This is a genomic window from Agrobacterium larrymoorei (assembly GCF_005145045.1).
GTDB classification, from domain to species: domain Bacteria; phylum Pseudomonadota; class Alphaproteobacteria; order Rhizobiales; family Rhizobiaceae; genus Agrobacterium; species Agrobacterium larrymoorei.
This window is the reverse complement of record NZ_CP039691.1, coordinates 2,212,907-2,267,682: the sequence shown is the minus strand read 5'-3', so window position 1 is coordinate 2,267,682 and position 54,776 is coordinate 2,212,907. Positions and strand designations below refer to the sequence as shown.

The following is a 54,776-nucleotide window of genomic DNA, read 5'->3' as shown; positions in this document are numbered from 1 at the left end:
TGGCTGACACTTTGCGTCGCCAAGAAACCGTGTTGCTTCCTCGAGGAAGCTAGCTTGCGGCACCATGGTCCGCAGCACGGCATATCCCTCATCGCGGCCGGATTCCACCAGAATAGACTGTGACAACCCATCAGGCTGCGCCTTGCGAATTGCAGCAAGTTGCACTTGGTTGGCAATGAGAATATCCATCTCGCCACCCGCCGAGGTGCGGTCGTTCATGCTGAAAATCTCGTTGGATGCGCTATCGAAAATGGCGATGGACCAGAAAGGCACGGCACCGAAGGCCTCCAGCCGCACTGGCTTATCCTCGATGTTGAAGGTGCAGACAGCCACGCGCATGAAGGGATCGCCGCTGCCAAGCGCCGCCTTTTCCCGCGTCTCATCCAGAAGATGGAAGCTGTGTGGCGCGCCTTCCGCAACAGAGCGCATATAGGCATCGCGGTTGGAAAAATGCGGAATGGAAAAGAGAATGACGAGGTGCAGCACCGCTGCACCCACAAGGCCGATGAAGATTGCGAAGATCAGCTTAAGCATTGCCGCAGCCCACCTTCTTGATCTCAGGCATGGTAATGTCGATCAGCCCGGTGCTGCCGGCAACCGGCGTATCGAGCAGCGTCAGTACCAGCTTGAAATTGCCGCTGGCGGGCACGGCCAGCCAATTATAGGTCTGCGCGGTGGAAGCGACTGCAATCGAGATGCCGCCTTCCGTTCCGTGCAGCAGCGTGCGCGAATTGAGCGCAATCGGGCGCCCGGAGCCATCATCGAGAAGATTGCCCTGCTGATCCGCAGCATAAAGCGTCCAGAAGCGGGAAGGGGGCACGTTGCCCGAAAGTGTGTAGCGGCACTCACCGGTCAGCCGCTCGCCGCTGCTGTCATTGGCGGCGGTGAAGGTCAGGCCCTCTGCCGTTCCATAGAGCAGCTTGCCCGCATCTGCGCGGTGAGATTTCGCATAAGGGTCCGCCTCGATCGTCTGCGCCTCGGGAAAGGCATCCCATGCGCCGATCTTGATCGAGCCGAAACCGACGGTTGCTTCCAGCGCTGCCAGCGTGGAGGCTATTCCACCGCCAAAGGCAATGATGAGCGAGATGGCGACAAGGAATGGAACTCGAAACACGCTGCTTTCCCGTTTTGGAACAACGTCAGGGTTAGCATTGATTCCGCTTCTGGGAAATGCCCCGCGTACCGATCGCGAGGCAGCCTAGGGGGTTAATCCCCATATCGTTTGAAACGCGGAGGTTCTGCGCTGTCTTACTCGTGGATGGTGTAGCTGCCGAGCTTGCAGAGATCCTGCCGGTCTTCGGTCGTATCGAGGTTCGAACCTTCTTCGAACTCGAAGCGCATGTCATAGCGGCAGACCGAGCGGCCATCCGCAATGGTGATTTCGATGCTTTCGCCCGGCTCCAGAACCTGCTCGCCGAACACATCGTCTTCCCACTGGTTGACGCCGACTGGCGACGTATAAAAGCGCGTCAGCACGGAGCTCGTGCCGTTCTTCAGGTTGAAGACAAGGTCTTCCGCCTGCGCGGAAACGGTTGCACAGCAAAGGGCCGCAGCGGCGGCCAGCAGCAGATGAAGTTTTTTCAAGATGAGTCCCCGAGAAGAATGTCCCTGAAGCAGATTGGTCATGCCCAAGCTTCTTCTTCAAGCTCTTCACCCCAGCAGAACCGCCATTTTGCCGCAGTCAGCCGATACTTTTTTTGGCTTTCGGTAACGCAACGTAAGGCGAGGGAGTTTTCCGCACGCAGTGTGCGTATCGTTACGGACGCAGCAATTACTGGAAGTAGAATGAAGATGTGCTAATGTTTGCGAAGCACCCACATATCCGCTTCGGGAGGAGGACCCGTGCTGCACACCGAATCCACCAACGACAACGCCTCCGCAACGTCTGAAGACGAAAGCTCTCCTGCCTCCCGTCTCATCGACGGGCGCATTGCCGAACTGACCGACTGGCGCGGCCCCGTTCTGGCCCGCATCCGTTCCATTATCCTCAAATCCGATCCGCAAGTGGAGGAGGACTGGAAATGGCGCGGCGTGCCCGTCTGGTCCAGCCACGGCATCATCTGCACCGGCGAAACCTACAAATTCGTCGTCAAAATGACCTTCCCTCATGGCGCAGCCCTTGAAGACCCCGCCTCCTTGTTCAACGCCAGCCTGGAAGGCAACACCCGCCGCGCCATCGATATCCATGAGGGCGAAGAGATCGATGAAGCCGCGCTGACGGCGCTGGTGCAGGCGGCGATTGCGTTTAACAGGGAAAAGGGTGCGAGGAAGGCGAAGAAATGAGGGTGCGATACGACACGGGATCTCTGCCTCCTCCATGAAATAAAACGGTTGTGGATCCTCGGGCTTGACCCACTACTGTCCGGTTTAAATTTCAGTCCCACATCAGCACCATCTGGTTTGGGGATTTGGACGGTTGTGTGGGTGGTTTAAGGAGTTGGTCGGATCGCCTTTTGTGCATGAGGTTGAGGCGTACGAGGCGGGTGAAGGTGAGCGGTTGCGTGATGGCGCTCTGGCAGGCCTGCGCCATGCGCAGCACAAGATAGGCGATGAGGGCGACATAGGTCTGGATGCGCACGGCGTTTTCGGATGCTCCGAAGAAATGGCGTATCCTGAGGTTCTGCTTGACCCATTTAAAGAACAGTTCGATCTGCCAGCGCTGTTTGTAAAGCTCGGCAATCTCTTCGGCTGGCGCATCCAGATCGTTGGTGACGAGCCGGATGGTCCTGCCCGTGTCGATCCGCACCGCGATCTCGCGCAACGGTTCGGAAAAGGGATTGCGTCTCGAGCGCGCCATGCGTTGTGCCAACAGCCCGATCCTGTCGCACAGGATGTGATCGCTCTCGCTTGGAGGCTGTTCGGTGGCGGCCTGAAGATGCGTGTTGGTCTTAAGCCGTGTGACGAAGCGGCAGCCTGCCCGGTCCAGCGCTGCCCACCACGCGAAATCATAGTAAGCCAGATCAAAGACATAGGTCATGCCGGGTTCGATCGGCATGGCCTTTGCGGGCACGATGTCGTTGGTTCTCTGGCCTGTCATGGTCATCGCCATGGGGATGTCGCCATTCGGATCGTAGGCGACATGCAGCTTGGCGGCTCTGCGCCCGCTGACCATATCGGCCCAACCATTGCTCATGGAGGAGACGGCGACGCGGGTGGCGTCGAGCAGGCGCACCGCATCGCGGATATGGCGACGGGTTCTTCGGCTGGCGGCAGCCGCCATATGGGAAAACAGATCGGCAAAGACGTCCGCAGGCCTTGTGGCATTGGCATCGGCAAGGGTGGAGCGCGCCACGCCGTGGGCACCCAGATGATAAAGCTGGTTGCGGTGGCTCGACAGCCCTGCCTCGATCTCGCGCAGGCTTTGCGCGCCGGAAAGTTGAGCAAACAGAAGCGCCAGCAACTGGTCCTTCATCGAAAACCGCCGAACCCTGTGATCGCCCTTGTACTTATCCACAAGCCCTTCGAAGACCTGCCAGGGAACATGCTTCTGTATTTGATGAAAAACGCTATTCTGGTGGCGCATGACGTTGATCTCCTGTTCGTGTCCAGATCGCCGCGAAACGTCTGAAACCGAGTAGAATCAATGTCATGCGCCTTGTCCAGAAATTTAAACCGGACAGCAGTGGGTCAAGCCCGAAGATGACGCCGAGGGAGCGGCGACGTCGAGTTATTCCCCTTGGGCAACTGTGCAGGAACGCGAGCCAACTTGACTGGACAGCAGTGGGACAAGCTCGAGGGTGACGGAGGCGGCAGATAGCGTGGGATATGTTTGAACACCGTCGCCTCACCCACGACCGTCATCCTCGGCCTTGAGCCGAGGATCCATTGCCATCAACGAAATCAAGCGGTTATGGATCCTCGGGTCAAGTGTAAAGACCGGACACATCCCTGACAGATGTTCGGAGACATCCCTGACAGTGCGGCCTAGCTTTCAAGGTTGATTTTTGCGACCTGGGTTGCGCCGAAGAAGACGCCGTAGAGGCCTGTGCGGTTGAGGGATCGGATGGCCAGGCGTTCGTTTCTGAAGGCGTTCGGCACCCGCCAGGTCTTGCCCTTGAAGCTGACATAGCCCTTGGTCGAACTGACGCAGCGAACGATCTCGCTTCTGTCGTAGATGGGCTCTGGAAGCTGGTTGGGAAATGCACGTGAGGAAGGCCGATAGCGGCTTGCGGGCACGGCCATGCCGAGCGCTTCGTGCGGGCGATGGTGATTGTAGATACGGCGCCAGCGGTCGAACGCTTTTTGGGCGTGGGCCTGATCCAAGAGCGTTGTGAAGTCCGTCACTTCCGCCTTGAGACTACGATGAAACCGTTCGTTCTTGCCACGACCCTGCGGATGATAAGGCCGGGAATGGATCAATTCGATGCCAAGCTTCAACAGCCAGACCCGCAGCCGCGTCCATTGATTGGGCACGCCCGCACCCCATGGATTGCCATTGTCGCAGTAAATGGCCATCGGCATGCCATAGCGACGAAAGATCGCCTCCAGCCTGGCCCGAACGGTCTCCAGCTGCTCGTTGGGGCAGGCTTCGATGGCAATGGCGAAGCGGGAGTGGTCATCGATGATGGTTAGGGGATAGCACCAGTTGCCACAGGCCATCTGGATGCGCCCTTTGAAGTCCATTTGCCAGAGGAGGTTGGGCGCCTCGCGCTCGAAGCGACCGTTTGCCATGCGCTCACTCGGTCGCGCCCCGATCCTGCCATGGCGGGAAAGAACGGCATGCACGGTGGAGACGCAAGGCGGCTCCATACCAAGGTCGCGCATTCGCCTTGCGATCTTGCGGGCACCCCAGGCCGGGTGCTCGTCACGAATATCGACGACACTGCGCTCCAGATCATCGGGGGTTCGAAAAGGGCTTGAATGCGGACGACGGGAGCGATCCTGCACGGTCTCTCCCGCCTTTGCCCGCCGCAGCCAAAGATACCCCGTCTGCCGACTGATGCCGAAACGCTTGGACAAAGCCGAAACATTGGCCCCCTCCAACGACGCAAGCATCACAAATTCGCTTCGCTGATCCACGACAGACACCTCCCGCCAAGCCATCCCGACCTCCTTTGCCACAGAGCAAAACTGTCAGGGATGTCTCCGAACATCTGTCAACTATGTCTCAAGGCTGTACATCAAGCCCGAGGATGACGCCGGGGGGAGGAGCCGTTGAGCTGCTCCACTTGGGCAACTGTGCAGGAACGCTAGCCAACTTGACTGGACAGCAGTGGGCAAGCTCGAGGGTGACGGAGGCGGCAGATAGCGTGGGATATGTTTGAACACCGCCGCCCCACCCACGACCGTCATCCTCGGCCTTGAGCCGAGGATCCATCGCCGTCAACGAAATCAAGCGGTTATGGATCCTTGGGTCAAGCCCGAGGATGACGCCGAGGGAGCGGAGTCGTCGAGCTACCTGACTTGGGCAACTGTTCAGGAACGCTAGTCAACCCGACCGGATAGCGGTAGGACAACTCGGTGTGACGCCGAGGGTGGCACCATTACCACCCTCTGACGAGCGTGCTCCACGCGGCAGTTAGTTCGCAGGAGCGGTCGGCGTAACAGGCGTCTGCGAAGGTGCATCAGCCGCCGGTGCTGTCGTTACTGGAGCGGTTGCCGCCGCGCCGCCTGAAACATCGTCCGTCGCAATCGGCGCGGGCGTTACCGTGCCATCCGCTGCCGCCACGCGCCAAACCGTGTTGCCTGCATCATCCGCCACCAGCAGAGCGCCGGTGCCATCAATACCGACGCCGACCGGGCGGCCTCGGGCCTTGTCTCCCTGAATGAAACCGGTCACCACATCCTGCGTCTTGCCAGCGGGTTTGCCGTTTTCAAACGGCACGAAGGTCACACGGTAGCCATTGAATGCCGTGCGGTTCCAGCTGCCATGTTCGCCGATGAAAGCACCGTTCTGATAGGGCGCGGGCAGGGCGGAATTCAGCGAGAAGGTGAGGCCAAGGGCTGCCACATGGCTGGAAAGCGCGTAATCCGGCTTGATAGCCTTTTCAACCATATCCGGGCGAGGCGGATAGACGCGGGCATCGACGTGGTTGCCATAATAGCTCCACGGCCAGCCGTAAAAGCCGCCTTCCTTCACCGACGTCATGTAATCCGGCACGAGGTTGGGGCCAAGCTCGTCACGCTCATTGATGACGGCCCAGAGCGCCTTGCTCTCAGGGTTGAAGGCGAGCCCATTGGGGTTGCGCAGGCCGGATGCGAACAGCTTGAAGGCGCCGGTCTGCCGGTCCACCTGTAAAATCGCCGCGCGGTTCTTTTCTGCCTCAAGCCCGTTTTCCGTGATGTTGGAATTGGAGCCCACGGAGGCATAAAGGAACTTGCCATCCGGGCTCAGGGCTAGATCCTTCGTCCAGTGGTGGTTGATCGGCCCGCCGGGAAGCTGCGTCAGCACACGCGGCTCGCCGGTGATTTCGTTCTGGCCGAGCTGATAGGGATAGGCCAGAATTTCGTTGGAAGTGGCCACATAGAGAGTGTTATCGGCGAAGGCGACGCCGAAGGGGGAGTCGAGCTTGGTTAGCAGATCATGCCGCTCATCCACGGTGCCATCGCGGTTCGTATCGCGCAGAAGCGTGATGATGTTGCTTTCCTTCGGCGTACCACCGCTGGTGCCATGCGCAATGGACATGATCCAGCCGCGAATAATGTCCTTAGGGCGCGATGCCGACTGACCGCCTTTCGGTTCGCGCGATTGCACCACCAGCACATCGCCATTCGGTAGCGTGTGCACCGTGCGCGGATTGACGAGATCCTTCTGATAGACGGAAATCTTCAGGCCCTCCGGCACGGTGGGCATCTCGCCATCCTTCCAGCCAACCACCTCCGCAACCTTGAGATCGGGAATGAGGCTCATGGCGGGTTCAGGCAGAACCGGGTCGGCGCCAATCTGCTGCGCGGTATCGAAATTGCCGTTCTGATCGCTGCATGCAGGCAGAATAAAAGCGACACTGGTGAGAAGAAGTGCGGGGGCGAAAAAGCGGTAAGCCATCATCATACTCTCCAGGCCAGACGGGCATATTTGCGGGTGGAAGAGGCGACAGCCATCAACGATACGACGAAGGTGATCGCAGAAAGCAGCAACCCGTAAGGCACCACAGCCGTCCACCCATCACCGGCATGAACCAGACTGTTGACGAAGGCGAAGATGAGCATCACCAAAAACAGAAGGACGGAGACAAACGAAGGCCGCATGGGCCGCGTCCGCGCCCTCAACAGATCCAGCAACCCCGCCAAAACGGCAAGCCCACCAGCCACCAGCCCTGCAAACAGCAACCAGGCCGAAAAATTCTGCCACATCAAATTCGCCGTCTGCCAAAACGCAACATCCGTCGCCAGCGCCAACGAAAAACAGACAAAGGGAAACGGCACGAAAAGGGACTGGAAGGGATAGGCAGAGGCTTCTCTGCGAGACACTTCATTCATGTCTGGGCTCCAACCGGAATGGAAACGAACGCCCAAGTGCTTGAGGGGCTTGAGCGTTTTTGTGTTGGGGTGAACGGTTGGAGAGGGGAATTGGTTGCAGGCCCTGAAAGCCGAGGGCGCGACCTGCCTTACTTGAGCAATATTGGGCCGAACTCTAGATCGTATGCGATTGCCGGTTACCTTGCCACATTCATCAAATTTAGGTGCCGCGTGATGAGTTCGGCAGCAAGTGCCGCATCTTTGCGTGGGGAATTACGTTTAATGATCGAGTAAGGTGCTGAAGGAAGATTCGGAAGCAGTCCCTCTTCTATTGGAGGCAGGTTAATCCCTAGCTTTGTCCGGCATGTCAGGCCTAGGCCTGCCTCGACCGCAGCCTGCACGCCTTCAAGGCTGGGTGTCTCAAGGACGACATGCCATGAACGGCCAGCGGCAGTCAGGGCGTTTTTAGCGGCCACCATGAAAGGGCAGAAGCCCGTTATGCCAATGAGCGGCACAACGTCGCCATCCGTGAGACCTATGTCTCCAAACCAGCGCATGGGAAGAGTTATTGAAGGTGTGCCGCTTATGGGCTCACTCGCACAAAGAGCGACGTCAATTTTCTCCTCGCTAAGCGCCTTTAATAATTCGCTTGTTCCAGCGACGATGATGGAGACAGTAGCGCCGGGGTGAGTGCGATTGATGTCGGAAAGCGCCGGTTTCAGAACGGCTCCAACAAAGTCCTGAACCACTCCGATCCGAAAATAGGCTGTCCCAGCAGCGTCCAACTCCGCACGCGCAGCATCTATCTTCTCCAAAATCATCCGGGCATGCATCAGCAGCAAATTGCCAGTCTGATTAACCTTCAATCCGCGCCCATCCCTATCGAAAAGAGCTTGTCCGACGAGCTTTTCAAGCCGAGCCATTTGAAGGCTGATCGCGGATTCGCTACGGCCCAGGCGAGGTGCTGCAATGGCAAGCGAGCGGCAATCGACGACAGTGACAAAACTGCGAAGGAGCTGAGAGGGTAAATCTTGAATCATGAGTTTAACTCAAGTCAGAATTTCAAATTAGGCAATTTAATTTCTGTTTTTCTCAATCAAAATCGAGACTGTCAACCGATGGAGATTTTGATGCCTTATGCACGATTGACTTTAGGAGCAGATGTTTCCCTGCCTTCGCCTGAAGATACGGCCTCCCAACTGACTGATTTGATCGCGTCTGAGCTGGAGAAGCGATACGAACTGACTTCGGTTTCGATTGAAAATTTACAATCGCCCATATGGACCGTTGGCGGTCGAGTAAGAGGCGCGACTGCTCATTTGGACATTTACGTCACTTCCGGAACGAACTCCGTCGAACAAAAGCGTCGGTTCGTTTCCAAGGTGATGGAATACCTTCGCAGCCAAATTTCTGACTTGCCGGAAGCCACATACATCGTCATCCACGAGGTGCCGGGGAAAAACTGGGGCTATGACGGTCAAACGCAGGCGGATCGTAGAGCCATCTCGTTTGGCCTCTAACTGGACATCAAAACCAGAATTCCAGTGCTATCACTTTGCTACTATCAACGTTCCAGCAAGCGTGAGTAAACTGCAAAAGGCGAGAACCAAGGTTCGCTCTTTTACCTTGTGAGCCAGATGAACGCCTGCCGGAACGCCAAGCAAACCACCCACGGCAAACAACGCGCCAACCAGCCAATCGACATGGTCATGATAGCCGTACTGGATGAGGCTAATGCTGCAGCCGGGAAGCGCGAGGGCCAGTCCCAAGCCTTGCGCTTTGACCTGTGATTGGCCGAAGAACATGACGAGCAGTGGCACGGCCAGCATGGCGCCGCCAACACCGAACAGGCCAAGAGACACGCCACCAATCGCCCCAGGCAAAAACATCCATCTATAGTCAAAACTGCTGGAAACGAATTTTTTGCTGCGTGTCACGGCAACGAAGGCTGCAAGGAGAATGAGGAAGGCGCCGTACCACCATTTCAGTGTTTCGCTTGGCAGGGAGAGCGCCCAGGCTGCGCTGAGTGTCGAGGTCAGGCTTCCGCTGATGGAAAGCACAAGGGCGGCCTTGAAGTCGAAGCTGCCTTTGCTGCGATATTTCAGAAGCGCGTAAAGCACATTGACAACCACCATGACCAGCGCCGTACCTTGTGCAGCTTTCTGATCGTATGCAAACATCAAGACCAGCAGCGGGATGGCAAATGTGCCGCCACCTGTTCCCAGAAAGCCTCCGAGCCCTCCGAGCAAGGCGCCGAATGGCACGGCAAGATAAATAACGAACATGAAGTAAGCCTTAGCGTAACATTATGAAATGATTTGAAAATTATAGTCTATATGGGGCCGAGAATATGCTGTGCGGAAACGCGGTGATGGCAGCCTACCGCTTCACCGGCACATCCCCACCAACTTCCGCCACCTTCTGCACCGTCAACGCAGGCGCAGAGGCTTCCTTCAACTGCTTGCCAATGGAGCGAATAACGCGTGTGGCCTCAGTTGATAGAGAGCGGGGGCGGGTTAGCGCGGGCAGGGCGTCGGCGGAGGCGATGGCTGCGCCGGCTGCGGGTTGTGGGCGGGAGCCTGTGGGCAGCGGGTTCTGGATGCCGGGGATGGGGCGTAGTTCCATGCCTTGGTGGGCGTAATCCATCAGGCGCTTGAACGTCATCGCGGGCAGGGCGCCGCCGGTCATGTTGTTCATGGAGGTGAAATCGTCATTGCCGAACCAGACGGCGGTCGTGTAGTTGCCGGTGAAGCCCACATACCACGCGTCGCGGTAGGCCTGCGAGGTGCCCGTCTTGCCGCCGGAGACGATGCCGTTGTCCAGTGCGCTGCGCCGCGCCGTGCCTTCGACTGGAATGGTCACCAGCATGCGGTTCATCTTGGAGGTGGCTTCTTCGGAAAGCACGCGGTGGGCCGGTTGCTCGTCGCGGTCGAAATCGTAGAGAACCTTGCCCTCGTAATCCAGCACCTGCTCGATGCCGTGGCGGCGGGATTGCATGCCGTTTGCAGGGAACACGGCATAGCCGGTTGCCTGGTCCAGCACGGTAACCTCGGAGGTGCCGAGCGGAATGGTCTTGTCGGTGCGGAGCGGTGTAGCAACGCCCATAGCCTTGGCCGTATCCACGATGATCTGCGTGCCAAGCACATCTTTGGCAAGGCGCACGGGCACGGTGTTATAGGATTTCGCGAGCGCGGTCTGCAGCGTTACCTTGCCCGCATAGGAGCGGCCATAATTCTGCGGAGACCAGCCGCGCCATGTGACCGGGGCATCGGAAATCAGCGTTTCCGGCTTGTAACCCTTCTCCATGGCGGCGGAATAGGTGTAGACCTTGAAGGACGAACCCGGCTGGCGCAGCGCCGCCGTTGCGCGGTTGAACTGGCTTTCGCCATAGTCCCGCCCACCGACCATGGCGCGGATGCCGCCGCCATTTTCGATCATCACCATCGCACCCTGCTTGACCTTGTAACCCTCGCCAAATTCGCGGAGGCTGCCTTCCATGGCCTGCTCGGCCGCCTGCTGAAGGCCGGTATCGATGGTCGTACGCACGACCACAGTATGGTCCTTGATCTTGCCTTCCTTGGCCAGACGCTGCACCTCGTCAAACGCCCAGTCGAGGAAGTAATCCGGTGCCTGCTTCTCTTCGCGGTCGATAACGGTTGCCGGGTTGCGGCGTGCGCCCACCACCTGACCTTCGGTCATCAAGCCGCCCTGCACGAGGTTGGAAAGCACGGTATTTGCCCGCGCGCGGGCGGCGGGAAGGTTGACGTGCGGCGCATATTTCGCCGGTGCCTTGAACAGACCGGCCAGAATGGCGGATTCCGCCAGCGTCACATCCGTAAGGTTCTTGCCGAAATAAAACTGCGCTGCCGCTGCCGCACCGAATGTGCCGCCGCCCATATAGGCGCGGTCTAGATAGAGCGAGAGGATTTCCTTCTTCGACATGTTGGCTTCCAGCCACAATGCCAGAAAGGCTTCCTTGATCTTGCGTTCAAGCGAGCGCTCATTGGTGAGGAACAGGTTCTTGGCCAGCTGTTGCGTCAGCGTGGAGCCACCCTGCACGACGCCGCCTGCGCGGGCGTTTTCGCTCATGGCGCGGGCAAGGCCGATGAAGTCGATGCCGAAATGATCGAAGAAACGCCGGTCTTCCGTTGCCAGAACGGCCTTGATGAAGTGATCCGGCATCTGGTCGATCGGCACGGAATCTTCGTGAATAATGCCGCGATGGCCGATTGTGTTGCCGTAGCGATCCAGAAATGTGACAGCGAAATCACCGCGATAGCGCCAGTCCTTCTTGGTTTCCTCGAAGGCGGGCAGGGCGAGCGCCAGCAGCACGACGGAACCGGCGACGCCAACCGTCAACGCGTCATCCGCAATGTTGATGAGAAACTTTTTCCAGCCGCGCAGATGCAGCTTGCGCGAAACGATGGTAACTTCTTCCCAGAAATCGATAGCGCGGGATGCGGCTGTCCAGAGGCTGGAATCGATCCAGGAATCGATCCGAAGCAGAATGTGGCGTTTACGGCGCGCCTGTTTCTTTTTGTTGTCTTCCTGCACCTGAAACGTATTCCTGTTCGATATGGCGAGCAAACGCTTGACGCAACAAGCTTGCGCGGGTCATTCCTCACCACCACTCTGCCGGAATTAAGAAATATCTTATAATCCAGCCGATAGCGATACGACAAAACGGGCTACTCTATTTGAAGCCCTATGCAGCAAAATGAAACGGAAATATTAACGATGAGTGACGCGCCATTCTGGAAAACAAAATCGCTGGCGCAAATGAGTAACAGCGAATGGGAAAGCCTGTGCGATGGCTGCGGCCTGTGCTGTCTCAACAAGCTGGAAGATTGGGACACGGGCGAAGTGGTGTTCACTTCCGTCGGCTGCCAGCTTCTGGATGGGGAAAGCTGTCGCTGCTCGGATTACGAAAACCGCTTCGCAACGGTGCCGGACTGCATTCAGCTCAACCTCAAACTCGTCAACGAAATCGGCTGGCTACCGCCCACCTGCGCTTACGCCCTGGTGCGCGACGGGCACGACCTTTACTGGTGGCACCACCTCGTCTCCGGCGACCCCGAAACGGTGCACCAAGCGGGCATCTCGGCGCGCGGGCGCACGGTGAATGAGAAGGATGTCGAGGTCGATGACTTCGAGGATTATGTGGTGGACTGGCCGCTGACGGTGGGTGAGCGGCCAGAGGCGCAGAGGCGGGGGTGAATGAGAAGGGGGCTTACCCCACCTTCGCCAGCCCTTCCCGCGTCACATAATACTGCCCGAAACGATTGGTCAGGAAGTCGTGCAGCGCCACGTCTTCCTGTTTTACGAAACCCTTCGATGGCAGTTTTTCCGCAGCCAGAAGGTCGAGCACGGTGCAGATTCCGGCGGCGGTGGTGATTTGGATGGCGCTCATCATGCGGCCGGAAATGGGGCTGGCATAGACCTTGTTGGCGTAGGTTTCCTGCATGAAGCGGCCGTTTCTTGTGCCGCAGACGGTGACGAACACGATGACAACATCCTGCATGGTGGCGGGTAGTGCGTTTTCGAACAGGTCCTTCAATACATCGCGGCGGTTGCGCAGATTGAGGTCGTTGAGAAGCGCCTTCATGATCGACACATGGCCGGGATAGCGGATGGTGCGGTAATTCATCGTGCGCACCTTGCCTTCCAGAGTGGAGGCCAGAGTGCCAAGCCCGCCGGAGGTATTGAAGGCCTCATAGGTTACGCCGTCCAGCGAGAACTCCTCGCGTTCTTCCAGCGCGGGAACCGCTGTCAGCCGCCCTTCGACAATGGCTTCGCAGGGCTCGATATATTCGTTGATGAGGCCGTCCGTGCTCCAGGTCAGGTTATAATTCAAGGCGTTGGAAGGATATTGCGGCAGCGCGCCGACGCGCATGCGCACGCTGTCCAGCCTGTCGAAACGGGCTGCCAGATCAGCCGCGACGATGGAGATGAAGCCTGGTGCCAGCCCGCATTGAGGGATGAGCGCAATCTCTGCCGTTTCGGCCAGCTTCTTGACCTTGCGGGTGGATTCGACATCTTCGGTAAGGTCGAGATAGTGCGTGCCGACCGCAACCGCCGCCTCGGCAATACCCGCCGTCAGGTGAAAGGGCGCGGCGGAAAGGACGGCGAACTTGTCTTTTAAAAGCGCCTGAAGGCCAAGGCGATCCGTAATGTCCACCACCTCGGTATCGATCCGCTCATGCGCTGGAACATTGGCAAGCTGATCGACAGCGCGATCCGCGACCGTGATCCGGTAATCCCCCGTCACGGCCAGCATCCAGGCGATGGCCGATCCGATATTGCCTGCACCGACAACGACGATGTGTTTCATGTCCTGTCCCCTCGAATGAATTGAGGTAACAGAATGCAGCTTTTGGATATCGATTCATAGCTTCACATTGTTCAGATGGAAGCATAAGATTAGTCAGATTGACGGCTGGATTTTGCACTATGTCTATAACGGAAAAAGACCGGGCATTGCTTTCCCTTCTGGGGGACAATGCCCGCATGCCAGTGGCGGAGCTGGCCCGCAGGTTGGGGCTCTCACGCACTACCGTCCAGGCGCGCATAGAGCGGCTGGAGGCGGAGGGCGTGATTTCCGGCTATGGCTTGAGACTTTCCGAGAGCTATCTCTCCGGATTGGTGCGGGCCCATGTGCTGATCACCATTGCGCCCAAGGCGCTTGCCGCAGTCACGGCATCGCTTTCCGCGATAAAGGAAGTGACGACGCTGCATTCCGTCAGCGGCAGCTTCGATCTGATTGCCATTCTCGCCGCCCCCTCCATATCCGATCTCGATGGGCTTATCGATAAAATCGGCGCGCTGGATGGGGTGGAGAGAACGCTGTCCTCCATCATTCTATCGACGCGGATTTCAAGATGAAGAGGCTCAGCCCATGCGCTCCGGGCTGTAACCAACCTCCTGCATGGCAGCAAAGGCTGTGTCGGCATCCCCCGCTACGATAACGCGATGCGTCGAAAGATCGATGCTGACATCAGCGCCGGGAAGCGCATCTGCCAGCGCGCCGCGGATCGTCTTTTCGCAATGGCCGCAGGTCATGTCCGGCACGGTGAATATTGTCTGTGTCATGGGTTTTCCTTTTCAGTTTCAAGCGGTTTTGTGCTTGGGAGAGATGGCGTCGGTTCCGGCAAGGTCATCGAGGATCGGGCAATCCGGCCGGTGGTCGCCGCCGCAGCAGTGGGCGAGGTGCGAGAGCGTTTTCACCATGCCCTTCATTTCCGCGATTTTCCGCTCCAGATCGGCGATGTGGGCGAGCGCGATATCCTTGACGGCGGAGCTTTCCCGCTCCTTGTCCTGCCAGAGTTTCAGCAGCGTCTCCGTTTCTTCCAGCGAGAAGCCCAGCGTGCGGGCGCGCTTGATGAAGCGCAGATTGTGCACCTCCTGTTCGCCATAGAGCCGGTAATTGTTGTCGGCGCGGGTGGCGGGCGAGATGAGGCCGATCTGCTCGTAATAGCGGATCATCTTGGCTGAAACGCCGGAGGCCTGCGAAGCTTCTCCTATATTCATGGCATTGCCTTTCCTGACACTCGAGCGGTTTTCAGCCGCAATGCATTGCCCAAAACGAAGACGGAGGATAGCGCCATGGCACCCGCGCCGATCATCGGTGAGAGCGTAATTCCGAAGGCTGGGTAGAGCGCGCCTGCCGCCAGCGGGATGAGTGCGACATTGTAGCCGAAGGCCCAGAACAGGTTTTGGCCGATGTTGCGCATGGTGGCGCGGCTCATTTCGATGGCGTGGACGGCTCCCATCAAATCGCCGCCGACCAGCACCACATCGGCGCTTTCAATGGCGACATCCGTGCCGGTGCCGATGGCGATGCCGATATCGGCTTCTGCCAGCGCGGGAGCATCATTGATGCCATCTCCCACAAAGGCCAGCGCCTTGCCGCCACCGCGCAGATCACGGATCGCCTGCACCTTGCCTTCCGGCAGCACTTCGGCCACCACCTTTTCGATGCCGACCTGTCTGGCGATGGCCTGTGCCGTGCGCTGGTTATCGCCCGTTACCATGGCCACCTCCAGCCCCAAGTTTTTCAGGGCTTTAATGGCCTCGATGCTGGAAGGTTTCAGCGGATCGGCAACGGCGATAATGGCGGCAAGAGTGCCATCGATTGCCACATAGAGCGGTGATTTCCCTTCATTGCCTAGCCTCTGCGCTGTTTCTGGAAAGGGGGCAACGGTGAGGCCGAGCCGTTCCATGAAGCGATCCGCGCCGACATTCACCTTGCGGCCGTCGACCACTGCGCTGATGCCATAACCGGTGATGCTTTCGAAGTTCTCGACGTAAGGGGGTTCGAGTCCCTCCGGGACCACCATCTGCTCTTTAGCAGCCCGAACAATCGCCTCGGCAATCGGATGCTCCGAATGGCTCTCGACCGCGGCCACAAGCCTCAAGACTTCAACTTCATCGAAGCCATCGTCAGCCACGAGATCCGTCAGTTCCGACCTGCCCTTGGTCACTGTTCCGGTCTTGTCCACCACCACGATATCGGCGCTGCGCAGTTGCTGCAACGCTTCGCCCTTGCGGAACAGCACGCCGAGTTCGGCAGCGTGGCCCGTTCCAACCATGATGGAGGTTGGCGTGGCCAGCCCCATGGCGCAGGGGCAGGCTATGATGAGCACGGCAACCGCGTTGATAAGCGCATAAGTGTAAGCCGGTTGCGGCCCGAGTATCGCCCAGACGACGAAGGTCAGCACAGCAATGCCGATGACGACAGGCACGAACAGCGCCGTTACCCTATCCACCAGCAACTGGATCGGCAGTTTGGAGCCTTGTGCCTGCTCGACCATCCGAATGATCTGCGACAGCATCGTATCGGCACCGACCTTCGTTGCCCGGTATTTGAACGCGCCCGTCTTGTTGATCGTCCCGCCCACGACATGCGCGCCAGTGGCCTTTTCCACCGGCACCGGCTCGCCTGAAATCATCGATTCATCGACATAGGAGCGACCCTCCACCACCTCGCCATCGACGGCCAAACGCTCGCCGGGGCGGATGAGAACGATGTCTCCCGTCGTCACCTCATCGGGTGAAATTTCCAGCACCTCACCACCCCGCTCCACCCGCGCCGCCTTCGCCTGAAGGCTGGCGAGCTTGCGGATGGCATCGCCGGTTCTGCCGCTGGCGCGCGCCTCCAGCAGACGCCCGATGAGGATCAGCGTCACGATGACGGTTGCCGCTTCATAATAAACATGGCGGGCATTTTCCGGCAGCAGACCGGGCGCAAAAGTCGTGACCAGCGAATAGAGATAGGCAGCACTGACGCCCAGCGCGACCAGCGAATTCATCTCCGGCGCACCATGCGCAAGGGCGGGAAAACCGCTTTTCAGAAAGCGTAAACCCGGCCCGAAAATGACCGCCGTCGCCAGCGCGAAATAGATGTAATAGAGGTTCTGCGCATCGATAACGCCCATCAGCCAGTGGTGCATCGGCTCATAAACGTGCCCGCCCATTTCCAGAAGGAAGAGCGGCGCAGTGAGGATCGCGGCGATAATAACGTCCCGTTTCAACCGCACCTCGTCACTTGGCTGATGCATATGATCATGCCCGCCGTGATTGTGAGCCACTTGATCGTGCTGCACCCGGCTGGCGGAAAGGGCAAACCCAGCCGCCCGCGCGGTTTCGGTCAGCATCTCCCGCTCACGCCTGCCGCCCATGCCTTCCACGATGACTTTTCCGTCGTCACCCACCTGCGCGCTGAGCGTCGTGGCGATGGCCTCCAGAACAGCCTTCAACCGCTCCGCATCCACCTCACTCTTCACGCCACCCGCAAAAAGCTCATGCCGCTCCGGCGCAACCTCGTAGCCGATCTTCTTGACCGCAGCGGCCAAGGTCTTTGCCGAAAATCCATCCGAAGCCTCGACGGTCAGCTTCTTGGTAGCGAAATTCACCGAACTCGCCGCCACGCCCTCCACCTTCGCCGCAGCATTCTCCACCCGCCGCACGCAGGAAGCACAGGTCATGCCCTCCACTGGAATGGATAATGGTTCCGGCGAATGAGTGGCTCTAACGGTCTCGTTCATGGGATTTTCCCCTTTCGGAACCCTATGTAGGGCTTCCCATCATGGGAAGGTCAATACTTCGAAGCAAACTTTTGCGCCACACCATGCAATCTTGAAAATGCTGCCCAATTGAGCTACATTCAGTGCAAACGTAAGGAGGCTGATTATGACTGCCAATGCCTATGTGAGGGCTCGGATAGATCAGGAAATTAAAGATGATGCGACCGCTGTTCTGGACAGTTTGGGGCTTACGGTTTCCGATGTAATGCGCATGATGCTGACGCGTATTGCCAGAGAAAAAGCGCTTCCCATCGAACTGACCAGACCAAACGCAGAAACGCTGGCTGCCATGGAAGAGGCCAGAGCAATTGCTCGCGCAAAACGCGAACGCTTTCGTTCGGCAGAAGAAATTATTGACGCTCTCGATGGCGGTAAGCAGTGACAACGCAAAAGAGCGGCGAAAAACAAGCGTCGTTAAAGCGGGCGTCCGCCCCGTCAGTCGGATTACACCAAACATTTCCTCAAGGACTGGAAAAGGCTGAATGAATCCGGTCGTTACGACATGGTGGCTAAAGGAAGTAATGCTTCTCTCCATCGCCAACGACGCGCCGTTACCTCTTAATTTTCGTGATCATGAACTTACGGGTGACTGGCGGGACCACCGGGAATGCCATATCGGCGGAGATTTCCTGTTGATCTACACCTTGGACGACGCCCAGAATCTCATCGTCTTCACGCGCGCAGGAACACACTCGGAGTTGTTCAGATAACGCCTTACCGATGCACGGCAAACCGCTGAATATCCCGCAGAAACTCCCCACGCACCACTTCTCCCATGGGCTGCTCCGAAGGCTTGTCGCCTACACGCAGGCGCACGAAAACGATGTGCTGGCCTTCGCGCTCAGCCCAGCCAACGAACCAGCCGAAGGGGCGGTTGGGATCTGGCTTGCCATCGGGGCCTTTCAGGTTGCCGGTGCCCGTTGTGCCATGGGCGCTCCAGGCTTCTGCGCCGTCATAGACCGGGACGATGGCTTTCGTCTTGTTTTGCGCATCCCGTGAAAACGGCAGATTATTGCCCAGCAGACGGCGCATGAAGCCGACCTGTTCGACCGGGGAAATCTCCAGCGACGTGCCGACCCACGCATCCGTCAGCCCGTTGCCCTTGCCCGCTTCGCCCGCCACATCGGCATTGCCGAAGCCGAGGCGCTTGACATAGGACGCGAATTTTTCCGGCCCGAGGCGGCTGGTGATTTCGCGGGAATACCAGCGTATGGATTCCTTCTGCCAAGTCGTGGGATCGACCTTCTTCTCTTCCTGCGGCTTGGCCTCCATGCCCTTCTGCCAGTCCCATACGGGATTGAACTCATCCTGCAGGATACCCGCATCAAACCCGATCAGCGCCAGCGGCACTTTGAACGTGGAGGCAGGCGAAACGCGCTTGTCGCATGTGCCCTGCTGGTTGATGACGGCACCCGTCTCGACCGATGTCACCAGCGTACATTCGAATAGCGGCAGAGATTGAGCACGCGCGGGCGCACCCACTGCGATAAGGCAGATTGGCAGAAGAAGCGCGAAACAATTGCGCATGCATGATCCTTGGCTGTCCGGTCCCGCATCATAGCCGGGAACGGGCGGAATGAAAGAGAGAAGCGGATTACAAGGTCGATGCGGCAGGAATAGGACAATGAAGCGGTCCCTCGACTGGACTACTCCAAGTTTTAGCGTCGCCAAGGTTCCGATTTTCTATTACGTAGAGCCCACCTCACGTCCCACAAAACGTCCTGGATACCCGCTCATGGTTCATCGGCGCCTGCATGTAGACCGAGTGTTTCTCGCTCTCCTCGAACGGCTTGGCGATTGCGTTTAGCATGTCGTGGAACGGCTCGAAATCATCGTCTTCCACCGCCGCTGCTATGACCTCTTCGATGCGGTGGTTGCGGGGGATGATGGCGGGGTTGGTGGTGCGCATGGCTTTTGCGCGCTCGGTGTTCGAGGGGGTCTCCCGCTCGGCTCTTGCCCTCCAGCGTTCCAGCCATTCGTCTGCGGCGGAAAGGTCGAGGAACATGGCGCGGAAGGGCTCGGTGTTGCCCTCGGCGGCGTCGCACAGGCGGCGGAAGGTGAGGGTGTAATCCACCTCGGAACGCTGCATCATGGCAAGCAGGTCCTGCACCAATTGCTCGTCGCCATCTTCCTCCGTGGTAAGGCCAAGCTTGGCGCGAATGCCGGAAAGCCAGCGTTTCGGGAAGGCCTTGGCGAAATCCGCGAGCACGTTATTGGCCAGATCGACGGCCTTGTCCTGATCCTCATCCAGAAGCGGGATCAGGCATTCGGCAAGCCGGGCTATGTTCCATTGGGCGATGCCGGGCTGGTTATTATAGGCATAGCGACCCTGCGCATCGATGGAGGAGAAGACCTTGCTGGGGTGGTATTCATCCAGAAAAGCGCAGGGGCCGAAGTCGATGGTTTCCCCGGAAACGGCCATGTTATCAGTGTTCATCACGCCATGAATAAAGCCCACCATAAGCCAGCGGCAGACCAGATCGCATTGCCGCTGCGCAATGCCCTGAAGCATTACCAGATAAGGATTTTCCGCCTGGGCAGCCTCCGGGTAATGCCGGGCGATGACGTAATCGGAAAGCGCCTTCAGCGCCTCCTGATCTTCTCTTGCGGCAAAGAACTGAAAGGTGCCGACGCGAATGTGGCTGGCGGCAACACGGGTGAACACGCCACCGGGAAGGCCGGTTTCGCGCTGTACACGCTCACCGGTGGTCACCGCCGTAAGCGCCCGCGTGGCCGGAATGCCAAGCGCATACATGGCCTCGGAAACGATATATTCCCGCAGCACAGGGCCAAGTGCCGCCCGGCCATCGCCTCTGCGGGAAAAGCGGGTCGGGCCGGAGCCTTTCAGTTGTATGTCCCGACGCTTACCCTGCCGGTCGATCACCTCGCCCAGCAGAATGGCGCGGCCATCCCCAAGCTGCGGCACGAAGTTGCCGAACTGATGCCCGGCATAGGCCATTGCCAGCGGCTCGGCGCCCTGCGGTACAGAATTCCCGGAAAAAATCGCCGCCAGCCGCGCGTCGTCAATACCCTCGACATCCAGCCTAAGCTCTTCCGCCAAAGCGCGATTGAAAGCAATCAATCGCGGCGCCTTCACCGGCGTCGGAAGAACGGCGGCGGTAAAGCGTTCGGGCAGGCGGGCATAGGAATTGTCGAAATGGATCATGGGCTTGCTCCCTTTTGCCCCTATATGGGGCGTCGGAGAGGGATTTGCCAGCCGTTGAAGATGATGTGCCGCTGCTAGGCCGCTCTCAGATCGATGGTGCGGAACCGATAATGTCTCACAATAGGCGTTTGCGGGCTCACATGTTCCCTGACGAATTGCATGGTTTCCGCCAACGCCGCATCGGACGGGAAAGCACGCTTTGGAAGCGTCAAGGCCTCGCGCTTGGACAGCGCCAGAAATAGATATTTATCGGTTTCGATGACCCTGACAATCGACTTCCAGCCGATCTCACTTTTGATATCGTCCGATCTAGCCCGAATAACATCATCTTGTAGATCGATAATGATTTCCTTGTTTGCACTGGCGTTTTTCTTGAAAACATAGGCTGCAAGCAATCCCGCCAGATGATCTCCGCACGCTGTGAGTACAAGCGGCAAAAACCACAGTGGCAAGCTATTGAAGTAAAAATCCAGATAATCCGCTGAAATTCGCTTACCCGTACTGAGCATTAGCTGAACTACAAAAACATGCCCGGCAATCAGGCTGGCGAAGATGAATTTCAAAGCCGTGGTCCAAAATGGACGGCGCACCAGCGCCCTTGTCAGCGCAACGAAATCCCTTCTTTCAAAAATGTATCTTATCTCGTGCATCTCTACCATGATTGCAGCTTTCTTGACTGCACAGCTTAGAATAGTTTTTGTTGACTTGAGAAGACCAATTGCCGTCGGGGGCTGAAGTTTTATGGGTGAGTTGACTTGGTTTAGTGCGCTTAAAATTTTCGGGTTCATACTTCTCTGCAGCGCTGGAGCATTTGCAGCCTCTGTCGTCCTTGACAGCTATGGCATGTCCGAACCATCGGGCTCGCTCTTGCTCATAAGCTTTTTTCTGCTGTTTTTAGCGTTTACGGGCGCGGCGCAATGCATGCTAAATCTGGTATTAGGACGAGTTTCAATGAAGATTTGGCTTATTATCTCCGGCGTAGCCATTCTGCTTTCTTTCGTGCTGGAGTGATCACACTTCGTGTTCAATTTTTTTCCACTCACCGTGAATAATCCGCTTCATGGAAACTTTGTTTTCTCTCTTCCCGCTGTCTATAAAAATATAAATAAAAACAGCACGTAGCCAGGCGAGCCAGCCTGTCAAAGCGTCTTTGACTGGCTTAACCGGAGCCGCCTTTAGAGGGGGTTGCGGTTCAGGCTTGTCTGTCTCGATCAACAGATTGATCGCTTCCTGAGCCTGCCTCTCCGGCACGAGAATGCCCACGCCGCCGCTGACATCATCTTTGCGGATAGACGTGAGCATAAAATTGTGAGGCGTTCCCAGCACAAGAATGCCATTCGCCTCCAGAAATGATTTCGTGATCGTATAATCCTGTGGTGTGAAGACGGTCGCCACCTGCCTTATACGGTCGGAATATTCGTTCATGCGTAATTCCTGAAACGATCAAGCATTGAAACAATTGATTTGACAAAATATGCAATCAATCATCAATAAATACAACTGAAGGTCGGCGGGGGAAGTGCAGCATATCCCCCAAAAAAGTGTCTTTGGAGGGATGCTGCCGGTCGGAAGGAGGGACGGATATTCGATAGATTTTTGCTCAGCCGTCGCGCAGCGTTTTTCTGCGCGGTTTCCGCATTGGCGTCCGTTCGGCAGGCCTTTGGGCTGCCAGGCGCGCATCTTTCCGAAGAAAGTCTGCCTTTCATGTTTTCCAGTATCAGGCGAATGATTTCCGTTGGCTCCAGATCGGAGCCGGGCGCATTGGAGAGGCAGCGGCGCGCGACCTATGCCGCCTTTCTGGGAGAGCCGGAATATGTGTTTCGCGGACAGGATGATCAGGATGTGGTGATCGAAGCCTATGGGCGGGATTTCTCGCCGACCGAGGCGGTGAATGAAGGCTATGTGCTGCTGACCAACGGCATGAGCGACAGGAAGATGCGCCTTGCCAACGACGCAGCCCAGCGTGATGTGGAGGCGCGGGCCGAACTCATGTGGTATGTGCGCGAACCGACGCCGGAGATCGTTGCCAACCTGCGCTGGCTGGCCCAGTTTCCGTTCATAGATGACACCTATGTTGCCTTCGGGCACCGCATTCCCATGCCGGGCGCGCCGCTTTCCGACTGCCCGTTCAAGACATTTCTTTTCCTCACGCCGATCATCCGCACGGACCAGCAATTGAGCGATGCGTTGCGCGTGGAAAAGGACAAGGTCGATATTCTGACGGTCAATCTTATTTCGGATGCGGAATACGCTTTCATCAAGCGCGACGGGCTGGACGGTTTTCTGGATATTCTGGATGAGCGGGATTATCCGGTCATTTTCGACCCGGCGCGCAGGTCATACTTGTGAGGTAAACCTTCTCGTCCGCAAAGCTTTGTTGCGATGAACTTTAACCTGCCATTTTCATTCCTATTCTGAGCTAATGATTTGCAAAGAAAGGATATTGGGATGAATGACACCGCCTTGCCCTCAGAGATTTCCTCCAAAGAGATTGAAAGCGCAATTCGCACCATTCAGACCGATCTTCCGGTCAATGCCACGTTTCACGTCTGGCTGAAGGCGAAGAGGCCGGAGGAGCCGGGGTCGGTGTCCTTTTCCAATGCCAATGGCAAGTTTGGTGAGGTTTCCACGACCAATGTGGAGGAATACAGCTTCCGCATCTACCACGTTTTCGGCGGCGGACGTGTGGAGCTTTCCTATGACACGGTGACGACTGCGGTCTCTGTCATCTACTGGTTTATTGCTTCGGATGTGCTGGAAACCGGCATTACGGTGGTTCACACTAAGCCGGATAATGCCGCGCCGGATTTGCCGGATAGCTACCATTTCCGCCCGCCTTTCGGCTGGATGAACGATCCAAATGGCTTCGGGCGTTTCGAGGGCAGGCCGCATCTTTTCTACCAGCATTATTCGCATGGGCTGCGCTGGAACACCATGCATTGGGGCCACGCGGTGTCTTCGGATTACCTGCGCTGGCGGCATTTGCCGATTTTTCTGTTTCCTTCCGAAGACCTGACGACGAGGCCGGATAAGCGCGGCGGGGCCTATTCCGGCTCCACCATTCCGCTGGTGGAAGGCACGGGTATCCGTGTGTTTTTCACCGAGCAGGTGCAGGACCGGGTGCCGGAACAGCAGATACAGCTGACGGCCACATCCTCCGATCTCATCATGGCGGGCCAGGCAGAGGTCGTGCTGGGAAACAGGCCCGATGGCCAAGGGCTGACGCCGGATTTCCGCGATCCTTATGTTGTGCGCGGGCCGGACGGGCTGTGGAAAATGCTGCTGGGCAGCCAGAGCGATAATGGCGGGGTTATTCTGCTCTACGAAACGCAGGACCCGACCGCCGCTTCCGGCTGGACCTATGTGGGCAAGCTTTGGGTGGAAACACGTTACAAGACGACCGCGATAGAGTGCCCCTGTCTGCTGCCGCTGGATGGCCCGGCCAATGCGCGCTCCACCCGCTGGGTGTTGCTCTATGGCCTGATGCATTCGGAAGACCCAGCCACGGGCCGCAAGAACCTGACCATGGCGGATGTGGGCTGGTTCGACGGCAAGAAATTCATCAAGGAATTTGGGCAGGAGCTGGATTTCGGCACGGATAATTATGCGTTTCAGGCCTTTCAGGATGGCGATACCATCGTCGGCATCGGCTGGCTGGCAAACTGGGCGGATGCGACGCCGGAGATCGATTTCCCGACCGCGATGACCCTGCCGCGCCGCCTGCATTTCTCCCACGGCGCGCTGCTGACGCCACCGATTGGGGCTGCGGAAAGTCTTCGCCACCGCATTCTGGACAGGACGCGACTGGCGGCGGGAGAGCGGGTGGAACTTTCGACAGGGGCGGTGGAACTGCTGTTCGAACTGACCAAGCCGGGTCTTCCCTTCGAGCTGGAACTGGACCATCCCGACATTCGGCTTGGTGTGGTGTGCGATGAAACGGGCCTGTGGATCCGCCATGAGGACGGTCGCGAGGGGCCGTCTCCTCGCTATATTTCCGAGGGCGCGCGGCCTTTTCGGCTGCGAATCTTCATCGATTACGGGTCCATAGAGGTGTTTGCGGACCATGGCCGCTATGTGGGAACCAAGCGCCTTGGCAGCTTCGAGCCGGTGCGCGCGGCTCATCTGAAATCCATAGAAGGCGGCGTGGCTCACGCGACCGTGTGGAGCCTGAAGCAGTAAAACGCAGGAACCTTTGCACCCGTGGCGCCGTTGTTGAATGGAGACATTTACCAAGGACGACCAGATGACGAAGATACAGGAAACCGATCCCGTTCATTTTCCGACGCAGGCCAATGAGAACAAGGGCCAGAAGCACAGAGCCGGAAAAAGCATCGTTCTTGCGATTGCGGGCATCGGCATGCTGGCCTTTGTCATCTACATGGCGATGATCGTCATCACCACCACACAGGCTTGATATTACTGCATTTTTCAGCGGAGGAGATTGAAATGGACCCGCGCGAACCACTACTCGAAAGCGAAGATGCTCTGGACAATGCCGTAACGGGCCTTGATGTAGAGGAGCTTCCCGCGAAGGGCGAAATTCCTCAGGAATTCGAGCACGAGCTTGAAGAGGAAGAGGCCGAGACGGAAGACGACGCCTATCAGGAAAGCGACGAAGCCTTGCCGGATGATGCGGAAGAACGTGTGATCAACCGCAATCCATCGCGTGAAGGCGGAGCATTCGACGAAGTGTAAGTTTCAATGGCGCTTTCTTTTAAGTAAGGAAGCGCCATTTTGCTGTCTCAAGCGGGGTCCGTGCTGCCTCGCTTTGCTTTGAAGAACATCTTCAGGCGTTGTAACTCTTCAGCATTCCAGCCTTCCGGCGCGGTTACTTCCATCCACGCATCGATATAATGTTCAGGCGCGTAGACGTGGCCATAGCCCATGGGGGCGGTGGTCGCGGCTGCGACATCCAGCGCCAGTTGCAGGGATGTGACGACGGGGAACCAGCGGAAGGAGGTTGAGACATCGCGACCGCGCGGCTGGTTCATCCATTGCGGGCGACGGTATAGGGACGAGGTCTCGAAAAAGGTGATCGGGTCGCTGGCATATTGCAGGTAAACGATGCGCATCGGGCCCCATGGCACGTTGGGCATGGTAGCATTCTGATATTGATCGGCAAAGCGGATGACCGAGCTATCGCGGAATTTTGGCAGCCATTGCGGCGTGCCGGGCAGGCGGCCATTGGTTGCCATGCGCCATGTGGGGCTGGAAAAGGGCGGGCCGCTCCACAACGCGCCTTGGAATGGATCTGCCAGAACATCGTAAAGATCGGAGGATTTCTGGCTGTTCAGCGCGCCGAGGCTGAGGCCGTGGAGATAGAGTTTCGGGCGGCTTTCCTTCGGCAGCGTCGTCCAGTAACCGTAGATTTCCTCGAACAGGGCGCGGGCGGTTTCCACGCCATAATCCGGCTCTGTCAAAAGGGCGATCCAGCTTGAGAGATAGGAATATTGCACGGCGACGCTGGCGATGTCTCCACTGTGTAAATATTCAACCGTATCAAGCGCTTCCGGGTCTATCCAGCCGGTGCCGGTGGGGACGACGACCAGCAGTGTCTTGCGCTGGAAACCACCGGCGCGCTTCAACTCTTCCAGCGCAAGTTTTGCGCGGGCAGCAGGCGTTTCAGCGGAATTGAGACCGGCATAGACGCGGATCGGCTCCATGGCCTGGCGGTGTGTAAAGGCGGAAATTTCGCTTGCGGTAGGGCCGGTTGCGACGAATTCCCGGCCACGGCGACCGAGCGATTCCCACGTCATCAACGAGGCTTCGCTGCCGGTCTTCAAGGGGTCGGAAGGGCGCGGCACATCCGGCTCTATGAGGCTATCCACCTGTTTCAGCGAGCTATCGGCAAAGCGCAAACCGATATCGAAAATCAGGCCGTTGACCAGCATCCAGGCAAGCGCCACAGCTGCGAAAATGCCCACCACATTGGCCAGCCTGCGAGGCAGAAAGCGGCGGCTGCGCAGTGCGAAAAGCTTGCGCACGAGCTGGAAAAACCGTGTGATACCAATGAGAAGAGCGGCAACCACGATGGCGATTGCGCCGGTTCTGAACGGGTGTCCGCTATCCAGCGGGTCGAGCTCCATCAACACGCGAATGGAATTCTGCCAGGTTGCCGCCTGCCAGAGAAAGCCGACGGCGGCAACAATTGCCGCCAGCGTCACGAGGAAGCGCATGCCGCGCCTGTCATGCCGCGAAAGGTGGGGCAGGCCGAGATAAAGGTAAACCTCCTTCAGCAAAACACCGATGAGATAACCGATGGCAAAGGAAAAACCGCACAAAACGCCTTGCATGACAAAGGTGCGCGGCAGGAGCGACGGGGTGAGGGAGGCGCAGAACAGCACCGTGCCGAACACGATGCCGGTGCTGGACAGCGGCACGACCAAACGCCTGATCCACCTTAATGGCATGTTTTCATCCCCCCTCTGCTTTGGAGGTGAGTGTAGTATGAGCCGGGTGACAGTGGAAAGAAATCTGCGGAATATTTTTTGAGGTGAATAGGAAAATAATCCTTGACGGCGTGACGGTGGTTTGATAGGGTTATGGCATAGTCGGAAAAGTGCGGGTGGCAGCGGTGACTGAGGTCGCCGACGTGGCGGCTTGGTACCTCTCCCTTTGTGGGAGAGGAAGAAAAATCATGATCTTAGCTTCAGCTAAGGCATAGATTTTTCAGGTGAGGGGTTAGGCTTGCTCACAATTGGGCAAGGCGGCGTTGGCGTGGATCCTCGGGTCAAGCCCGAGGATGACGGCGGAGTGTCTGGATGCGCACAATGCCCTTAATGAACCTCTCACTTGCGATTTCTAGCCCTTAGCCTCTGGCTAAGATCTTGAATTGCTTTCTCTCCCACTCCCCTTGATGAGATTGGGGAGAGATAAGGCGCGCCGCGCTATCCTGCCTGATACGCAGGAAACACCATGACATCGATAATCGAATGCGACCCATCGCTTTTTGGCGAGTGGCCGGAGCGCTATGTCTATGCGCCGGATGCGGCGCTGGAGACGAAGGCGGTGCCGCAGCATGCCGGGACCGAAAACGGGCCGGATGAGCTGTGGCGGCTGCTGAATGACATGACGGCGGAGATGCGTGAGCAGTTTCGCTTCTTTCGCGAGCTTCGCGAAGGGGCGGGTGCCGCGCTGGATGATGCGGCTGATGAGGCTGCGGGAAAGATGGCGCGGGCCGATGTGAAGGCGGCGACGGATGCGATTTCGCTGATCGTTCGCACGCTGGAAAAGATCGACACGTTGCAACGGCAATTGGCGCGAGACCGCGAGGCCGCAGCCGAGAGTGAGGCGGAAGCTAAGAGCTATGAGGACGCCGTTGCCTTCTTCGAAAAACGGATCGAGCAGCTTGCGGAGCAGAAACTGCGTGCACGGCTTCTTGCAGCCGGTCAATCGGATAGTGGCAGTGTGTTGCCGCAGGCGGAGAGCGAGCCGGGCGTGTAATGGTGACGAGCGAGGCCGAACGAGCGCGCAATGCCTTGCTCAAGCCGGTGTATCTCCGGCGAAAAGGGCGGGTAAAGGCACTGAATAGTGCGGCGCGGGCGGACATGTGCCACCTGGGTTCCGATGCGCCCGATATTCGCAGGCAGGACATTGAGCGAGGCATGGTTGCGCGATTGACCGAGCGATATCTGAAAGAGCATGTCTGGCGGCTGAACCGCGACTGGCGGATTATCGGCAGCCTTGCGCAGCAGCCGCCGGAAGGCGCATGGCGCAACTGGCTGCTGATTGGCGGGCGCGGTTCGGGCAAGACGCGGGCGGGTGCCGAATGGGTGCACAGAATTGCGTCTGCTGGCGAAAAATCCGATCTGCGCATTGCGCTGGTGGCCGAAACGCTGGGAGATGCCCGCGAGGTGATGATCGACGGCGTTTCCGGTATTTGCCGGATCGCCCGGGTCAGAAGACCGGAATTCGAGGCGTCGCGCCGCAGGCTGGTGTGGCCGAACGGCGCGATGGCGCAGATATTTTCTTCCGAAGACCCGGAAAGCCTGCGCGGGCCGCAGTTTCATTATGCCTGGGCCGATGAGCTGGCAAAATGGAAGCATGCGCAGGAATGCTGGGACATGCTGCAATTTGGCCTGCGACTGGGCGAATGGCCGCAACAGCTGATTACGACGACACCGAGGCCGATACCGCTCTTGAAGGCGCTGATGGCAGATTCTGCGAGCCGGGTGGTGCGGATGCGCACGCATGACAATGCGCAGAACCTGTCTCCCGGCTTCATCGACGCCATGATGCGCCGCTATGGCGGCACGCGGCTGGGGCGGCAGGAACTGGACGGCGAACTGATTGCCGACCGCGACGACGCGCTGTGGAAGCGGGCCGATATCGAGGCGATATTTGCGGAGCGTGCGGAAGCGCTGGCCCGCATCGTTGTGGCGGTGGACCCGCCAGCGGGCGCGGGCGAAGGTTCCTGCTGCGGTATCGTGGTGGCGGGCATCGGCATAGACGGGCGGTTCTGGGTGCTGGCGGATTGCTCCGTGGAAGGCGCGACCCCGGCAGGCTGGGCCCGCGCCGTGGTGGCCGCCTATCGCCGCTTCGACGCCGACCGCGTTGTGGCCGAGGTGAACCAGGGCGGCGAGATGGTGAACGCGATGCTGAAAAGCATCGACGCCAACCTGCCCGTGACCATGGTGCGGGCAAGCCGGGGCAAGTTCACCCGCGCCGAACCCGTGGCAGCACTTTACGAGCAGGGCCGGGTGCGCCATGCCGGGCGGTTTGAAAAGCTGGAAGACCAGATGGCAGATTTCGGGCCGGATGGGTTGAGCTCAGGACGATCTCCGGACCGGCTGGACGCACTGGTCTGGGCGCTGACGGCTTTGGCGATGGAGGTGATGGCGGAGCCGCGGGTGAGGGGGATGTGAGGCGTTATGCATGCCGAAAGTGCGGCTGACTTTGAGTGGATAACGCTTGTTTGTTTTATCTAACCACCAAAGCGTCAGGTAGACAATGATGTGTAAATTGTGTATTTTTCACATTAAGTAAGCGGCTTAGTGAAATGTCTGAAATGGTGATATTTTGGAAGCTGCACTGGAAGGAGTTTATCACATGGCGAATGTTCTTCAGGTTTCAGCGACAAAGTTTTCGCGGAGCTTCGCGCGCTATCAGGACGAGGCGCATTCTGCCGGTGTCATCGAGGTTACATCTCATGACCGCGTGATTGGCGGCTATCTAAGTGCGAAGGAACTCGAGAATTATCTCCGGCTTAAAAAGAATGAACGCGAAGTCGTGACTTTTGAAGAGTTCGACGATGAGACGCTTTCCGAACTTCGAAACACCAAATGGGGCGTGGTATCTGAGTGACGCTGCCTGAACCCGTCCCTGGGCTCGTTATTCGGTATAATTATCTGTGGCGCAAGCAAGAGTTGGACGGACGTACGGAGGGCGACAAGGATCGCCCATGCGCCATCATACTGTCTTCCAGAAAAACCGGACAGGTGACGGTAATACCGATTACCCATTCACCACCGGAGCCTGGTGAAGAGGATCTTTCCATCGAGATACCCGTCGAAATCTGCAGGCACTGTGGACTGGACGATGGCGGGAACTATATAAGGCTTGGTGAAACAAACCGGTTCATCTGGCCCGGCCCGCACCTCAGGCCTTTACCTTCGGATTTTTCGAGAGTGGATTATGGCATTCTTCCGCAGGAGTTCTTCGAACATGTCCTGTCGCAAGTGATTGAGATGGTTCAAAAGGGCATGGTCAGCCTTACGAAGCGGGGGTGATGTCGCGCTTATGGCGTATCCTGCTTGCTGGACGCACAATACCTAATATGTCCACGCTATAAAAACGCCCGCGATACGCCTTGCGGCACATCACGGGCGATTTTCATGTCGGAACTGGCGGCATCATGCCGTGGTTGCGACGGTTACTTCTTCGGAGACTGCGAAGGCTTTGGCTGAGCGCCGACTTCGCGCATCTGCCGCCACTCGTTCTCGAGGCGGTCATAGGTGTGCTGGGGGATTGTCGCTGTCATGGCATTCCTCCTGACTGGGTTGATGCAGCTCCATATGCGGGTGCTGAAACCGAGTAAGACGTCTGAGGTTCCGCAATTCAAGGTAAAATTTTCCCTTAAAACGGTTCGCAAGAATTAAAATCGATTAAGATTTTTTCAAATCGATTTAAGTGATGCGTGCTGTCATGTGGAAAAACCGCAACTTACGCGATTGCTATTCACAAAGGTTATGATGACGTTGAACAGGCAGCGATTCTTTTCCGCCGTCCGTGCGAATCCGTTCGGCGGCAAGTTGACCTCCGGCCAGGTGAAGGGGACCGAGATTATCCTCGATCTTTACTATGGCCGGGGCGAGCAGGGGGGTGCGAGGCATCTGGCATACATGCTGGCGACAGCGCTGCACGAGACGGCGGCGACGATGCAGCCGGTGCGTGAGACGCTGGCGGCGAGCGATGAGGCGGCCATTCGTATTCTGGACGCTGCTTTTGCAGCCGGCAGGCTTCCGCAGGTAAGGACGCCCTATTGGCGGCGCGATGCGGACGGCAAAAGCTGGCTGGGGCGGGGGCTGGTGCAACTGACGCATCGGCGCAATTACGAGGCGATGTCCGTGCTGACGGGTATCGATCTGGTGGCGGCGCCGCATCTGGCGATGGAGCCGAAGACATCCGCCGTGATCCTGATCGAAGGGATGCGAAACGGCAGCTTCACCGGCAGGCGGCTTTCACATTATCTCAATGCTCAGCGCACCGATTGGGAAGGTGCGCGGGCCATCATCAACGGCACGGACAGGGCCGCACTGATCGCAAGCCATGCCAAGGCCTTTTATGCGGCACTTCTTGCGAGCCGGATTGAACCCGCCACAGCAGGGTGATAACCGGTTTTGAAAGACTGCCCGATGATTGACATGACAGGTGCCCGAACCATGATCCGCCATATCGTTTTCTTCACCGTGCCGGAAGCCAACCGCGACGCCGTGCGCAAGGGCCTCTCCGGGCTGACCGCCATTCCCCACGCGCTGAAGCTAGAAATCGGTGAGAATGTGAAGAAGGACCAGTGGGGCAATTCGGTGGATTTCATCGTTTATGGTGAGTTCGAAAACGAGGAAGCGCTGGCGGCTTACAAGGCCGACCCTGCTTATGACCTTTCGACGCGAACGGTGAAACCGCTGCGGGATACGCGGGTTGCGGCGGATTTCGATAGCGACAGGGCTGTGAAGGCGCCGATTGGATGAGCGCCTGAAATCACATCGCATATTGCAATTATATACTTAAAGATATATTGTGAGGTGGAAAGCTGTATACGGTTCGATTTCATTCCGGCTTCATTCCAGAGTGGAAAGCGCTTGATCTGGCTCTGAAAGAGCTCGTGGGCGATGTGCTTGACCGTCTTGAAGAAGAAGGTCCTTTTTTAGGACGTCCCGAGGTGGATACTCTAAACGCCTCCCGGCACGCCAACATGAAAGAGATCAGGGTGCGCCATGGAAAACAGGTCTGGAGGTTCGCTTTTGCATTCGATCCGGAAAAGAGTGCGATTATCTTATGTGGCGCTGACAAGCAGGGCGTAAATGAAGCGCGGTTCTGTCGTCAGCTTATCGCAAAGGCAGACGCCCGCTTCGACGCATGGCTGAAAGAGGTGAAAACATGAGCGATGAATGGAAGAGCTTCAGAGCCGAATTGCCGGATGATGTTCAACAGAGGCTGAACGCGAAGCGGGAAGAGCGTCGGTTGGGAAGAGCGCTGGCAGACTTGCGGAAGGCCATGAATGCCACCCAGCAGGACGTCGCTGTTCGAGCCAATTCGACGCAAAACGCCATATCGAAGATCGAGAATGCAGATGACGTACTGCTGTCGTCGGTCGTGCGCTACATGCATGCTATCGGAGGCGGTGTGGAACTTGTTCTCAAGACTGCTGACGGAAAAGCCCGCAGGGTGGATTTCGATCCGGATATCAGCGTGGAGAGCTTCGTTCCAGCATAAAGTAGCGCTACAATTGATCTGATTTAGTGATGAAAAGGCTCGTTCTTGCCAAGAGCGGGCCTTTTCTCTATGGAAGAATAGGATAAAATTCCCATGAAATTTTCTATTCCCCTGCCGTGGCGGCGCCCGGTGGAGCGTTTGGGTGTGCGCGAAGAAAAGGCGCATGCTGGCGGTGTTCTGGTGCTTTCGAGCGAGGCTGGGCGGGCGCATTGGTCGGGGCGCAGCTATGCGGCGCTTTCGCGGGAGGGGTTTATGAAGAACCCGGTGGCACATCGAGCCGCGCGAATGGTGGCGGAGGCGGCGGCTTCGATCAGCTGGCTGCTTTACGAAGGCGAAGAGGAGATTGGCGAGCATGCGCTGCTGAGGCTGCTCCACCGGCCCAATGCGCAGATGAGCGGGCCGGATTTCTTCGAGGCGCTTTACGGACATCTTCTGCTCTCCGGCAACGGGTTCATCGAGCCGGTTCTGGTGGGCGGGCGGCTGCGGGAACTGCATCTGCTGCGACCGGACCGGGTTACCCTCGTCGAGGGGGCGGATGGCTGGCCTGCCGCGTTCGATTATCGCGCGGAAGGCAGGGCAGCGCGGCGCATTGCGGCGGATCGCGATGGGTTGGGGCTTCTGCACCTGAAGCTGTTCAATCCGCTGGACGACCATAACGGGCTTTCGCCGCTGGCTTCGGCGGGGGCGGCGCTCGACCTGCACAATGCGGCAAGCCACTGGAACAAGCGGCTGCTGGACAATTCCGCAAGACCTTCCGGCGCGCTGGTGTACCAGCCCAAGGAGGGCGGCAACCTTTCGATCGAGCAATATGAGCGGCTGAAGCGTGAGCTGGAGGAGGGTTATGCGGGCGCAGTGAACGCCGGGCGCCCGCTGCTTCTGGAAGGCGGGCTGGACTGGAAGAGCATGGGGCTTTCCCCACGCGACATGGATTTCATGGAGGCGAAGAACGGTGCGGCGCGCGACATCGCGCTATCGCTCGGCGTGCCGCCCATGCTGCTCGGCATTCCCGGCGACAATACCTATGCCAATTATCAGGAAGCCAACCGCGCCTTTTACCGCCTGACGGTGCTGCCGCTGATCAACCGAACTGCTGCAAGCCTCTCGGTGTGGCTCGCGCCGCTGTTTGCAGGCGATGTGCGGCTGGAGGCCGATCTGGACAAGATTGCCGGCCTTTCCAGCGAGCGCGACGCGCTGTGGACGCGGGTGGGGGCCGCGGCGTTTTTGAGCGATGAGGAGAAGCGGGAGGCTGTGGGGTATTGAGGCAGTTGGGGCGGCAGTTACCTCTCCCCCTGTGGGAGAGGAAGAAAAATCATGATCTTAGCGCAAGCTAAGTCATAGATTTTTCAGGTGAGGGGTTACGTTTAAGGTCGCGGCAAACCCCTCACTTGCGATTTCTAACACTTAAGCTGCGCTTAAGATGTTGAAATCGCTTTCTCTCCCACCCCTTCTATAAGTTCAGGAGGGAGAGATAACCCCGCCGCTCCGTCCTGCCTTCCGTTGAACCATTTTCTCAACGACCGGAATCTCTTTGCCAAGGTTTCCTTGCAAGCGATTCAGAAGATTCATCAAAACGCAAAAGATGATCGTTCCGGGTGCGAAGGCATCCGGATTGCAACTTATGACACTCTAACCCGGAATGATTACCCATGTCTGAATTCGCCAATGAGAGCGGCATTCTGGCCGCGCGGTTTACAGGTGCCGTGGCGGGTGCCGGTGTTTCGCTGATCTATCTTTTGCCGCAGACGCATCGCGAGGCGGCCAGCCGGTTTCTGACGGGGCTTGCCTGCGGCATGATTTTCGGTGGCCCGGTGGGGCTGTGGATCGTCAAGCGGCTGGATATCGCCGGGGGCCTCAGCGGTCAGGACGTGATGCTGACCGGCTCCGCCGCGGCAAGCCTCTGCGCCTGGTGGGGGCTGGGGCTGATGGTGCGGATTGCGGACCGATATGCGGTGCGCCCGAGGGAGTGACAGGCTTGGGGGCTTTGTCTGCTATACCTGCGGCAAGCGCGCCTTTACCTGACGGATGTCATAAAACTTTCCGAAGAGCATTCCAATCAGGAGACCGGTTACATGGCCCGGCTTAGGATAGCCACCATATATCAGATCGAGCGTGACGCCTGGTAAAACTACAAGACAAATCAACGGCCAGACCGATTTTCGCTTGAGTGTACCAGAAAGCGCAAGAACTATTGCGCATCCAGCAAAGGCGAAGGTTGCCTGCGATGATCCCGTGCCAACATTCCACGGCGCTTCGGTAAGAATGGGGCTGATGACGGTGGCCGTGCCGCCTGCAACAAGCCAAATCAAAAACGTTCGCCATCCTCCGACGATTCTTTCTACCAGGCTTCCGATCAAGAACAGGCATAACGCATTGAGAAGCATATGAGCCTGTTTTGCATGGATGAGCTGAGCTGTTGCAAGACGCCAGAGTTGCAGGTTTTCGATATCCTCGAAGGTCGTACCGCCATATGTTCTAAGCACAGGCATTTTTACGGTGCTGAAAATCTGACCGGTGGCCAAATAGGAAACCGAAAGCGATGTGACGATTGTCAATAATGCCAGAGCCATGGAAATATTCAGGCGGCTTAAAATGAAACGCTGCTTCATTGGATAACGATGCTCTTAAATTGGCTTGTCTAAAATAGCGTGAAACGGTGTTTTTATTTAAGTTTTACCAGCCGGGAGTGTAGGCAATTTTCCGCTGATCGCAATATCGATTGATGCAAGATTAAAACAAAGTTTCGATCCTCTTCAATTGAGTTCAAGTCTGTTTCGCCAGTCATAACGGCTGATCGAAGAGGACTTGCAAAAATCGACACAGGCAGCGCAGCTGTAGAGTCGCGTTGCTTTTTCCTTAGCCGACATCATTTGCCGGACTTTATTTCTGAAAAAATCCCAGGAGATTTTCATGCACGTTTATCGCGGGCCGCGGCCTGCCACGCGCAAATTTGCCAATCTGGAACTGCGCGGCATTGCCTTCGATGGCTCGTTTTCCGGCTATGCCAGTGTGTTTGGCGAGGTGGATCTGGGGCGCGATGTGATTGAGCGGGGCGCGTTTCAGCGGTCTCTGCAGGAGCGTGGCGCTGCCGGTATTCGTATGCTGTTCCAGCATGATCCCGCGCAGCCCATCGGTGCCTGGCGCACCATCCGCGAGGATGAGCGCGGGCTCTATGTCGAGGGCGTGCTGGCGCCGGATGTGGCGCGGGCGAAGGAAGTTCATTCGCTGATGAAAACCGGCGCGCTGGATGGACTTTCCATCGGCTTCCAGACGGTGCGCGCGGGCAAGGCCGGACGCGATGGCGTGCGGCGCATTCTGGAGGCCGATCTGTGGGAAATCTCGGTGGTGACATTTCCCATGCTGCCCTCTGCCCGCGTTTCGGATGTGAAACACGCCCGGTTCTTTCGCGACCGCGAGACGGAGCTGGTTCGCACGATGCGCCGCGCGGCGAGGACGCTGGCGGCGGGGGTGTTTCGGGGGTGAGTGGGTGGGGCTCTCCGAGGGCGTCATACCCAGGCCTGAGCCACTGCTGTCCGGTTTAAACTGAGTGGATAGTTTGAGGCGAGAACAGCTCCCCCGCCCGTCACCCCGGCCCTGAGCCGGGGTCCAGAAGACGCGCGTTTGCGCGTCGAAAAATTCTTTCAGACCAAGGACTTGGTCTGGCTGGATCCCGGATCAAGTCCGGGATGACGGAAGTGGGGTTGCACCGTCGACACCCTGCGGCGAACGCCGTCGCGTGTCCCTGCTGGATTTGAAGGATGGAGCTGCAATGCATTCAAAGCCTTGCCTCGTATCCGCACATTTAAACCGGACAGCAGTGGGCTTGACCCGAGGATCCATAGACACCGCGACGGCAATGGATCCTCGGGTCAAGCCCACTGCTGTCCGGTTTAAATTTCTGGACAAGGCGCATGACATTGATTCTACTCGGTTTCAGACGTTTCGCGGCGATCTGGACACGAACAGGAGATCAACGTCATGCGCCACCAGAATAGCGTTTTTCATCAAATACAGAAGCATGTTCCCTGGCAGGTCTTCGAAGGGCTTGTGGATAAGTACAAGGGCGATCACAGGGTTCGGCGGTTTTCGATGAAGGACCAGTTGCTGGCGCTTCTGTTTGCTCAACTTTCCGGCGCGCAAAGCCTGCGCGAGATCGAGGCAGGGCTGTCGAGCCACCGCAACCAGCTTTATCATCTGGGTGCCCACGGCGTGGCGCGCTCCACCCTTGCCGATGCCAATGCCACAAGGCCTGCGGACGTCTTTGCCGATCTGTTTTCCCATATGGCGGCTGCCGCCAGCCGAAGAACCCGTCGCCATATCCGCGATGCGGTGCGCCTGCTCGACGCCACCCGCGTCGCCGTCTCCTCCATGAGCAATGGTTGGGCCGATATGGTCAGCGGGCGCAGAGCCGCCAAGCTGCATGTCGCCTACGATCCGAATGGCGACATCCCCATGGCGATGACCATGACAGGCCAGAGAACCAACGACATCGTGCCCGCAAAGGCCATGCCGATCGAACCCGGCATGACCTATGTCTTTGATCTGGCTTACTATGATTTCGCGTGGTGGGCAGCGCTGGACCGGGCAGGCTGCCGCTTCGTCACACGGCTTAAGACCAACACGCATCTTCAGGCCGCCACCGAACAGCCTCCAAGCGAGAGCGATCACATCCTGTGCGACAGGATCGGGCTGTTGGCACAACGCATGGCGCGCTCGAGACGCAATCCCTTTTCCGAACCGTTGCGCGAGATCGCGGTGCGGATCGACACGGGCAGGACCATCCGGCTCGTCACCAACGATCTGGATGCGCCAGCCGAAGAGATTGCCGAGCTTTACAAACAGCGCTGGCAGATCGAACTGTTCTTTAAATGGGTCAAGCAGAACCTCAGGATACGCCATTTCTTCGGAGCATCCGAAAACGCCGTGCGCATCCAGACCTATGTCGCCCTCATCGCCTATCTTGTGCTGCGCATGGCGCAGGCCTGCCAGAGCGCCATCACGCAACCGCTCACCTTCACCCGCCTCGTACGCCTCAACCTCATGCACAAAAGGCGATCCGACCAACTCCTTAAACCACCCACACAACCGTCCAAATCCCCAAACCAGATGGTGCTGATGTGGGACTGAAATTTAAACCGGACAGTAGTGGGTCAAGCCCGAGGATGACGCGAGTTTGTGGCGGGCTTCGGTGGCAAAGCGGACGTCAACATCCATGCAATTTTCCATTTTTTCAACAGAGGAAAACCTATGACAGAACAGACTTCTTCACACGGTGTCGCACCTCAGATCAAAGCCGTGCCGGATACGATGACGGCGGCGTTTGATGATTTTATGGAGGCGTTCGAGGCGTTTCGGGAGACGAACGATGAGCGGCTTTCCGATATCGAGCGCAAGATGAGCGCCGATGTGCTGACGCGCGAAAAGCTGGACCGCATCGACAAGGCTCTGGATGAAAACAAGCAGGCGATGGATGAGCTGACGCTGAAGCGGGCGCGACCGGCGCTGGGCCGCAGGGGCGGGGCATCTGCCGATACGCAGGAGCATAAGGCGGCCTTCGAGGCCTATATTCGCCGGGGCGAGGAAGGTGGCCTGCGCGATCTCGAGGCCAAGGCGTTTTCCGGCAGCGCGGTGGCGGATGGCGGGTATCTGCTGCCGAGTGAGACGGATAGCGATATTGGCAGGCGCATGGCGGTGGTTTCTCCGATCCGTGCCCTGGCCACCGTGCGGCAGGTTTCCGGCGCGGTGCTGAAGAAGCCCTTCGCGCTGAGCGGGCTTTCCACGGGGTGGGTTTCGGAAACGGCGGCACGCCCCCAGACCAACACGCCACAGCTTTCCGAACTGACCTTCCCGACCATGGAACTTTACGCCATGCCCGCCGCCACGCAGAGCCTGCTGGACGATGCGGCGGTGGACATCGAGGCGTGGATTGCAGCCGAGGTGGATATTGCTTTTGCCGAGCAGGAAGGGACCGCCTTCGTGAGCGGCGATGGCGTGAACAAGCCGAAAGGCGTTCTGGCCTATGACAAGGTGGCAAATGCCAGCTGGAGTTGGGGCAAGATCGGCTATGTCGCGACGGGCGCTGCCGGTGCCTTTGCCAGCAGCGGCGCGCAGGATGTGCTGATCGACGCGATCTATTCGCTGAAAGCGGGGCATCGCCAGAATGGCAACTTCATGATGAACCGCAAGACGCAGAGCACGCTGCGCAAGTTCAAGGACTCGACCGGCAACTACCTTTGGAACGCCCCGGCAAGTGCGGGCCAGGCGGCGACACTGCTGGGCTTTCCGGTGGCCGAGGCGGAGGATATGCCGGATATTGCCGCCGACAGCTTCTCCGTGGCCTTCGGTGATTTCCGCGCCGGTTATCTGGTGGTGGACCGCACGGGCATCCGCATTCTGCGCGATCCTTATTCCGCCAAGCCCTATGTGCTGTTTTACACGACGAAGCGCGTGGGCGGCGGGGTGCAGAATTTCGAGGCGCTGAAGCTGGTGAAGTTTGCGGCGAGCTAATTGTTTTCAATACTTCCACCATGTCGGGATTGGCCCGACATGGTGGAAGACGACGATAAGCGTCATTGCCCGTGGCACACCCCCCTCTGTCCTGCCGGACATCTCCCCCACAGGTGTAAAGACCGGACACATCCCTGACAGATGTTCGGAGACATCCCTGACAGTGCGGCCTAGCTTTCAAGGTTGATTTTTGCGACCTGGGTTGCGCCGAAGAAGACGCCGTAGAGGCCTGTGCGGTTGAGGGATCGGATGGCCAGGCGTTCGTTTCTGAAGGCGTTCGGCACCCGCCAGGTCTTGCCCTTGAAGCTGACATAGCCCTTGGTCGAACTGACGCAGCGAACGATCTCGCTTCTGTCGTAGATGGGCTCTGGAAGCTGGTTGGGAAATGCACGTGAGGAAGGCCGATAGCGGCTTGCGGGCACGGCCATGCCGAGCGCTTCGTGCGGGCGATGGTGATTGTAGATACGGCGCCAGCGGTCGAACGCTTTTTGGGCGTGGGCCTGATCCAAGAGCGTTGTGAAGTCCGTCACTTCCGCCTTGAGACTACGATGAAACCGTTCGTTCTTGCCACGACCCTGCGGATGATAAGGCCGGGAATGGATCAATTCGATGCCAAGCTTCAACAGCCAGACCCGCAGCCGCGTCCATTGATTGGGCACGCCCGCACCCCATGGATTGCCATTGTCGCAGTAAATGGCCATCGGCATGCCATAGCGACGAAAGATCGCCTCCAGCCTGGCCCGAACGGTCTCCAGCTGCTCGTTGGGGCAGGCTTCGATGGCAATGGCGAAGCGGGAGTGGTCATCGATGATGGTTAGGGGATAGCACCAGTTGCCACAGGCCATCTGGATGCGCCCTTTGAAGTCCATTTGCCAGAGGAGGTTGGGCGCCTCGCGCTCGAAGCGACCGTTTGCCATGCGCTCACTCGGTCGCGCCCCGATCCTGCCATGGCGGGAAAGAACGGCATGCACGGTGGAGACGCAAGGCGGCTCCATACCAAGGTCGCGCATTCGCCTTGCGATCTTGCGGGCACCCCAGGCCGGGTGCTCGTCACGAATATCGACGACACTGCGCTCCAGATCATCGGGGGTTCGAAAAGGGCTTGAATGCGGACGACGGGAGCGATCCTGCACGGTCTCTCCCGCCTTTGCCCGCCGCAGCCAAAGATACCCCGTCTGCCGACTGATGCCGAAACGCTTGGACAAAGCCGAAACATTGGCCCCCTCCAACGACGCAAGCATCACAAATTCGCTTCGCTGATCCACGACAGACACCTCCCGCCAAGCCATCCCGACCTCCTTTGCCACAGAGCAAAACTGTCAGGGATGTCTCCGAACATCTGTCAACTATGTCTCAAGGCTGTACAACAGGTGGGGAGATCGACTCGCCGCGATCGCTCGCTCATCTTGAAGGTTGAGAATGAAGCGAAGGTCGCGCCACTTGCCAATCTCCCCACCTGTGGGGGAGATGTCCGGCAGGACAGAGGGGGGTGTGCCACGGGCAATGATGGACAATAGTTGCCACGGCAACGACCCTGATTTCCACTTCCCGGAGACCCCATGACCTATGCACAAATCACTCCGCCCACAGCGGAGGCGGTGACGCTTGCCGATGTGAAGGCGCATTTGCGGCTGGATGGCGAGCATGAGGATGCGCTGCTGAGCGCGCTGATCCGCACTGTAAGGGAGCATCTTGAGCGCGGAACCGGGCTTTGCCTGATGCGCCAGACCTATCGGCTTTATCTGGACGAATGGCCGAAGGATGGCGTGATTCAGATTGCGAAGGGGCCGGTGCAAGCCATCGAAAAGATTCTGGTTTTCGACGATGCGGGCGATCCGCTCGACGTGACCGGGACCGACAGGCTTCTGGATGGCGAGGCCAGACCGGCGCGTCTGTGGCTGCGCCAGCCGCCCAACCCCGGCCAGCCGCTGAACGGTATCGAGATCGATTTTACGGCTGGTTTCGGCGAAAGCGGCGCGGATGTGCCCGATACGCTGAAGCGGGCAATGCTTATCCACATTGCACATATGTTCGCCTTTCGCGGGGTGGTGGCCGCTGCCGACCAGCCTGCTGGCGTGCCTGCGGGTTACGAGCGGCTGACTGCGCCGTTCAGACGAGTGGGATTGTGACCATGAACCTGACTTTTCTCGACCCCGGCCAGCTGACGGCGCGGCTGGACCTGGAGGCGCCGGAGGATGTGCCTGACGGGCAGGGTGGCGCGTTGAGCGAATGGCGGTTTCAGCGTTCGCTGTGGGCCGCCATCGAACCAGCCTCGCAGAGCATCTATGAGCGCGCATCTGCGGAAGGCGTGACCATAACCCACCGCATCTGGCTGGGCTTTCGCAACGATATTCAGGTGGGGATGCGGTTCAGAAAGGGTGCGCGCCTGTTTTCGATCAAGACGGTGACGGACCCGGATGAGACGGGTCGCTTCATCGTCTGCCGTTGCGAGGAGAGCAGCGAATGAGCGCGGGAAACGCCCTGTTGAGGGCCATCCATGCGCAGCTTTCCGCCGACACTTTGCTCAAGGGCATGATCGGTCCCGCCGGGCTGATCGACCGCTTGATGCCACGCACCGTGCTGCCCTGCGTGGTGACGGGTGAGCTGGAAAGCCGCGACTATTCCACCGCGTCTGAAAAGGGTGAGGAACACCTGCTGACGCTGGAAGTGTGGTGCGATGCGGGCGGGCGGAAAAAGGCGCAGGACATTGCCAGCCGCATCATGGTGCTGCTGGACGATGCCGCTCTGGTTCTGGATGACGGGGCCGTGCTGGTGAGCCTGTTCTATCGCTCCATGCGCAGCCGACGGGAGACGAAGGCACAGCAATTCGTGACGGAGATCAGGTTTCGGGCGGTGACGGAGTAGGGCGTTCGGCTGGCGATGAGGGCGCGGCGGGTTACCTCTCCCCCTGTGGGAGAGGAAGAAAAATCATGATCTTAGCTTTAGCTAAGTCTTAGATTTTTCAGGTGAGGGGTTACGCTTGAGGTCGCGGTACACCCCTCACTTGCGATTTCTAACACTTAGCTGACGCTAAGATGTTGAAATCGCTTTCTCTCCCACAAGGGGAGAGATAAGCCCGCCGCACCCCTCCGCATCATTTTTTCATTCCATTGAAAGGACAACATCATGGTGGCGCAGAAGGGGAAAGACCTGCTGCTGAAGATCGATAATGGCGGGACTTTCGTGACCGTTGCGGGGTTGAGGACCAAGCGGCTGGCGTTCAATGCCGAGACCGTGGATGTGACCGATGCGGAGAGTTCCGGGCGGTGGCGGGAGTTGCTTTCGGGCACGAGTGTTCAGCGTGCGGGGCTGACGGCATCGGGTATCTTCAAGGATCTACAAAGTGATGGGCTGGTTCGGACAGCGTTTTTCGCCGGATCGATACCCAGCTGGCAGATCGTCATACCGGATTTTGGCACGATTTCGGGGCGGTTTCAGATTACGGCGCTGGAATATTCCGGTCGCTACGACGGTGAGGTGCAGTTCGAGATCGCGCTGGAATCGGCTGGCGCAATCAGCTTCGGAGCCTTGTGATGGGGGCCGTGAATTTGGGGCGTGCCAACCGCCGTCGCGGCGAGGTCGAGGCGGTGCTGGATGGGGAGCGGCGTATCCTGTGCCTGACGCTCGGTGCGCTGGCAGAGCTGGAAACGGCATTCGCCGTAGACGATCTGACGGGCCTCGCCAGCCGGTTCGCCAGCGGGCGGATGAAGGCGGCGGACATGATCCGCGTCATCGGTGCGGGACTTCGCGGCGCGGGCAATGTGTTTTCCGACGATGATGTCGGCGCAATGAGCATAGAGGGCGGCATTGCCGGTTATGCAAGGATCGTGGGAGACCTCCTGACCGCGACCTTTGCCGGAACCGGCCCAGGGGAGGCGACAGCCGCTTCCCCTTGAAAGCCGCAGCAGGCAGGGGCAGCGGGCAGGAAGCACGGCCCTTTCCCTGGGAGCAGGTGATCCATGCCGGTCTCTGCCTGCTGCGGCTTTCCCCACACATTTTCTGGGCGCTGACACCGCTCGAATTCTTTGCGATGACCGGCGGAGCAAGGCCGAGGCCGGAAGGCCTTCGTGCCGGGATGGAGGCGCTGATGTTGCAGTTTCCGGATGGGTGATAGGAGCTTTGGCCTTCGGTATCCTCCGCATCACATCCGTCACAAAACAATTAAACTTCAGTCACTTATTCCCTAGATTTGAATCAGAAAGGCAGGCCCATGGCAGATGAGATGAGCTTTGCGGAGAGCCGGGATGAGGCGGAGGCTTTGGTTTCGGTGATGGACGATCTGGAGAAGCGGTCGCAGCGGTTCGGGGCTGCACTGACTTCGGCCTTGCAGGCGGCGACGGTTGGGGGGAAGGGGCTGGACAGCGTGCTGCAGGGGCTGGGTACGCGGCTTTCGAATATTGCGCTTTCTGCCGGGCTGAAGCCTTTGGAAAACATGCTTTCGGGGGCGGTGGGCAGTCTGACCTCGGGTGCGGGGTCGCTGTTTGCCTTTGCTGATGGCGGTGTGCCGGGGCGGGTGACGCCTTTTGCCGATGGCGGGGTGGTTTCCAGCCCGACGTTTTTCCCGATGGGTGGCGATATGGGACTGATGGGCGAGGCGGGACGCGAGGCTATTCTGCCGCTGAAGCGCGGGGCGGATGGTTCGCTTGGAGTTGCTGCTGGTGGGGGCGTTGGATCGCAGATCGTGTTCAATGTGACGGCGACCGATGCTGCGAGCTTCCGGCGCAGTGAGGGGCAGATCAGCGCGATGCTGGCGCGTAGTGTCGGGCGGGGGCAGCGGGGGTTATGAGTTTCGAGGGGAATCTGTCATTCGCGGCTCACCCCCCTCTGTCCTGCCGGACATCTCCCCCACCCCTTCGACAGGCTCAGGATGATGGTGGGGAGATCGGCTCGCGGCGGCGCTGAGCAAGCGGTTGGTGACGGGCTGATTTCTGGCTGACGTCAAATCAAAAAAGAATCCGGGATCAATATCATGGCAGCATTTCATGAAGTGCGGTTTCCATTGCGCCTGGCGCTGGGCACCAGTGGCGGGCCTGTGCGGCGGACGGATGTGGTCAATCTTTCCAACGGGCGCGAGAACCGGAACCAAAGGTGGCGCAATTCGCGGCGGGCTTACGATGCGGGCTCCGGGGTGCGTTCGGTGAGTGACCTTTATGCGGTGCTGGAGTTTTTCGAGGCGCGGGGCGGGCAGCTTTACGGGTTTCGGTTTCGGGACCCGGTGGATTTTCGATCCGGGCCGCCGCTGACCTTGCCGACGGCGGCGGATCAGCGGATCGGCACGGGAGATGGCGAGACCGCGCGGTTTCAACTGACGAAGACCTATGCCGATGCGGGCGGAGGGTGGACGCGGACGATTGCGAAACCCGTGGTTGGAACGGTGGTGGTTTCGGTGAACGGGGCTGCTGTTTCGGCGGAGGCTATCGAGATCGATCATGCCACCGGTGTTGTGACCTTCGGGGCGGGGCACATACCGGCGGCGGGGGCGGCGGTGCGGGCGGGTTTCGAATTCGATGTGCCGGTGCGCTTCGATATCGACCGGATCGACGTCAGCCTTAGTGCTTTCGAGGCAGGGCGCATTCCATCCATTCCGCTTGTGGAGATTTTGCCATGAAGACTGTGCCAACGGAGCTTGCCGCGCATTTGAGCGGCGAGGCGACGACCACATGCCATTGCTGGAAGGTGACGCTGCGCGATGGCAGCGTGCTGGGATTTACCGAACATGACGAACCACTGCATTTTGGCGGCGTGGCCTACCTTGCCGCAAGCGGATTTCAGGCCAGCGAAAGCGACAGCGAGACAGGTCTGGCGGCGAGCAGCGGCGAGGTGGCGGGTGGCTTTTCGAGCGAGGCGGTGAGCGAGGCGGACCTTGCCAGCGGGCGCTATGACGGCGCGCGGGTGGAACTCTACCTCGTCAACTGGAGCGCGCCGGAAGCGCAACACATGCTGCTGAAAGTGCGCGAAATCGGTGAGGTGACGCGATCCGGCGGGGCGTTCAAGGCGGAACTGCGCAGCTTCGCCCACCGTCTGAGCCAGCCGCAGGGACGGATCTACGGACGCCGGTGCGATGCGGCGCTGGGCGATGCCCGTTGCGGGGCAACGCTTGCGGGCTTTCAGGCCAGTGGCACGGTTCTGGGGGTTGATGGGCAGGGGCGGATAACGGTTGGTGGCCTCGGTGGCTTCGCTGAGGGCTTCTTCCAGCAGGGCAAGCTGAGGTTTGATAGCGGCGCGAATGCGGGAGTGAGCTTCGATCTGGACGACCATGCGAGCCAGAACGCGGTGACGACGCTGACATTCTGGCTGCCGATGGAAACCGCGCCGCAGCCGGGTGATGGATTTACGGTGACGGCGGGCTGCGACAAGAGCTTTGCCACCTGCAAGGCGAAGTTTGGCAACCACCTGAATTTCAGAGGCTTCCCGCACATGCCGGGGGCGGATTTCGCCTATTCCTATGTGACCAGCCGAACGCAGCATGATGGCGGAGCGCTGTTTTCATGAGTGTGATCGGGGAACGGGTTCTGGCGCGGACGGAAGGTTGGATCGGCACGCCCTATCGACATCAGGCATCGCTGAAAGGGGTCGGCTGTGATTGCCTTGGCCTTGTGCGCGGTGTGTGGCGGGAGATTTACGGGCAAGAGCCGGAGCTTCCGCCGCCCTATGCGCGCGACTGGGCCGAACGCGGCAGTGAAGACCGGCTGATGCTGGCGGCAGAGCGGCACTTTCAGCCCATCGAAAGCATGGCGGAGGCTTTGCCGGGAGACCTGCTGCTGTTTCGCTGGCAGGCGGATTGCGCGGCGAAACATGCGGGCATTCTGGCCGGTGCCGACCACTTCATCCACGCTTACGAGCAGGCCGCCGTGCTGCGCTCCGCGCTGGTGCCATCCTGGCGGCGGCGCATTGCGGGTATCTTTCGTTTTCCAGAGGTGTGAGCTTTGGCAACCCTAGTTTTTCAGGCGGCGGGTGCTGCTATCGGCAGTATTTTCGGGCCGGTTGGCGCGATCATTGGCAGGGCGGCGGGGGCGTTGGCGGGGAGTGCCGTCGATAGCGCGCTTTTCTCCTCCTCTCGCACGGTGACGGGTGCGCGGCTTTCGACGGCGCGGATTCCGGGGGCGGAAGAGGGGGCGGCGATTTCACGCGTCTATGGTACGGCGCGCATCGGCGGCACGCTGATCTGGGCGACGCGGTTCGAGGAAAGCGTGACGCGGGAGCGGCAGGGTGGAAAGAGCAGCAGTAGCAGCAGCACGACGGTTGAGACCTATAGCTACTATGCCAATCTGGCCATCGGGCTTTGCGAGGGCGAGGTGGCCATGGTGCGGCGCGTCTGGGCGGATGGGCAGGAACTGGACCTGACCGGCATCGAGATGCGCTTCTATCCCGGCAGCGAAACGCAACTGCCCGACCCGCTGATCGAGGCGAGGCAGGGGAGCGACAACGCGACCGCCTATCGCGGCATGTGCTATGTGGTGTTCGAGCGGCTGGCGCTGGAGAGTTTCGGCAACCGCATTCCGCTGCTGCAATTCGAGGTGCTGCGGCCAATCGGGACGCTGGAAAACCAGATACGGGCCATAACTGTTATTCCGGGTGCGACGGAGCATGGTTATGCGACGGTTGCGGTTTCCGAGCGGACGGGTGCAGGCGAAAGCCGCATTCTGAACCGCAACACGCTTGCAGCCGCGACCGACTGGAAGGCTTCCATCGACGAATTGCAGGCGCTTTGCCCGAATCTTGAAAGCGTGGCTCTGGTGGTGACGTGGTTCGGGACCGATATGCGGGCAGGTGAGTGCCGCGTGCTGCCCGGTGTGGAGGTTTCCTATCGCGACCGGGAAAGCGTGACATGGTCGGTGGCGGGGATGGGGCGTGCGCAGGCACGGCTGGTCAGCCGGAACGACGGCGGGGCGGCTTACGGAGGTACGCCGAGCGACAATTCGGTTCTGCAGGCGATTGCCGACCTGAAGGCGCGGGGGCTGAAAGTGTGTCTCTACCCTTTCGTGATGATGGATGTGCCTGCCGACAACGGCCTGCCGGACCCCTATGGCAAGGCAAGTCAGGATGCCTATGGCTGGCGCGGCAACATTACCTGCCATCCGGCAGCGGGCCAGCCCGGAACGGTGGATGGAACGGCTGTGGGCAGAACACAGGTTGCCACCTTCAGCAACCGCGCGGACGGGTATCGGCGCATGGTGCTGCATTATGCGGCTCTGGCGAAGGCGGCTGGCGGGGTGGATACCTTTCTGATCGGCTCCGAACTGCGCGGGTTGACGCGGGTGCGGGATGGCGCGGGGGCGTTTCCATTCGTGGAGGAGTTGGTGCGGCTTGCGGGGGATGTTCGGGCTGTGGTCGGTGCTTCGACCAAGCTGACCTATGCTGCGGACTGGAGCGAATATTTCGGTTATCAGCCCGCCGATGGATCGGGCGATGTGTTCTTCAATCTCGATACGTTGTGGGCGAGTTCCAACATCGATGCGGTGGGTATCGACAATTATATGCCGTTGTCCGACTGGCGCGATGAAGATGCGCTCGAGGAGGGGCTGGATGGTTTTCTCGGGCCGGATGACGGTGCCGGTTTTGCGCGGAGTATCGCAGGTGGCGAGGGCTATGACTGGTATTATGCCAGCGAGGCCGAGCGGGCGAGCCGGGTGCGCAGCACGATTTCAGACGGGCTGAGGGGCAAGCATTGGGTTTTCCGTTACAAGGATTTGCAGGGCTGGTGGCAGAACCGGCATTATGACCGCGTGAATGGCGCGGAGCGCGCCGAGCCGACGGGCTGGATGCCGGGCATGAAGCCGATCTGGTTCACCGAGCTTGGTTGCCCGGCAATCGACAAGGGGGCGAACCGGCCTAATACTTTCATCGACCCGAAATCATCCGAAAGCGCCTATCCGCATTTTTCCAGCCGCATGCGCTCCGATGGGCAGCAGCGCCGGTTTCTTGAGGCGCATCATGGGTATTGGCAGGGCGAAGACCGTTTGGCCGGGATGGTGGAGCCATCGCGTATCTTCGTCTGGACTTGGGATGCGCGGCCTTACCCCGCCTTTCCATTGGACAGTGAGACATGGAGCGACGGCACCAACTGGCGCACCGGGCACTGGCTGAACGGCAGGCTGGGTGCGACGACGCTGGCCGATCTGATTGGCCGCGTGCTGACGGAGCATGGCTTTGCCGATTTCGACGTGTCGGCGGTAACGGGGGATGTGGGGGGTTACGTGCAGGGAGACGTGACCTCTGCCCGCAGCCTGCTGGAGCCTTTGCTGGAAGCATTTCAGGTGGATGTGGTGGAAGACGGGGCAAGCCTGAGATTTGTCTCGCGTAGCAGGGCAGTTTCCAAGACAAAGGTTATTTCGGCCTATGCCGATATCGAGGACAGCGCGCTTTGGTCCGAAACGCGTGGGCATGACGGCGATTTTGCCGCCGAAGCGGTGATGACGGCGTTCAACCCGGCGCTGGATTACGAGCAGGCAAGCGTGCGCTCCCGCCGCATCGACAACGCCGGAAGCCGGGTGCTGCGTTACGATCTGGGTGCCGTGATTGCGCAGGAGACCGCGCAGAATGCGGTGGAAGCGCTGCTGCGCGACAACCGGCTGGCGCGGCGAAGCGTGAGCTTTTCCATTTCGCCGCAGGAGATCGATCTGGATGCGGGGGACTGCGTGCGACTGGCGGATGGACCGGCAGGCCGGTTTCTCATCAGCCGCATCGAGGACGGCGATGTGCGGCGGATCGAGGCGCGGGAGTTTTCCAGCGCATCGCAGAGCCTGACGAGCGAGAGTGAAACGCCGCGCACCAGCGCCGGTGGTGCATCTGATGGGTTCGACCCCGACATCGTGCTGATGGACCTGCCGCGCTTCGAGGCGGGAGAGGCGGCGCAGTTTGCGCGCGTGGCAGTCTATGCCAAGCCCTGGCGGCGCATGGCGCTTTCGGCCTCTGCCGGGACGGAAGGCTATGAGGGACGGGCGCTGCTGGAGCAGCCTGCGCGTATCGGTTCGCTGATCGGGACGCTGCCGGGAGGCTTTGAGGGACGGTTCAATCTTTCCGGCGCAATCAAGATCAGGCTGCCCTATGGCGAACTGTCTTCTGCAAGCGATGTGGCCGTTTTGAATGGCGCAAACCGGATCGCCATCCGCAGCGCAAGCGGTGAATTCGAGGTGGCGGCATTTGCGATGGCGACTGAGGTCGAGGCCAATATCTGGCAACTGACACGGTTGCTGCGCGGGCTGGCTGGCACGGAAGATGCGATGGCGGCGGGGGCGGTGGAAGGTGCCGAGATTATCGTTCTGGATGCGGGCGCGGTGCCAATGGGGCTGAGGGACGAGGAACGTGGCTTGCAACTGAACTGGATTTTGGAAGCGGGCGGCGCGCAGGTTTCCCGCGTCGGGCCCTTTGCCTTTGCGGGCGGGGTGAGGGCGCAAACGCCGCTTGCGCCGGTGCATCTGCGCGCGCGACGGGGTGCTGATGGAGTGCGCTTCAGCTGGGTTCGTCGTGGGCGAGTGGATGCCGATGGATGGGACGCCGCCGATATTCCGCTGGACGAGGCTTCCGAGCGATACCGGATCGAGATTCTCTCTGGCGCTGCAATTTTGCGCAGTGTCGAGGTGAGTGAGGCGACCTGGCTTTATGAGGCCGGATCGGAACTGGCGGATTTCGAGCAGGCGCAGACGCAGCTTGAAATTCGTATTCGCCAGCTTGGGCGCGCGGTGCCGCTGGGCATTGCCGCTCAGGCCATTCTTCAACTTTGATTTTCATCAGCCAAGGAAAGGATATTTTATGGATAGCATGAAGGCATGGTATCACTCCAAGACAATCTGGGGCGCACTGATTGCGGTGATGGCGCCGCTGCTGCATGTGGCCGGGTTGAACCTGACGGATGGTTACGAAAACGAGCTTGCGGAGGGGCTGGCGACGGTTGCCGGTGGCGTTGGCGGGTTGATTGCGCTTTACGGGCGATTGGCGGCGACGAGTGCGATCAAGTAGAGTTTATGGAGGAGGAGCGCGAAGGCGCTCCTTCTTCGACTCTGTTTTCTTTTCTACGGCCTGCGGCAAAGGTTTGGGATGAGAAAGAGTCTATTGCGATCAAAGACTTGATCGCGCTGGATCCCGCATCGAGTGCGGGATGACGGAGAGTGGGGAAGCGTTGCAGAGCCATCTGTATATCTGTGTTTCAGGGTTTGCTGCGTGCGGTCATCGTGCGGCTTTCCCAGCTTGAACCTGAGCAAAAGCCCACATTCATTTGCCATTCAGACGCTTTGGGCTACATATTGCCTCAAGAATTCGTTTTGACGTGCATCCGACCTTTCTGTGGAAGTTTTTGCAATGGCATCACCTCTTATCATCGCGACGCTGGTAGCCGGGCTTTCCGGCTTTTCTGCGCCGCAGGCTGATTTGCGGGCCGGTGCCTTTGAGGGGCAGGTGGTTCGGGTTGCCAGCGATTGCAGCGGGGCCGTATCCAAGGTGGTGCGTGAAACCGGCGGTCAGCTTCTTTCCGTCTATCCCTCCAATGATGGCCAATCCTGCGTAGTGACGGTGCTGGTGCAGGGCAATGGCGAGAGGCCGCGCAAGGTGACGATGCGCGTTCCTATGTAGCACGGCAGTTGCGTCCTCGTGATGGCGGGCTGCGATTTTGGTGTTCGTTCAATCCCCATCGAAATCTCCATAAATCTGCTATAGAAGCAATTCGGAATACCGGCTTGAGCGCCGGATGGAATGAAAGGGGCAGACATGCGCATTCTCGTGGTCGAGGACGATACGAACCTCAATCGGCAACTGACCGACGCGCTGAAGGAAGCGGGTTATGTGGTCGATCAGGCTTTCGACGGCGAGGAAGGCCATTATCTGGGCGACACCGAGCCCTATGATGCAATCGTGCTCGATATTGGCCTGCCGCAGATGGACGGTATTACCGTTGTCGAGAAATGGCGTGCCAGCGGCAAGTCCATGCCGGTCATTATTCTGACCGCGCGTGACCGCTGGAGCGACAAGGTGGCGGGTATCGATGCCGGTGCAGATGATTATGTGACGAAGCCCTTCCATGTGGAAGAAGTGCTGGCGCGTGTGCGTGCGCTGATCCGCCGTGCAGCGGGACATGCCTCCTCCGAGATCGTGTGCGGGCCGGTGCGTCTCGACACCAAATCCTCCAAGGCCACCGTCAATGGCACGACACTGAAGCTGACCTCGCACGAGTTTCGCCTGCTCTCCTATCTCATGCACCATATGGGCGAAGTGGTTTCGCGCACGGAGCTGGTCGAGCATATGTACGATCAGGATTTCGACCGCGATTCCAACACGATCGAGGTGTTTGTCGGGCGTCTGCGCAAGAAGCTCGGCGTCGATCTGATCGAGACGATCCGCGGTCTCGGCTACCGGATGCAAGCGCCGCAAGATGCGAAGTAATTCACTCACCGCACGCGTTCTGCTGCTGGCCTCCGCATGGTCTGCGCTGGCGCTGGTGGTGATTGCGGTGGTGATTTCGACGCTGTACCGGCAGGGCGTGGAGCGCAGCTTCACCGACCTGTTGCGCGCGCAGCTCTATAACGTCATCAATTCCATTACCATTTCCAACGAAAACACGCTGGCGGGCAGCCCTCAGCTCGGCGACTTGCGGTTTTCGCAACCGGATACGGGCTGGTACTGGGTGGTGGAACCGCTGGGGAATTTCCAGACGGCGCCGCTAGTTTCGTCCTCGCTCGGCGTTTCGACGCTGCCGGTTCCGAGCATTCTGGACGTACCCTTCGACAATCGCTACGAGCGCTATTACACCGTGACGGACGAGGCGGGGAACCGCGTGCAGGTGGCCGAAACCGAAGTGGTTCTGGACGGCGAGGGAAGGGCGGCGCGCTTTCGCGTGACGGGCAATCTTAATGTCGTCGAAGACGATGTGAAGGACTTTTCCAACAGTCTTTATCTGGCGCTCGCCGTGTTCGGTGTGGGCAGTCTTGTCGTCAACGGTCTGGCCATTCTCTATTCGTTGCGCCCGCTCGATCAGGCGCGTGCGGCGCTCGGCAAGGTTCGCGGCGGTGAGGCCGAGCGGCTGGAGGGGGAATTCCCGCGCGAAATCCAGCCGTTGGCCAATGAGGTCAACGCCCTGATCGACAGTAACCAGCGCATTGTGGAGCGCGCGCGCATGCAGGTGGGCAATCTGGCGCATTCGCTGAAGACGCCGATTGCGGTTCTGTTGAACGAGGCGCGGACGCTGGACAGCCAGCATGGCGATCTGGTGCGGGCGCAGGCCGATGCGATGCAGGCGCAAGTGCAATCCTATCTTTCCCGCGCGCGCATTGCCGCACAGCGCGGCTCCATTCTGGCGCGTGCGGAGGCGGAGCCTGCAATGGAGCGTCTCGTGCGTGTGATGCGACGGCTGAACCCCGACAAGGTGTTCGAACTCGACATCGAGCAGCCGGGCATGATCGTTGCCATGGAGCAGCAGGATCTGGAGGAAGTGGTCGGCAACCTTCTGGAAAACGCCGCGCGTTTTGCGCAGAACAGGGTCGTGGTGCGTGTGGCCAATGGGACACATCCATCATCCGATCCCGATGTAACACGGCGGGCCTGGATCGAGCTTTCGGTGGAAGATGACGGGCCGGGACTGGAGCCGGAACAGATTACCGAAGCGCTGAAACGCGGGCGCAGACTGGACGAAAGCCGCCCCGGCACGGGCCTCGGCCTTTCCATCGTCAGCGAAGTGGTTTCAGAATACCACGGAAGTTTCGCGCTCTCGCGCAGCGAAATAGGTGGGTTGAAGGCCGGTCTGCTTTTGCCGGGCCTTTCAAAAGAGCTTGCTTAACCGAGAAAAAAACAGCAAGAAATTCAAGCCGGAAGACCATGATGGGTCTGGGTGCGGTGAAGCGGGATTTGTGCTGTCGGGATGGTTTCTCGAAAGCATATGAAACCCGCGAACCGCTGGCAAAGATTTCGGTCAGACGCTGCAATGAAATGTCGAGAAGGAGTACGGTCGTGGGTGAGGTGATGGGCAATGCCGGAGTGGCGGGAATGGGCTCTTTTCTGACGCGGCCTGCCGTTCTTTCGCTGGTCCTCGTGTCCGTGCTGAGCTCCTGCACCACTTCCAACAACCGCATTTCCGGTGGTGGAATTCTGGGACGTGGCGCGTCTTCATCCACACCTTACATCGCCAGCCTGCAGGGCGGTATCGTTTCGCGCAGCGGCATTCAGCTGGACCGCAGCGACTTCAACAAGGCGCTGGAAGCCGAGTATCGGGCGCTCGAAACCGCGCCGGGCGGTCAGCCTGTGACATGGAGCGGCGACGCCAAGGGCGAGGTCGTTGCAAATGCGCCCTATCAGGTCGGCAACCAGAATTGCCGCCAATATTCCCACACAGTGACGCAGGGCGGACGCGAAGCGAAGGTGCGCGGCGCGGCATGCCGCAATGCCGACGGCACCTGGACGCCGCTGACCTGACGCCATCTCTCGCCGTCATTTGACTTGTGTCAAGGAGGGCGCGTGGGCGAGTGTGCAGAACGTGCTGCGGCCAAAGGCCTCAAATTCGTGTCATCCCGTTGCGGCTTGTTCCAAAGCAGCGCGCATTCGAGTAATTGAATCGGAATGTTCTGGATTCTCGTTGCCATATTGACGGCGGTCGTCGCCATTGTCCTCACTTACCCGCTGATGCGCAGCGGGCAGACCGCTATTGCTGATCGAGAAGGGGAGGTTGCGGTTTATCGCGACCAGCTTGCCGAGCTTCAGCGCGAGCGTGCCTCCGGGCTGATCGGTGAGACCGAGGCGGAATATGCGCGCGCCGAAATCGGTCGGCGGCTGCTGGCTGCGGCATCCGGCAAGGTGGACGATACGCCAGCTCTGACGCCGCGCAGGCACAATGCCATCGCAACCTTCGTGACCGTACTTCTGCCGCTGACGGGGCTCTGTCTTTACTTATATATGGGCAGTCCGAACCGCCCGGACATGCCGCTGGAAGCGCGTCTGGAAAACCCCGGCAACGACATGAACCTGCTGATCGCAAGGACAGAGCGGCATCTGGCGCAGAACCCGGAAGACGGGGCAGGCTGGGATGTTCTGGCACCAATCTACTTCAAGACACAGAGAGTGGGCGATGCCGAGATGGCCTATCGCAATGCAATCCGCATTCTCGGCGAGAACCCTGAGCGGTTGACAGGACTGGGCGAGACGCTGGTTGCGGCCAATCAGGGCATCGTCATCGAAGACGCGCGCTCGGCCTTCGAGGATGCCGAGAAGCTGCGCCCCGGCAATCCACGGGCGCAATTCTATCTGGCGCTTTCGCTGGAGCAGGCGGGCAAGATGCCGGAGGCGCGCGAGGCCTTCGCTTCGATCCTGAAAGCATCTCCTGCGGGTGCGCCGTGGATTCCGCTCGTTCAGGCGCATTTGCAGGCAACGGGTGGAGATGCGGTTGCTGCTGCATCGAAAGCCGAAGCGCCGGGTGGGCCAACGGCTGACGATATTGCGGCGGCCAACGATATGACGCCTGCCGACCGGCAGGCGATGATTGCCGGAATGGTCGAAAGCCTGGACAGCAAGCTCAAGGAAAACCCTGATAATTTCGAGGGTTGGATGCGGTTGGTACGATCCTACGCGATGCTGAACGATGGAGATAAGGCGAAGGAAGCGCTGCGCAATGGCCTGAAAGCGTTTCCGCCTGAGGGACAGCAGGGCAAGCAGCTTCTGGCGCTGGCGCAGCAACTGGGCGTGGCTGCTGAGGGAGTGACGCAATGACCCGCAAA

General features: G+C 59.0%; 60 protein-coding genes and 2 pseudogenes (2 of these 62 running past the window's edge). 41 read left to right on the top strand and 21 right to left on the bottom strand.

The window, feature by feature from the left end; genetic code table 11:
- The 3 genes from CFBP5473_RS10940 to CFBP5473_RS10930 form a co-directional block, all read right to left on the bottom strand.
- Window positions 1–534: the 5' portion of a DUF1254 domain-containing protein gene (locus CFBP5473_RS10940; protein WP_027677280.1), read on the bottom strand. 15 nt of this gene lie to the left of the window's left edge; the window shows 534 of its 549 coding nt (coding positions 1–534); its start codon is at window positions 532–534; its stop codon lies off the left edge, out of view.
- Window positions 527–1,114, bottom strand: a complete 588-nt coding sequence (locus CFBP5473_RS10935; protein WP_027677279.1) for a DUF1214 domain-containing protein — start codon at window positions 1,112–1,114, stop codon at window positions 527–529. The genes CFBP5473_RS10940 and CFBP5473_RS10935 overlap by 8 nt, the downstream gene beginning before the upstream one ends.
- A gap of 134 nt (window positions 1,115–1,248) precedes the next feature.
- Window positions 1,249–1,584, bottom strand: coding sequence for a hypothetical protein (locus tag CFBP5473_RS10930; protein ID WP_413228953.1), 336 nt, complete (start codon window positions 1,582–1,584; stop codon window positions 1,249–1,251).
- A 261-nt stretch (window positions 1,585–1,845) separates the two neighbouring features.
- Here CFBP5473_RS10930 and CFBP5473_RS10925 point away from each other — a divergent pair, with 261 nt between their 5' ends.
- The gene (locus CFBP5473_RS10925) at window positions 1,846–2,283 is read left to right on the top strand and encodes a DUF1801 domain-containing protein (RefSeq protein WP_037171959.1); all 438 of its coding nucleotides are present in this window, start codon (window positions 1,846–1,848) and stop codon (window positions 2,281–2,283) included.
- Between the two features lie 91 nt (window positions 2,284–2,374).
- Here CFBP5473_RS10925 and CFBP5473_RS10920 read toward each other — a convergent pair whose 3' ends face one another.
- The 5 genes and pseudogenes from CFBP5473_RS10920 to CFBP5473_RS10895 form a co-directional block, all read right to left on the bottom strand.
- Window positions 2,375–3,523: an IS4 family transposase gene (locus CFBP5473_RS10920; protein WP_136954349.1), complete on the bottom strand. Its 1,149-nt coding sequence runs from the start codon at window positions 3,521–3,523 to the stop codon at window positions 2,375–2,377.
- 354 nt (window positions 3,524–3,877) lie between these two features.
- Window positions 3,878–5,043: pseudogene (locus CFBP5473_RS10910) on the bottom strand (IS481 family transposase); the annotation flags it as partial.
- 475 nt (window positions 5,044–5,518) lie between these two features.
- Window positions 5,519–6,988 carry a PQQ-dependent sugar dehydrogenase gene (locus CFBP5473_RS10905; protein ID WP_051441401.1) on the bottom strand — a complete coding sequence of 490 codons (1,470 nt, stop codon included), beginning with the start codon at window positions 6,986–6,988 and terminating at the stop codon, window positions 5,519–5,521.
- On the bottom strand, window positions 6,988–7,419 hold the full coding sequence (locus CFBP5473_RS10900; RefSeq protein ID WP_027676882.1) for a DUF2231 domain-containing protein: 432 nt from the start codon (window positions 7,417–7,419) through the stop codon (window positions 6,988–6,990). Before CFBP5473_RS10900 ends, CFBP5473_RS10905 begins: the two co-directional genes overlap by 1 nt.
- A gap of 176 nt (window positions 7,420–7,595) precedes the next feature.
- Window positions 7,596–8,438, bottom strand: a complete 843-nt coding sequence (locus CFBP5473_RS10895; RefSeq protein ID WP_027676883.1) for a LysR family transcriptional regulator — start codon at window positions 8,436–8,438, stop codon at window positions 7,596–7,598.
- Here CFBP5473_RS10895 and CFBP5473_RS10890 point away from each other — a divergent pair.
- On the top strand, window positions 8,430–8,918 hold the full coding sequence (locus tag CFBP5473_RS10890; RefSeq protein WP_136954350.1) for a tautomerase family protein: 489 nt from the start codon (window positions 8,430–8,432) through the stop codon (window positions 8,916–8,918). The two genes, CFBP5473_RS10895 and CFBP5473_RS10890, sit on opposite strands and share 9 nt — an antisense overlap.
- A 30-nt stretch (window positions 8,919–8,948) precedes the next feature.
- On the opposite strand, the gene CFBP5473_RS10885 is transcribed toward CFBP5473_RS10890, so the two are convergent.
- On the bottom strand, window positions 8,949–9,683 hold the full coding sequence (locus CFBP5473_RS10885) for a sulfite exporter TauE/SafE family protein (RefSeq protein ID WP_037171687.1): 735 nt from the start codon (window positions 9,681–9,683) through the stop codon (window positions 8,949–8,951).
- A 94-nt stretch (window positions 9,684–9,777) separates the two neighbouring features.
- Window positions 9,778–11,952, bottom strand: a complete 2,175-nt coding sequence (locus CFBP5473_RS10880; RefSeq protein WP_027676886.1) for a transglycosylase domain-containing protein — start codon at window positions 11,950–11,952, stop codon at window positions 9,778–9,780.
- 183 nt (window positions 11,953–12,135) lie between these two features.
- Here CFBP5473_RS10880 and CFBP5473_RS10875 point away from each other — a divergent pair, with 183 nt between their 5' ends.
- Window positions 12,136–12,615: a YcgN family cysteine cluster protein gene (locus CFBP5473_RS10875; RefSeq protein ID WP_027676887.1), complete on the top strand. Its 480-nt coding sequence runs from the start codon at window positions 12,136–12,138 to the stop codon at window positions 12,613–12,615.
- Window positions 12,616–12,628: 13 nt separating this feature from the next.
- Here CFBP5473_RS10875 and CFBP5473_RS10870 read toward each other — a convergent pair whose 3' ends face one another.
- Window positions 12,629–13,729 (bottom strand): saccharopine dehydrogenase family protein, encoded by a 1,101-nt coding sequence (locus tag CFBP5473_RS10870; RefSeq protein WP_027676888.1) that lies wholly within the window; start codon window positions 13,727–13,729, stop codon window positions 12,629–12,631.
- A gap of 119 nt (window positions 13,730–13,848) precedes the next feature.
- Between CFBP5473_RS10870 and CFBP5473_RS10865 the strand changes: the two genes are divergently transcribed.
- The gene (locus CFBP5473_RS10865; protein WP_027676889.1) at window positions 13,849–14,280 is read left to right on the top strand and encodes an Lrp/AsnC family transcriptional regulator; all 432 of its coding nucleotides are present in this window, start codon (window positions 13,849–13,851) and stop codon (window positions 14,278–14,280) included.
- Between the two features lie 6 nt (window positions 14,281–14,286).
- Here CFBP5473_RS10865 and CFBP5473_RS10860 read toward each other — a convergent pair whose 3' ends face one another.
- The 3 genes from CFBP5473_RS10860 to CFBP5473_RS10850 are packed head-to-tail and all read right to left on the bottom strand — an operon-like array spanning window position 14,287 to window position 17,441.
- A complete protein-coding gene (locus CFBP5473_RS10860; protein ID WP_027676890.1) occupies window positions 14,287–14,487 on the bottom strand; it encodes a heavy-metal-associated domain-containing protein in 201 nt (66 codons plus the stop codon).
- 18 nt (window positions 14,488–14,505) lie between these two features.
- Complete coding sequence (gene cueR / locus CFBP5473_RS10855; RefSeq protein ID WP_027676891.1) at window positions 14,506–14,925, bottom strand: Cu(I)-responsive transcriptional regulator; 420 nt, start codon at window positions 14,923–14,925, stop codon at window positions 14,506–14,508.
- Window positions 14,922–17,441 carry a heavy metal translocating P-type ATPase gene (locus CFBP5473_RS10850; RefSeq protein ID WP_027676892.1) on the bottom strand — a complete coding sequence of 840 codons (2,520 nt, stop codon included), beginning with the start codon at window positions 17,439–17,441 and terminating at the stop codon, window positions 14,922–14,924. Before CFBP5473_RS10850 ends, cueR begins: the two co-directional genes overlap by 4 nt.
- 145 nt (window positions 17,442–17,586) lie before the next feature.
- Here CFBP5473_RS10850 and CFBP5473_RS10845 point away from each other — a divergent pair, with 145 nt between their 5' ends.
- Window positions 17,587–17,862, top strand: coding sequence for a type II toxin-antitoxin system RelB/DinJ family antitoxin (locus CFBP5473_RS10845; RefSeq protein ID WP_027676893.1), 276 nt, complete (start codon window positions 17,587–17,589; stop codon window positions 17,860–17,862).
- A gap of 100 nt (window positions 17,863–17,962) precedes the next feature.
- Window positions 17,963–18,190: a type II toxin-antitoxin system YafQ family toxin gene (locus CFBP5473_RS25245; RefSeq protein WP_027676894.1), complete on the top strand. Its 228-nt coding sequence runs from the start codon at window positions 17,963–17,965 to the stop codon at window positions 18,188–18,190.
- 4 nt (window positions 18,191–18,194) lie between these two features.
- Here the strand turns inward: CFBP5473_RS25245 and blaOXA are convergent, their stop codons facing one another.
- The 4 genes from blaOXA to CFBP5473_RS10820 all read right to left on the bottom strand — a co-directional run bounded on the left by blaOXA (window position 18,195) and on the right by CFBP5473_RS10820 (window position 22,071).
- Window positions 18,195–19,007 carry a class D beta-lactamase gene (blaOXA, locus tag CFBP5473_RS10835; protein WP_037171690.1) on the bottom strand — a complete coding sequence of 271 codons (813 nt, stop codon included), beginning with the start codon at window positions 19,005–19,007 and terminating at the stop codon, window positions 18,195–18,197.
- A 175-nt stretch (window positions 19,008–19,182) separates the two neighbouring features.
- Window positions 19,183–20,646, bottom strand: coding sequence for a protein adenylyltransferase SelO (locus CFBP5473_RS10830; protein ID WP_027676896.1), 1,464 nt, complete (start codon window positions 20,644–20,646; stop codon window positions 19,183–19,185).
- 74 nt (window positions 20,647–20,720) lie between these two features.
- A complete protein-coding gene (locus CFBP5473_RS10825) occupies window positions 20,721–21,434 on the bottom strand; it encodes a YcxB family protein (RefSeq protein WP_084631815.1) in 714 nt (237 codons plus the stop codon).
- 223 nt (window positions 21,435–21,657) lie between these two features.
- A complete protein-coding gene (locus CFBP5473_RS10820; protein WP_027676899.1) occupies window positions 21,658–22,071 on the bottom strand; it encodes a hypothetical protein in 414 nt (137 codons plus the stop codon).
- Window positions 22,072–22,350: 279 nt separating this feature from the next.
- Between CFBP5473_RS10820 and CFBP5473_RS10815 the strand changes: the two genes are divergently transcribed.
- The 4 genes from CFBP5473_RS10815 (at window position 22,351) to CFBP5473_RS10805 (ending at window position 25,341) form a co-directional block, all read left to right on the top strand.
- The gene (locus CFBP5473_RS10815) at window positions 22,351–22,995 is read left to right on the top strand and encodes a suppressor of fused domain protein (RefSeq protein WP_027676900.1); all 645 of its coding nucleotides are present in this window, start codon (window positions 22,351–22,353) and stop codon (window positions 22,993–22,995) included.
- A 99-nt stretch (window positions 22,996–23,094) separates the two neighbouring features.
- Window positions 23,095–24,825, top strand: a complete 1,731-nt coding sequence (locus CFBP5473_RS10810) for a GH32 C-terminal domain-containing protein (protein WP_037171693.1) — start codon at window positions 23,095–23,097, stop codon at window positions 24,823–24,825.
- Between the two features lie 64 nt (window positions 24,826–24,889).
- A complete protein-coding gene (locus tag CFBP5473_RS25060) occupies window positions 24,890–25,060 on the top strand; it encodes a hypothetical protein (RefSeq protein ID WP_169696886.1) in 171 nt (56 codons plus the stop codon).
- A gap of 32 nt (window positions 25,061–25,092) precedes the next feature.
- Complete coding sequence (locus CFBP5473_RS10805) at window positions 25,093–25,341, top strand: hypothetical protein (protein WP_027676902.1); 249 nt, start codon at window positions 25,093–25,095, stop codon at window positions 25,339–25,341.
- Between the two features lie 47 nt (window positions 25,342–25,388).
- Here CFBP5473_RS10805 and CFBP5473_RS10800 read toward each other — a convergent pair whose 3' ends face one another.
- Entirely contained in the window at window positions 25,389–27,056 is a 1,668-nt protein-coding gene (locus CFBP5473_RS10800) for an alpha/beta hydrolase (protein ID WP_027676903.1), read from the bottom strand.
- Window positions 27,057–27,561: 505 nt separating this feature from the next.
- Here CFBP5473_RS10800 and CFBP5473_RS10795 point away from each other — a divergent pair.
- From CFBP5473_RS10795 to CFBP5473_RS10750, 10 genes are all read left to right on the top strand, one after another.
- Entirely contained in the window at window positions 27,562–28,089 is a 528-nt protein-coding gene (locus tag CFBP5473_RS10795; RefSeq protein ID WP_027676904.1) for a hypothetical protein, read from the top strand.
- A gap of 161 nt (window positions 28,090–28,250) precedes the next feature.
- A complete protein-coding gene (locus tag CFBP5473_RS10790) occupies window positions 28,251–29,510 on the top strand; it encodes a DNA-packaging protein (protein WP_027676905.1) in 1,260 nt (419 codons plus the stop codon).
- Between the two features lie 184 nt (window positions 29,511–29,694).
- Window positions 29,695–29,949 (top strand): hypothetical protein, encoded by a 255-nt coding sequence (locus tag CFBP5473_RS10785; RefSeq protein WP_027676906.1) that lies wholly within the window; start codon window positions 29,695–29,697, stop codon window positions 29,947–29,949.
- The gene (locus CFBP5473_RS10780; RefSeq protein WP_027676907.1) at window positions 29,946–30,374 is read left to right on the top strand and encodes a hypothetical protein; all 429 of its coding nucleotides are present in this window, start codon (window positions 29,946–29,948) and stop codon (window positions 30,372–30,374) included. The genes CFBP5473_RS10785 and CFBP5473_RS10780 overlap by 4 nt, the downstream gene beginning before the upstream one ends.
- A 462-nt stretch (window positions 30,375–30,836) precedes the next feature.
- The gene (locus CFBP5473_RS10775; protein WP_027676908.1) at window positions 30,837–31,475 is read left to right on the top strand and encodes a chitinase; all 639 of its coding nucleotides are present in this window, start codon (window positions 30,837–30,839) and stop codon (window positions 31,473–31,475) included.
- Window positions 31,476–31,526: 51 nt separating this feature from the next.
- Window positions 31,527–31,835, top strand: coding sequence for a Dabb family protein (locus CFBP5473_RS10770; RefSeq protein ID WP_027676909.1), 309 nt, complete (start codon window positions 31,527–31,529; stop codon window positions 31,833–31,835).
- A 134-nt stretch (window positions 31,836–31,969) separates the two neighbouring features.
- Window positions 31,970–32,248, top strand: coding sequence for a type II toxin-antitoxin system RelE/ParE family toxin (locus tag CFBP5473_RS10765; protein WP_234881746.1), 279 nt, complete (start codon window positions 31,970–31,972; stop codon window positions 32,246–32,248).
- Complete coding sequence (locus CFBP5473_RS10760; RefSeq protein WP_027676911.1) at window positions 32,245–32,580, top strand: helix-turn-helix domain-containing protein; 336 nt, start codon at window positions 32,245–32,247, stop codon at window positions 32,578–32,580. The genes CFBP5473_RS10765 and CFBP5473_RS10760 overlap by 4 nt, the downstream gene beginning before the upstream one ends.
- 93 nt (window positions 32,581–32,673) lie before the next feature.
- Complete coding sequence (locus tag CFBP5473_RS10755) at window positions 32,674–33,840, top strand: phage portal protein (RefSeq protein ID WP_027676912.1); 1,167 nt, start codon at window positions 32,674–32,676, stop codon at window positions 33,838–33,840.
- A 386-nt stretch (window positions 33,841–34,226) separates the two neighbouring features.
- Entirely contained in the window at window positions 34,227–34,547 is a 321-nt protein-coding gene (locus tag CFBP5473_RS10750) for a DUF6107 family protein (RefSeq protein WP_027676913.1), read from the top strand.
- Window positions 34,548–34,568: 21 nt separating this feature from the next.
- On the opposite strand, the gene CFBP5473_RS10745 is transcribed toward CFBP5473_RS10750, so the two are convergent.
- Complete coding sequence (locus CFBP5473_RS10745) at window positions 34,569–35,186, bottom strand: rhomboid family intramembrane serine protease (protein ID WP_027676914.1); 618 nt, start codon at window positions 35,184–35,186, stop codon at window positions 34,569–34,571.
- A gap of 301 nt (window positions 35,187–35,487) precedes the next feature.
- On the opposite strand from CFBP5473_RS10745, the gene CFBP5473_RS10740 reads away from it, so the two are divergent.
- The 3 genes from CFBP5473_RS10740 (at window position 35,488) to CFBP5473_RS10730 (ending at window position 39,084) form a co-directional block, all read left to right on the top strand.
- Window positions 35,488–36,060, top strand: coding sequence for an HK97 family phage prohead protease (locus CFBP5473_RS10740; protein ID WP_027676915.1), 573 nt, complete (start codon window positions 35,488–35,490; stop codon window positions 36,058–36,060).
- A gap of 495 nt (window positions 36,061–36,555) precedes the next feature.
- The gene (locus tag CFBP5473_RS10735) at window positions 36,556–37,704 is read left to right on the top strand and encodes an IS4 family transposase (protein ID WP_136954349.1); all 1,149 of its coding nucleotides are present in this window, start codon (window positions 36,556–36,558) and stop codon (window positions 37,702–37,704) included.
- A gap of 120 nt (window positions 37,705–37,824) precedes the next feature.
- Entirely contained in the window at window positions 37,825–39,084 is a 1,260-nt protein-coding gene (locus CFBP5473_RS10730) for a phage major capsid protein (RefSeq protein ID WP_027677350.1), read from the top strand.
- A gap of 123 nt (window positions 39,085–39,207) precedes the next feature.
- Here CFBP5473_RS10730 and CFBP5473_RS10725 read toward each other — a convergent pair.
- Window positions 39,208–40,373 (bottom strand): annotated as a pseudogene (locus CFBP5473_RS10725) (IS481 family transposase); the annotation flags it as partial.
- Window positions 40,374–40,643: 270 nt separating this feature from the next.
- On the opposite strand from CFBP5473_RS10725, the gene CFBP5473_RS10715 reads away from it, so the two are divergent.
- From CFBP5473_RS10715 to ccmE, 18 genes are all read left to right on the top strand, one after another.
- Window positions 40,644–41,213, top strand: a complete 570-nt coding sequence (locus CFBP5473_RS10715) for a head-tail connector protein (protein ID WP_027675488.1) — start codon at window positions 40,644–40,646, stop codon at window positions 41,211–41,213.
- Window positions 41,214–41,215: 2 nt separating this feature from the next.
- Window positions 41,216–41,551, top strand: coding sequence for a phage head closure protein (locus CFBP5473_RS10710; protein WP_027675487.1), 336 nt, complete (start codon window positions 41,216–41,218; stop codon window positions 41,549–41,551).
- A complete protein-coding gene (locus CFBP5473_RS10705) occupies window positions 41,548–41,949 on the top strand; it encodes a DUF3168 domain-containing protein (protein ID WP_027675486.1) in 402 nt (133 codons plus the stop codon). The genes CFBP5473_RS10710 and CFBP5473_RS10705 overlap by 4 nt, the downstream gene beginning before the upstream one ends.
- A 261-nt stretch (window positions 41,950–42,210) precedes the next feature.
- The gene (locus tag CFBP5473_RS10700; protein ID WP_027675485.1) at window positions 42,211–42,618 is read left to right on the top strand and encodes a phage major tail protein, TP901-1 family; all 408 of its coding nucleotides are present in this window, start codon (window positions 42,211–42,213) and stop codon (window positions 42,616–42,618) included.
- The gene (locus tag CFBP5473_RS10695) at window positions 42,618–42,980 is read left to right on the top strand and encodes a gene transfer agent family protein (protein WP_037170973.1); all 363 of its coding nucleotides are present in this window, start codon (window positions 42,618–42,620) and stop codon (window positions 42,978–42,980) included. The genes CFBP5473_RS10700 and CFBP5473_RS10695 overlap by 1 nt, the downstream gene beginning before the upstream one ends.
- Window positions 42,977–43,195 (top strand): rcc01693 family protein, encoded by a 219-nt coding sequence (locus CFBP5473_RS10690; RefSeq protein ID WP_027675483.1) that lies wholly within the window; start codon window positions 42,977–42,979, stop codon window positions 43,193–43,195. Before CFBP5473_RS10695 ends, CFBP5473_RS10690 begins: the two co-directional genes overlap by 4 nt.
- A 99-nt stretch (window positions 43,196–43,294) precedes the next feature.
- Window positions 43,295–43,870, top strand: a complete 576-nt coding sequence (locus CFBP5473_RS10685) for a phage tail tape measure protein (RefSeq protein ID WP_027675482.1) — start codon at window positions 43,295–43,297, stop codon at window positions 43,868–43,870.
- A gap of 183 nt (window positions 43,871–44,053) precedes the next feature.
- The gene (locus CFBP5473_RS10680) at window positions 44,054–44,692 is read left to right on the top strand and encodes a TIGR02217 family protein (RefSeq protein ID WP_027675481.1); all 639 of its coding nucleotides are present in this window, start codon (window positions 44,054–44,056) and stop codon (window positions 44,690–44,692) included.
- Window positions 44,689–45,576, top strand: coding sequence for a DUF2163 domain-containing protein (locus tag CFBP5473_RS10675; protein ID WP_027675480.1), 888 nt, complete (start codon window positions 44,689–44,691; stop codon window positions 45,574–45,576). Before CFBP5473_RS10680 ends, CFBP5473_RS10675 begins: the two co-directional genes overlap by 4 nt.
- On the top strand, window positions 45,573–46,007 hold the full coding sequence (locus tag CFBP5473_RS10670) for a C40 family peptidase (RefSeq protein ID WP_027675479.1): 435 nt from the start codon (window positions 45,573–45,575) through the stop codon (window positions 46,005–46,007). The genes CFBP5473_RS10675 and CFBP5473_RS10670 overlap by 4 nt, the downstream gene beginning before the upstream one ends.
- 3 nt (window positions 46,008–46,010) lie before the next feature.
- Window positions 46,011–49,808 (top strand): baseplate multidomain protein megatron, encoded by a 3,798-nt coding sequence (locus tag CFBP5473_RS10665; RefSeq protein ID WP_027675478.1) that lies wholly within the window; start codon window positions 46,011–46,013, stop codon window positions 49,806–49,808.
- A 28-nt stretch (window positions 49,809–49,836) separates the two neighbouring features.
- Complete coding sequence (locus CFBP5473_RS10660) at window positions 49,837–50,043, top strand: hypothetical protein (RefSeq protein ID WP_027675477.1); 207 nt, start codon at window positions 49,837–49,839, stop codon at window positions 50,041–50,043.
- Window positions 50,044–50,382: 339 nt separating this feature from the next.
- Window positions 50,383–50,652, top strand: coding sequence for a hypothetical protein (locus CFBP5473_RS10655; protein ID WP_027675476.1), 270 nt, complete (start codon window positions 50,383–50,385; stop codon window positions 50,650–50,652).
- Between the two features lie 135 nt (window positions 50,653–50,787).
- Window positions 50,788–51,459 carry a response regulator transcription factor gene (locus tag CFBP5473_RS10650; RefSeq protein WP_027675475.1) on the top strand — a complete coding sequence of 224 codons (672 nt, stop codon included), beginning with the start codon at window positions 50,788–50,790 and terminating at the stop codon, window positions 51,457–51,459.
- The gene (locus tag CFBP5473_RS10645) at window positions 51,449–52,849 is read left to right on the top strand and encodes an ATP-binding protein (RefSeq protein ID WP_027675474.1); all 1,401 of its coding nucleotides are present in this window, start codon (window positions 51,449–51,451) and stop codon (window positions 52,847–52,849) included. The genes CFBP5473_RS10650 and CFBP5473_RS10645 overlap by 11 nt, the downstream gene beginning before the upstream one ends.
- 206 nt (window positions 52,850–53,055) lie before the next feature.
- Window positions 53,056–53,481 carry a membrane protein gene (locus tag CFBP5473_RS10640; protein ID WP_027675473.1) on the top strand — a complete coding sequence of 142 codons (426 nt, stop codon included), beginning with the start codon at window positions 53,056–53,058 and terminating at the stop codon, window positions 53,479–53,481.
- A gap of 144 nt (window positions 53,482–53,625) precedes the next feature.
- Complete coding sequence (gene ccmI, locus CFBP5473_RS10635) at window positions 53,626–54,768, top strand: c-type cytochrome biogenesis protein CcmI (protein WP_027675472.1); 1,143 nt, start codon at window positions 53,626–53,628, stop codon at window positions 54,766–54,768.
- Window positions 54,765–54,776 carry the beginning of a cytochrome c maturation protein CcmE gene (gene ccmE, locus CFBP5473_RS10630; RefSeq protein ID WP_027675471.1) on the top strand. The gene runs 456 nt beyond the window's last position, so the window shows 12 of its 468 coding nt (coding positions 1–12); it begins with the start codon at window positions 54,765–54,767; its stop codon lies off the right edge, out of view. Before ccmI ends, ccmE begins: the two co-directional genes overlap by 4 nt.

Coding starts and splice junctions, on each gene's coding strand:
- CFBP5473_RS10920 (WP_136954349.1), bottom strand. CDS start 3,523: ATGCGCCACCAGAATAGCGTTTTTCATCAAATACAGAAGCATGTTCCC.
- CFBP5473_RS10905 (WP_051441401.1), bottom strand. CDS start 6,988: ATGATGGCTTACCGCTTTTTCGCCCCCGCACTTCTTCTCACCAGTGTC.
- CFBP5473_RS10900 (WP_027676882.1), bottom strand. CDS start 7,419: ATGAATGAAGTGTCTCGCAGAGAAGCCTCTGCCTATCCCTTCCAGTCC.
- CFBP5473_RS10895 (WP_027676883.1), bottom strand. CDS start 8,438: ATGATTCAAGATTTACCCTCTCAGCTCCTTCGCAGTTTTGTCACTGTC.
- CFBP5473_RS10885 (WP_037171687.1), bottom strand. CDS start 9,683: ATGTTCGTTATTTATCTTGCCGTGCCATTCGGCGCCTTGCTCGGAGGG.
- CFBP5473_RS10875 (WP_027676887.1), top strand. CDS start 12,136: ATGAGTGACGCGCCATTCTGGAAAACAAAATCGCTGGCGCAAATGAGT.
- CFBP5473_RS10870 (WP_027676888.1), bottom strand. CDS start 13,729: ATGAAACACATCGTCGTTGTCGGTGCAGGCAATATCGGATCGGCCATC.
- CFBP5473_RS10865 (WP_027676889.1), top strand. CDS start 13,849: ATGTCTATAACGGAAAAAGACCGGGCATTGCTTTCCCTTCTGGGGGAC.
- CFBP5473_RS10860 (WP_027676890.1), bottom strand. CDS start 14,487: ATGACACAGACAATATTCACCGTGCCGGACATGACCTGCGGCCATTGC.
- cueR (WP_027676891.1), bottom strand. CDS start 14,925: ATGAATATAGGAGAAGCTTCGCAGGCCTCCGGCGTTTCAGCCAAGATG.
- CFBP5473_RS10850 (WP_027676892.1), bottom strand. CDS start 17,441: ATGAACGAGACCGTTAGAGCCACTCATTCGCCGGAACCATTATCCATT.
- CFBP5473_RS10845 (WP_027676893.1), top strand. CDS start 17,587: ATGACTGCCAATGCCTATGTGAGGGCTCGGATAGATCAGGAAATTAAA.
- CFBP5473_RS25245 (WP_027676894.1), top strand. CDS start 17,963: ATGAATCCGGTCGTTACGACATGGTGGCTAAAGGAAGTAATGCTTCTC.
- blaOXA (WP_037171690.1), bottom strand. CDS start 19,007: ATGCGCAATTGTTTCGCGCTTCTTCTGCCAATCTGCCTTATCGCAGTG.
- CFBP5473_RS10830 (WP_027676896.1), bottom strand. CDS start 20,646: ATGATCCATTTCGACAATTCCTATGCCCGCCTGCCCGAACGCTTTACC.
- CFBP5473_RS10825 (WP_084631815.1), bottom strand. CDS start 21,434: ATGAACCCGAAAATTTTAAGCGCACTAAACCAAGTCAACTCACCCATA.
- CFBP5473_RS10820 (WP_027676899.1), bottom strand. CDS start 22,071: ATGAACGAATATTCCGACCGTATAAGGCAGGTGGCGACCGTCTTCACA.
- CFBP5473_RS10815 (WP_027676900.1), top strand. CDS start 22,351: ATGTTTTCCAGTATCAGGCGAATGATTTCCGTTGGCTCCAGATCGGAG.
- CFBP5473_RS10810 (WP_037171693.1), top strand. CDS start 23,095: ATGAATGACACCGCCTTGCCCTCAGAGATTTCCTCCAAAGAGATTGAA.
- CFBP5473_RS25060 (WP_169696886.1), top strand. CDS start 24,890: ATGACGAAGATACAGGAAACCGATCCCGTTCATTTTCCGACGCAGGCC.
- CFBP5473_RS10805 (WP_027676902.1), top strand. CDS start 25,093: ATGGACCCGCGCGAACCACTACTCGAAAGCGAAGATGCTCTGGACAAT.
- CFBP5473_RS10800 (WP_027676903.1), bottom strand. CDS start 27,056: ATGCCATTAAGGTGGATCAGGCGTTTGGTCGTGCCGCTGTCCAGCACC.
- CFBP5473_RS10795 (WP_027676904.1), top strand. CDS start 27,562: ATGACATCGATAATCGAATGCGACCCATCGCTTTTTGGCGAGTGGCCG.
- CFBP5473_RS10790 (WP_027676905.1), top strand. CDS start 28,251: ATGGTTGCGCGATTGACCGAGCGATATCTGAAAGAGCATGTCTGGCGG.
- CFBP5473_RS10785 (WP_027676906.1), top strand. CDS start 29,695: ATGGCGAATGTTCTTCAGGTTTCAGCGACAAAGTTTTCGCGGAGCTTC.
- CFBP5473_RS10775 (WP_027676908.1), top strand. CDS start 30,837: ATGACGTTGAACAGGCAGCGATTCTTTTCCGCCGTCCGTGCGAATCCG.
- CFBP5473_RS10770 (WP_027676909.1), top strand. CDS start 31,527: ATGATCCGCCATATCGTTTTCTTCACCGTGCCGGAAGCCAACCGCGAC.
- CFBP5473_RS10760 (WP_027676911.1), top strand. CDS start 32,245: ATGAGCGATGAATGGAAGAGCTTCAGAGCCGAATTGCCGGATGATGTT.
- CFBP5473_RS10755 (WP_027676912.1), top strand. CDS start 32,674: ATGAAATTTTCTATTCCCCTGCCGTGGCGGCGCCCGGTGGAGCGTTTG.
- CFBP5473_RS10750 (WP_027676913.1), top strand. CDS start 34,227: ATGTCTGAATTCGCCAATGAGAGCGGCATTCTGGCCGCGCGGTTTACA.
- CFBP5473_RS10745 (WP_027676914.1), bottom strand. CDS start 35,186: ATGAAGCAGCGTTTCATTTTAAGCCGCCTGAATATTTCCATGGCTCTG.
- CFBP5473_RS10740 (WP_027676915.1), top strand. CDS start 35,488: ATGCACGTTTATCGCGGGCCGCGGCCTGCCACGCGCAAATTTGCCAAT.
- CFBP5473_RS10735 (WP_136954349.1), top strand. CDS start 36,556: ATGCGCCACCAGAATAGCGTTTTTCATCAAATACAGAAGCATGTTCCC.
- CFBP5473_RS10730 (WP_027677350.1), top strand. CDS start 37,825: ATGACAGAACAGACTTCTTCACACGGTGTCGCACCTCAGATCAAAGCC.
- CFBP5473_RS10715 (WP_027675488.1), top strand. CDS start 40,644: ATGACCTATGCACAAATCACTCCGCCCACAGCGGAGGCGGTGACGCTT.
- CFBP5473_RS10710 (WP_027675487.1), top strand. CDS start 41,216: ATGAACCTGACTTTTCTCGACCCCGGCCAGCTGACGGCGCGGCTGGAC.
- CFBP5473_RS10705 (WP_027675486.1), top strand. CDS start 41,548: ATGAGCGCGGGAAACGCCCTGTTGAGGGCCATCCATGCGCAGCTTTCC.
- CFBP5473_RS10700 (WP_027675485.1), top strand. CDS start 42,211: ATGGTGGCGCAGAAGGGGAAAGACCTGCTGCTGAAGATCGATAATGGC.
- CFBP5473_RS10695 (WP_037170973.1), top strand. CDS start 42,618: ATGGGGGCCGTGAATTTGGGGCGTGCCAACCGCCGTCGCGGCGAGGTC.
- CFBP5473_RS10685 (WP_027675482.1), top strand. CDS start 43,295: ATGGCAGATGAGATGAGCTTTGCGGAGAGCCGGGATGAGGCGGAGGCT.
- CFBP5473_RS10680 (WP_027675481.1), top strand. CDS start 44,054: ATGGCAGCATTTCATGAAGTGCGGTTTCCATTGCGCCTGGCGCTGGGC.
- CFBP5473_RS10675 (WP_027675480.1), top strand. CDS start 44,689: ATGAAGACTGTGCCAACGGAGCTTGCCGCGCATTTGAGCGGCGAGGCG.
- CFBP5473_RS10670 (WP_027675479.1), top strand. CDS start 45,573: ATGAGTGTGATCGGGGAACGGGTTCTGGCGCGGACGGAAGGTTGGATC.
- CFBP5473_RS10660 (WP_027675477.1), top strand. CDS start 49,837: ATGGATAGCATGAAGGCATGGTATCACTCCAAGACAATCTGGGGCGCA.
- CFBP5473_RS10655 (WP_027675476.1), top strand. CDS start 50,383: ATGGCATCACCTCTTATCATCGCGACGCTGGTAGCCGGGCTTTCCGGC.
- CFBP5473_RS10650 (WP_027675475.1), top strand. CDS start 50,788: ATGCGCATTCTCGTGGTCGAGGACGATACGAACCTCAATCGGCAACTG.
- CFBP5473_RS10645 (WP_027675474.1), top strand. CDS start 51,449: ATGCGAAGTAATTCACTCACCGCACGCGTTCTGCTGCTGGCCTCCGCA.
- CFBP5473_RS10640 (WP_027675473.1), top strand. CDS start 53,056: ATGGGCTCTTTTCTGACGCGGCCTGCCGTTCTTTCGCTGGTCCTCGTG.
- ccmI (WP_027675472.1), top strand. CDS start 53,626: ATGTTCTGGATTCTCGTTGCCATATTGACGGCGGTCGTCGCCATTGTC.